The organism is Gemmatimonadales bacterium (genome assembly GCA_036265815.1).
Lineage (GTDB): Bacteria > Gemmatimonadota > Gemmatimonadetes > Gemmatimonadales > GWC2-71-9 > CAVVWJ01.
Genome location: DATAOI010000005.1, coordinates 1 through 57671, shown reverse-complemented (window position 1 = coordinate 57671; position 57671 = coordinate 1). Strand labels below are relative to the sequence as shown.

The window sequence follows — 57671 nt, the reverse complement described above, 5'->3', positions numbered from 1 at the left end:
CCGGCTCAGCGGCGCCTGGTGGGACCGCTTGTGCCGATAGCATCCTGTAGATAACTTGCTGAACGACAAGCAAGAGTACCACCATGGAGACAGCTATGCGCCAGCGAGCCGAAAAAGAGCGGAACGCCGCCCGTAGCCGCGCCGCCATCCTGGACGCCGCCGAGCGGCTCTTCGCAGCCCAAGGCTATGAGGCAACAAGTCTTACCGACGTCGGCGCGGCCGCTGGCGTCTCCCGTGGTACTCCGGGCTACTTCTTCGGGTCAAAAGCTGAACTGTACCAGGCGGTGCTGGATCGCTGCTTCGGTGAGGTACGGGAGGCGGTTCGGTCCGGCCGGGCTCGGGCCCTGGCCAGCAGTCAGACCGCCGAGGCAATCCTGGCCGGCGCGGTCTCCGACTATTTCGACTTCCTCGCGGCCCGGCCGAACTTCGTTCGCCTGATCGAGCGGGAGGCGCTGAGCGGCGGAGGTCCACTGGAGGGCGCCGGCCACCTCTCCGCCGGCCAGGAGGCGCTCACGGCCATCAGCCTCGAGCTCGGCCTGGATGACTCGCCGTCGGGCAACGCCGCGCAGCTTCTCCTCAGCATCATCGCCCTCTGCTGGTTCCCGCTGGTCCATGCGCGCACCGTAGCCCCCGCCGTCGGGGTCTCCCTGGAGGACACGCAGGATTTCGAGCGGCGCAAGCGCCATGTCGTCCACCTGGTTCTCCACGGGCTGCGCGGTCTCACGGCGCCGCTCGCGTCCACCCTCACCGAGCCCGCCGGCCATGACTGACCTTCTCGCGCACCCGCAGCCTCAACCGCGTACCCAGCTCGCCACCGAGCAGGAGGCCCGGGAAGTCGCCGAGGCGGCGCGGGAGAAGGATTGGCAATCGCCCAGTTTCGTGCGGGAGCTGTTCGAGGGCTCCTTCCGGCTCGACCTGATCCACCCGTACCCCGAAATGAGCGCCGACGACGTCGAGCGCGCCCGGCCGTTCATGGAGCGCCTGGAGCGGTTTCTTCGCGAGCGGGTGGACAGCGACCGGATCGACCGCGAGGGAAAGATCCCGCCGTCGGTGGTCCAGGGTCTCCGGGAGATCGGAGCGTTCGGCATCAAGATCCCCGAGGAGTACGGCGGCCTGGGGTTGAGCCAGACGGGGTACACCCATGCCATCGGCCTGGTCACCAGTGTCGACGGCAACCTCACCGCCCTGCTCTCCGCCGCCCAATCCATCGGCGTGCCCCAGCCGCTCAAGCTCTTCGGGACGCCGGAGCAGAAGCGGAAGTATCTGCCCCGGCTTGCCCGGGGAGCGGTCAGCGCCTTCGCCCTCACCGAAGCGAACGTCGGCTCCGATCCCGCCGCCATGAGCACCACGGCGGTGCTCTCGCCCGACGGCAGCCATTACGTGCTCAACGGTGAGAAGCTCTGGTGCACCAACGGCACCCTCGCGGAGCTGATGGTGGTGATGGCGCGGACGGGCCCCAAGAAGATCACCGCGTTCATCGTCGAGACCGACTGGGCCGGGGTGGAAGTGGTCCAGCGGCTCCACTTCATGGGGCTCCGGGCGATCGAGAACGGCATCATCCGCTTCACCGACGTAAAGGTGCCGGTGGAGAACGTGCTCTGGGGCGAGGGCAAAGGCCTCAAGCTCGCCCTGATCACCCTCAACACCGGACGGCTCACCCTCCCTGCTTCGGCGGTCGCCGCCTCGAAACGCTGCCTGGAGATCGTCCGGCGCTGGGCGGCCGAGCGGGTGCAATGGGGCCAGCCGATCGGGAAGCACGATGCCATCGCGCAGAAGATCGGCCGGATGGCCGCGGAGGTGTTCGCCATGGAGGCGGTCGCGGATCTGGCCTCGCTGATGGCGGATCGGGGCACGACGGACATCCGGCTGGAAGCGGCGCTGGCCAAGATGTGGAACACCGAGATCGGATGGCGGATCGTCGACGATACCCTGCAGATCAAGGGAGGCCGCGGCTACGAGACGGCCGACAGTCTGCGGAGCCGCGGCGAGCGTCCCGACCCGGTGGAGCGGATGATGCGCGACTTCCGGATCAACCTGATCTTCGAGGGGTCCAGCGAGATCATGCGGCTGTTCATCGCGCGGGAGGCGGTGGACACCCATCTCAAGTTGGCGGGCGACCTGATCGACCCCAAGGCTTCCATGTCGCGGAAGATCCGCGCGGCGCTCCGCTCGGGCGCGTACTACGCCGTGTGGTATCCCAAGCTCTGGCTCGGCGGAGCCCGGTTGCGGCGCTACGCGGAGTTCGGTTCGCTGGCCACTCACATTCGCTTCGTGGACCGATCCTGCCTGAAGCTGGCCCGCACCCTCTTCCACTGCATGGTTCGCTTCGGACCGAAGCTGGAGAAGCGCCAGGCGGTCCTCGGCCGCCTGGTCGAGATCGGCGCCGAGCTGCTGGCGATCACGGCCGCGTGCAGCCGCGCGCTGGCGATGGTGCGGAAGGATCCAGCCAATCAGGGGCCGGTCGAGCTGGCTGATGGGTTTGCCCGCCAGGCCCGCCGCCGGGTGGAAGACCGGTTTGCAGCGGTGTTCGAGAACGATGATCTGGCCATGTATGGCATCGCCCAGCAGGTCCTCAGAAACGAGCACGCCTGGCTGGAGCAGGGCATGGTGCGGCTGGGGTGAGCGCTGTGGGCCCGCCGGCGAATGCGGGTATATTCCGGCGACCCGATTGAGGACGCGCCATGGCCATCGCCGAAGGCAGGACCATCCCGTTCACGGGCCCGGAGGCGGTCGATGTCTCGGTGCTGGAGACATTCGAGTACGCCGGCCCCGAGCAGGAGATCGTCACCGAGACCCGCGAGTTCAGTCCGGTGTGCCCCTACAGCGGGCTGCCAGACTTCGCCACGCTGCGCATCACGTACGTGCCATCCGACCGGTGTCTCGAGCTCAAGAGCCTCAAGTACTACCTCACCAGTTACCGCAGCGTCGGCATCTTCCAGGAGCACGCCACAGCCAAGATCGCCGAGGACCTCTTCCAGGTCCTGCAGCCGATCCGGCTCACCGTGGCGACGATGTACAACACCCGCGGCGGATTGGATACGACCTGCACGGTGACCCTGCCAATGGAAGCCTGAGGCCGCAGCCTCAGCGCGCCGCGAGCCCGGGTGACGGGTGCGTCGGCACCTGTTCCGGAGCGCGCTTCGGGCCTCGGGGGAGCAGCTCCGGCAGGTTGGCCAGCTCATAGGCGGTCACGGCCACGACGGCGGCCGCTTGCTTCAGGTCCCCCGGAACGGCATGGTCGAAGGTGTCCGTCTGCGAATGGTGGGTGTGGCTGTACCCCCGCGGCAGCTGGTCGAAGTTGAATCCGGGCACTCCATAGGGCAGGAAGGAGAGGTGGTCGGTGCCGCTCTTGCTGGCGTCGCGCACGCTGTCGGCTCCGAGCGCGGCCACCGGTGCTAGAAGCTCCTTCCAGAGTCCGGCCAGTTCCGTCCGCCCTTGGAGCGCCTGTCCCGTAATGGCCCCGGTCCCGTTGTCCAGCACCAGCACCGCCTGGATGCTGTCCGCCTCGGCCGCGTGCGCGGCCGCGTAGGCCCGCGAGCCGAGCAGGCCCTCCTCCTCACCGCTGAACAGCACGAATCGAATGGTGCGCTTGGGCCGGAGGCCCGAGCGCGCGATGACTCGCGCCGCCTCCAGCACCGCCATCGATCCCGTTCCGTTGTCGGTGACGCCGGTGCCCAGGTCCCAGCTATCGAGATGGGCGCCCAGGATGACGACTTCATCCGGCCGCTCGCTGCCTCGGAGCTCGGCCACGGTGTTCCACTGCTGCACCGGGCCGCCTCCGAATGCGTTCTCCACCCGGGCCACCACACGAGGCGCCAGGCCGGCGCGTACCTGGCGCTCCAGCATGGTGTAATCCTCATGGGCGATCACCAGGTTGGGCAGCGGCGACACCCGGATCGGCGATCCACTCATGGTCATGAGGGCGTGCTCCTTGGAGCCATCCACCAGAGTGCCGAGGGCACCGGCTGACTTGAGCACGTAGGGGAGATCGAGGGCGAACTGCCGGCGGGCCAGCACCGCGGGGGCCGAGGTGTCCGCGCTGGCCAGGTTCCGGAGACGCAGCAGCTCCGCGAGCCGGATCGAGTCGTCGGCCGTCATCGGAGGCCCGTCGGGATTCCACAGCGGGTAGGGGCTGCGCGGAAGGACCCAGGCTCCGCGAACCTTGTCCTTGTACGCGGCCAGGCTGTCGGGTGTGGAGAGGTCCGCCAGGATCACCGGGCCAGCCACGGACTTGCCGTGCGTGCCGGCCGTCCAGGCCCAGCTATGGGCGGTGATCCCGCGGGTGAACGGCGCGAGCAGTCTGAGCGAGGCGGCGCCGCGTTCCCAGGTGACGGCGAAGGTGTACGGCTCCAGCCGGGTGGCGAGACCGTACGCCTTGAACCGCTCGGCCGTCCAATCGTTGGCCCGCCGCATCGCGGGGGAGCCGGTGAGCCGTGGCCCGATGGCGTCGCTCAGGTGTTGCAGGTTCTGCATCAGCTCGGAGTGGTTCATCGCCTGGGCGATCAGGGTGCCGGCCCCGGTGGTATCCACCCCGCTCTGGGCAGCGAGAGGGGCCCCGCCGAGGAGGAGAAGCAGCATCATTCCAGCAGAGGAGGGTCGGTGCATCAGCGGATCATCCCGTTCAAGTTGGAGTGGTGCGTGCCAGGACGGCCGCGAGCCGCCTGAGAGACTCCCCCTGGTCGGGCAGAGCGGCCGACCACGGATCCAGCGCCTCGACACCGTCCCTGGCCCCCAGCAGCGCTCCGGCGGCCCCGGCCAGGGCAGCGCTCCGGGGCCCGCCTTCGGCCGCCCAGGACAGTCCTCGCGCGGCGAGCGGCTCGTGGTAGGCGAGCCAGAGCGCCGCCCTCACGCACCCGACGGCATCCGGGGCGGAAAGTTCCGCCGCGCCCAGGTCCTCGCGCAGCGCCACCGGCACTCGCCGAAGAATACCGAGGAGCTCCTCCGGGACGGCGTTGTTCCGGAGCGCCTCCAGCACATCGGCGATGAAGTCGCGCTTCCCCTGAAGAAATCGCGCCAGCGCCACGTTGAGGGCGACGGCGGACCAGGCCACAGCCGGATCGGGATGGGTCAACGCGGCGATGTGATAGGTGCCGCTTACCAGATTGCGGGGGGACTGAAACATCGCGATCGCCACCGGCACACAGTGGACCAGCGGGTCGGGCCCCCGGCCGGCAGCCTCAGCGGGTGGTGCATCGTAGCGCTCCAGATGGCTCAGGGCCGCCGCGGTCTCCGGCCCGATGCCGCGGGGATCCGTCCGGTAGTGTTTCACCCATCGGCGCGCCGTCTCTCGGAGGTCGGTCCGGCCGTGTGCGAGCTCTTCGGCCAGAATCCGCGCCAGCGCCAGCGCGCCATCAGGGGCGGCGCCCAAGGCAAGCGACCGGCCCACCGTCAAGCCAATGAGAGTGCCTTCGGTGCGGCTCGACAGCGCGGGTAGTAGCCTCGGCATCCTACTCTCCTTAGACTGCAAGCAGCGGCGGGGGATTCAAGTGGCGGAGGCGCCCCGGCACACGTTATACTGACTCGCCCGCAGCGCCGTACGCCCACCTCGCAGCGAACTCCGGAGGAGTCGGCTCGTGGCCAAGGATACGCTCAGCATCACGGACAACCGCACGGGCCGCAGCTACGAGGTGCCCATCGTTGAAGATACCATCCGAGCACTGGACCTCCGCCAGATCAAAGTGGCGGATGACGACTTCGGCTTGATGACGTACGATCCGGCATTCATGAATACTGCGGCTTGCCGCAGTGCCATCACCTACATCGACGGCGACCAGGGCATTCTCCGGTATCGGGGCTACCCGATCGAGCAGTTGGCGGACCAGGCCACTTTCCTCGAGGTGGCCTACCTCCTGGGCGAGGGGCGGCTGCCCACCCGCCGGGAGCTCGAGCAGTGGGCCGAGACGATCAAGTACCACACCTACGTCCACACCAACATCACCAAATTTCTCGAGGGGTTTCGCTACGACGCCCACCCCATGGGCATGCTCCTCGGCGTGGTCGGCGCCTTATCGACCTTCTACCCCGACGCCAAAGACATCCACGACCCGGCCAACCGTTACCTGCAACGGGTCCGTCTGCTCGCCAAGGCACCGACCATCGCGGCGTTCGCCTTCCGGCACTCGCGGGGGCTTCCATTCGTGTTCCCGGACAACGACCTGGATTACATCGGGAACTTCGTCAACATGACGTTCAGCATCGGGGGGCGGCACAAGCCGAACAAGGTGCTGCAGCGGGCGCTGGAGATCCTGCTGATCCTGCACGCCGACCACGAGCAGAACTGCTCCACCAGCGCGGTCCGCGCCGTCGGGTCGTCCCACGTCGATCCGTTCTCCGCCATCTCCGCGGGGATCGCCGCCCTGTACGGGCCGCTGCACGGCGGGGCCAACGAGGCGGTGCTGAGTATGCTGGACGAGATCGGGGAGAAGAAGAATATTCCTCGATTCATCGAGGAGGTGAAGTCGGGACGCGGTCGACTCATGGGGTTCGGACACCGGGTGTACAAGTCGTACGACCCGCGGGCCAAGCTGATCAAGCGGGTGGCGGATGAAGTGTTTCAGCAGACCGGGCTCAATCCGAAGCTGGAGATCGCCCTCGAGCTGGAGCGAATCGCCCTGGAGGACGAGTACTTCACCAAGCGGAAGCTCTACCCCAACGTGGACTTCTACTCCGGCCTGATCTACCAGGCGATGGGATACCCGACCGAGTACTTCACCGTCCTGTTCGCGTTGGGACGGATGCCCGGGTGGCTGGCCCAGTGGGAGGAGATGTTGCTGGACAAAGACCAGAAGATCGCGCGCCCCCGGCAGATCTACACCGGGGAGCAGGAACGCCCCTACGTCCCGCTGGACCAGCGCTGAGGTCCGGATGACCGACCAATTCGAGACCCTGCTCACCGAGAAACGGCGGTTCTCTGCGCCGGCGGAATTCGCCGCCAAGTCGGCGGCCACCACGGCCCTCTACGTCGCGGGGCAGGACTGGCAGGGCTTCTGGGAAATCCAGGCCGGATCCCTGGAGTGGATGACACCCTGGAACCGGGTGCTCGACTGGCAGCCCCCGCGCGCCCAGTGGTTTGCCGGCGGGAAGCTCAACGCGTCGGTCAACTGTCTGGACCGGCACCTGCGCGGCCCCCGGCGCCACAAGGCCGCCCTCATCTGGGAGGGCGAGCCGGGTGACCGGCGGACCCTGACGTACTGGCAGTTGGCGCGAGAGGTCGGGCGCTGCGCCAACGCCCTCAAGCGCCTCGGCGTCCAGCGAGGAGACCGGGTCGCGATCTATCTGCCCATGATTCCGGAGGCCGTCGTCGCCATGCTCGCGTGCGCCCGCATCGGCGCGGTGCACTCGGTGGTCTTCGGCGGATTCTCCTCGGAGGCACTTCGCGACCGGATCAACGACGCGGGGGCGGTGGTGCTGATCACCGCGGACGGAGGCTATCGCCGGGGCCAGGTCCAGATGCTCAAGCGCATGGCCGACGCGGCCATGGCCGCGACGCCGTCGATCAAGCACTGCGTGGTGGTGCGGCGGCGTAGTGAGGGTGAGGGCGACGAGACCTTCGCCGAGATGACCGAGGGGCGCGACCACTGGTGGCACCGCCTGCTCGAGCGGGAGTCGGGGGCCTGCGCCGCAGAGGTAATGGATGCCGAGGACATGTTGTTCATCCTGTACACCTCCGGCACCACAGGGAAGCCCAAGGGTATCGTGCACACCACAGGTGGCTATCTCACTCATGTGGCGTCCACCTCCAGGTACGTCTTCGATCTGGGCGACGAGGACGTCTTCTGGTGCACCGCCGACGTGGGCTGGGTCACCGGACATTCGTACGTCGTCTACGGCCCGCTGGCCAATGGGGCAACGGTCTTGATGTACGAAGGCGCGCCGGACTGGCCGGAGCGCGACCGGTTCTGGGCGCTGGTGGAGACCTACGGCGTCACCATCCTGTACACGGCACCGACGGCGATCCGCGCCTTCATGAAGTGGGGTACCCAGCACCCCGAGCGCCACGACCTGTCGACGCTGCGTCTCCTGGGCACCGTGGGCGAGCCGATCAACCCCGAGGCCTGGATCTGGTATCACGAGCAGATCGGGAAGGAACACTGCCCGATCGTCGACACCTGGTGGCAAACCGAGACCGGTGGCATCATGATCACGCCACTGCCCGCGGTCGTCACCACCAAGCCGGGGTCGGCGACGATTCCCTATCCCGGCATCGTCCCCGAGCTGGTGGACACCAAGGGCAATCCGCTGGAGGCCGGTGGGGGATTCCTCACCATCGCCCAGCCCTGGCCAGGCATGCTCCGCACCATCTACGGTGACGACGAGCGCTACCGGGAGATCTACTGGAGTCGTTTTCCCGGCCGCTACTTCACCGGCGATGGCGCCAAGTTGGACGAGGACGGCTACTGGTGGATTCTCGGCCGGGTCGACGACGTGCTCAACGTCGCGGGGCACCGGATCGGGACGATGGAGGTCGAGAGCGCGCTGGTCGATCACCCGGCGGTGGCCGAGGCGGCGGTGGTGGGCCGCGCCCATGAGCTCAAGGGGCAGGCAATCGCCGCGTTCGTGACACTCAGGGAAGGTCGCCAGGGTTCGAGCGAGCTCAAGGACGATCTCAAGGCACACGTGACCCAGAAGATCGGGGCGATCGCCAGGCCGGAGGACATCTTCTTCTCGGCCGACCTGCCCAAGACCCGGAGCGGCAAGATCATGCGGCGGCTGCTCAAGGACATCGCCGAGGGCCGCGCCCTGGGCGATACGACGACGCTGGCCGATCCGGCGGTGGTGACCCGACTGAAAGACATGTACGAGGCGCAGGAGGCGTAAGCCCCGCGCCCAGCTCAATAGCGGTGGTATGCAGGAAGAACGCGTTCTCAAGAAGTATCCCAACCGACGCCTGTACGACACCACGCTCAGCCGGTACGTCACCCAGGAAGACGTACGGCGCCTGGTGCTCGAGCGGATCGGCTTTCGGGTGATCGATGCCCGGAGCGGGGCGGATCTGACCCGCACCGTGCTCCTGCAGATCGTCACCGAGCGGGAGATGCAGGGGCCGCCGCTGCTCATGCCGGAAGCCCTGACGGAGCTCATCCGGCTGGGCGATCGGGGCGGGCACGAACAGGTGGCTGAGGAGCTGGGACGCTGCCTCGCGGACATCGCGGACCACGCGTCGGCGGCGCACTAGTCCACCGGCACGTCCCCTTCCAGGTAGGTATACCCCTCCAGTCCGGCCACGAAGTCGGCGATGAAGCCGTTGGCCTCCTGCCGGGAGAGGTCTTTCGCGTTGCTGACCTTGCGGCGGAACGTGGCGAGCAGGTCGGAGCCGTGGAACTGCACGTAGTTGAGGACCTCGGTCACGGTGTCTCCGTGCACCAGATCCGTCACCTCGTAGCCCTGGTCGGTGAGCCGGACGTGCACGGCATTGGTATCGCCGAAAAGGTTGTGCAGGTCGCCCAGGATCTCCTGGTAGGCCCCGGTGAGGAAGATGCCGAGAATGTAGGGCTCGCCCTCCTGGAAGGGATGCAGCTCCAATGAGGGCTTTCCTTTGCGGCCGCCGGCAAAGCGGTCGATCACGCCATCGGAATCGCAGGTCACGTCCTGGAGGGTGCCCCGCCGGGTGGGCTGCTCCAGCAGGCGGTGGATCGGCATGATGGGGAAGATCTGGTCGATCGCCCAGTTGTCGGGCAACGACTGAAACACCGAGAAGTTGCAGAAGTACCGGTCGACCAGCTCGCTCTCGATGTGGCCGGCGATCTCGGGATAGGCGCCCTTGTCCTCGCCCATCGCGCCCTGGAGCAGGTTCAGGGTGACCAGGTAGAGCTGATCAGCGTCGGCCTTGTCCCGGAGCGAGAAGACCCCGCTGGCGAAGTATTCCTGGGCCCGTTCCTTGGCGAAGACGGCGTCGTGGAACACCTCCTCGATCCGGTCCGCGGTGATCCCCTCCAGATTCTCCGTCATCTCGACCAACAGCGGGTGCGGCTCCTCCCGGAGCGGCGGCGCCACCGGCTCGACCTGCGACTCCACATCGATCACGTTGAGCAGCAGCAGCGAATGGTGGGCGGTGAGGGCCCGGCCCGACTCGGAGATGACGTGGGGCATGGGAATCTCCTCGGTGCGGCAGACGGATCCGATGGTGTAGATCACGTCGTTGGCGTACTCCCGCATCGAGTAGTTCATGCTCGCCGGACGGGTGGAGCGCGACCCGTCGTAGTCCACCCCCAGACCGCCACCGACGTCCACGTGGGTCAGATCGAAACCCATGCTCCGGAGCTCGGCATAGTACCGGCCGATCTCCTCCAGGCCCGCCTTCACGAAGCGGATATCGGTGATCTGGCTGCCGAGATGGAAGTGCACCAGCTTGAGGATGTCCTTCCGGCCGGCCCGGTCGAGCTGGTCCAGCAGCTTCATCAGCTCCACCGCCCCCAGCCCGAACTTGCTGCGCTCCCCTCCGCTCTTGGCCCAGCGGCCCGACCCTTCGGTGGCCAGCTTAATCCGGACCCCGGCGGTGGGCCGCACGTTCATCTCGTCTGCCACCTTGAGCAGGACCTCGAGCTCGCTCAGCTGCTCCAGCACCAGCATGACGGTGTGGCCCAGCTTCTGACCCATCAGGGCCAGACGCATGAACTCTTCATCCTTGTAGCCGTTGCAGACGATCAGGTGATTGGTGCTCTCGTTCAGCGCCAGGATGGCCTGCAGCTCGGGCTTGCTGCCGCACTCCAGCCCCACGCCGTGCGGGGCGCCGAACTCGACGATCTCCTGCACCACATGGCGCTGCTGGTTGACCTTGATGGGGTAGACGGTGGTGTACGTCCCGGTATACCCGAACTCGGCGATGGCGCTGCCGAACTCCGCCGCCAGCGCATGAATTCGGGACCGCAGGATGTCGGAGAAGCGGAGCAGCAGGGGCAGACCGACACCCTGGGCATTGAGGTCCATGGCCAGGGTATAGAGGTCGAGTCCGCGCTTCTTGTTGGCGGAATCGGGGTGGACCGTGACGTGCCCCTCCGGGTTGATCCGGAAGTACCCCAGGCCCCAGCCGCTCACGTTGTAGAGCTTCTCGGCGTCCTTGGCGGTCCAGATCGGCGGCGCGATAGTCGTGGCGATGGATCGGCTCCTTCTTGGGGGCGATGGGCAAATGTAATGAGGTCCGGAGGAGAATTCCTGGAGTGGCAGCCGCGCCACAATCGGGCGCGAATCCGACGAGTGCAGTCTTCGGCAGCGGGGTTTAACTGCTTGTCGTGGGGGGCATTGTACGGGCGCTGCAGGAGCTTGCGGGAGGGCCGGAGAGGGCACGAAGCTCGCGTTTCCGAGGGGCGTAGGCACTCGACGATCGGAAGTACAACGGCAGCTCGAAACCGACCAGGTGAGGCCATGTCCACTCCTACGTTGATGACCGCCCGCCGCTTCTCCGGCCCGCGGCGGCTTCGGGTTCAGATCCTCTTCGCGAAGGCTTTCGAGGCCCTCGCCCATACGTACCACTTGCAGGCGGCCGAGTTCGTACGCCGCCTGCGGGGCAGGCTGTCGGTGGAAGACGCGCTCGACCGCTACTTTCGCGAGGTCGGCGTGCCCGCGGCCATGGTCGAAACGGTGCGTGCCCGAGCATTCGTCGCGCTGGGCGCGACCCTGCAGGAAACCCGGGAGGGCGAGCCCGAGAGCCAGGGGGGCACCTCCTGGAGCCAGCTGCGCCCGGAGCTCCTCTTGGAGGCGCTGAAGCGGCGGGCGCACAACATGGATGCCCTGGACCTCGACTGCCGGATGGCGGCGTCGTTGTCGGACGAGGCCATCGCGGCGACTCACGTGACGATGGCGCTGGAGACGGTGGAGCTGCTGGCGGAGGAGCTGGCTCCGGACGATGCGATCATGCACTACGTCCGCTACTTCGACCTGCCTTCCCTGGAAGCGCAGATCGTCTTCCGCCGGACGCTGGCCCAGTGGGCCGAGCGGGAAGCCAGCTTCAAGATCGCCACCGCCATGGTCTGCTCGCCCGCCGCCCGGCTCGAGTTGCCCATGCGAATGGTCCCGGGGCTCCGCATGATCGGCTGAGCCCGACGGCAGGAGCCGCCCCGGGTATATCTTTCGAGATGCCCTGGGCGGGCGAGTGAGGAGGCGGAGCGATGAGATGGTCCTTCCGGATCGGACGGGTGGCGGGCACCGAGGTCAAGGTGCACGTCACCTTTCTGCTTCTACCGGCGTTCTGGGCATGGGTGGGATATCAGGAGAACGGAGCGCAGGGCGCGCTCATGAGCGTGCTGTTCATCCTGGCGCTGTTCCTCTGCGTGCTGCTCCACGAGTTCGGACACATCACCATGGCGCGGCGGCTCGGCGTCTTCACGCCGGATGTCATTCTCCTGCCCATCGGCGGCGTGGCGCGGCTGCAGCGGATGCCGGACCGGCCGAAGCACGAGTTCCTGATCGCGGCGGCGGGGCCGGCGGTCACCGTGCTGATCGCCGCGCTGCTCTACCTGTGGGCCGTGGTTCGCGGGCTCCGGCTGGACCTGCGCGACACGGACGTCGGCCAGCTCCCGTTCGTGAGCCAGCTCCTCCTGGCCAATGTGACCTTGCTGCTGTTCAACCTGCTACCGGCGTTCCCTCTGGACGGGGGCCGGCTGCTCCGCGCGATCCTGGCGAGCCGGATGGGACTGGTGCGCGGCACCCGGGTAGCCGCGGGCATCGGGCAGATGCTCGCGGTGGTGGGCGGCCTGCTGGCGCTCAACTATCATGCGCCGATCCTGCTGTTGATTGCCGTCTTCGTCTTTCTTGGCGCGGGCGCGGAGACCACCGCGGTCGAGACCCGGGCGGTGGCGGAGGGCATCCGGGTGGCAAACATGATGGTGACGGACTTCCGGACCATCCCGATTCACGCCTCGCTGGCGCATGCGGTCGACCTGCTGCTGGCCGGAGAGCAGCGGGAATTCCCGGTGGTCGACAACCTGGGCCGGACCGAAGGAATCCTCACCCGGGACAACCTGATCCGGGGTCTCAACCAGCACGGGCCGGCCTCGAGCGTGGCCCAGGCCATGACCCCGAACGCGCCGGTGGTCCCTCCGACGCTGCCGTTTCAGGAGGCGCTCGACCGGCTCCGGTCCAGCGGTCTCCCGGCGCTGCCGGTGGTGGACGCGAGCGGGGCGCTCGTCGGACTGCTCACCATGGACAACATCACCGACCTGCTGCTGGTGCGCGGGGCGCGGCGGGTGTGAGCTGGGCGAGCCGCTCAGCGCCTGACCGTGTTGTTCCTCCGATCCACGTCCGGCATCGCGTGCCGCGGATCGACCTCGACCGCCGTCACCCGTTTGCCGCCTCGAACCCGATAGGCAAAGGCCGGCCCCAGGTTCCACATCTCCACCGGCAGCCGCACCCGCTCCGTGGTGCCGTCGGCATAGGTGAGGTCCATCTCCAGCGGAAGCGTCATCGTGCCGCGGTTGCTGAGGAAGACCTTCTCGGTGCTGTCCGCCATCCCCACCGAATCGACCGCCTGATCCAGCCGCGCGGTGGTGAAGATCCAGTCCCGCCAGAAGTAGTCGAGGTCCATGCCCGAGTGATCCCGCATCAGTCGGAAGAAGTCCGCCGGCGTCGGATGCTTGAACGCCCAGGTGCGGAGATACTCCCGGAACGCCGGATCGAACCGCTGGTTGCCGAGCACCTCGTAGCGCAGCGTCTGCATCATGAGGGCGGGCTTCTGGTAACCCGTCCAGAACAAGTCGTGCACCTCGACGGGGCGCGTGATCAGCGGCTGCTCCTTTCCGGGAACGGCGTGATCCGGGTACAGGTGCAGTGGGTGCACCTCGATGCTGTCGCCGTACGGCGATCCCGCGAAATATTTGGCGGCGTTACCGAGGTCGATGAAGGTGTTGAAGCCTTCGTCCATCCAGGGATACAGGCGCTCGTTCGACCCCACGATCATCGGCGTCCACTGGTGTCCGAGCTCGTGAGCCAGCACCCATTGCCGCTCCTCCCGGCTGGGGCTCCGCGGATCGAAGGTGATCATGGGGTACTCCATCCCCTCGATCGGCCCTTCGATGCTGGTCATGTGGGGATAGGGATAGGGGTACCACTGCTCGCTGTAGTATTGCAGCCCCGAGCGGACGATCCGGTTGGCCTCCTCCCACTCGGGGGCGGAGGGCCGGTAGAGCGTATGGATCAGGATGCCGCGGTACCCGCTCGCGTCCCAGCGGAAATTCGGCGCCGCGCCGAAAGCGAAGTCCCGAACGCTGTCGGCGGTGAAGTGCCAGGTGAGCGAGCCGGCCGCGGCGGGCCGGGTCCGCTCGGGCCGGCCGGCTTCCTCCGCCGATATGATGGCGACCGGCTCCGCCGATCTGCGCGCCCGGATCAGCCGAGCCCGCTGCTTGGCGGTGAGCACCTGCTCCGGGTTCCGCAGGGTTCCGGTGGCGCCCACGATGTACGCTGCCGGCACGGTGAGCGCCACGTCGAAGCTGCCGTACTCCAGATAGAACTCGCCGGCGCCGATGTACGGCTCATGATTCCAGCCCCGCACGTCGTCGTACACAGCGACCCGGGGGTACCACTGCCCGATGACATAGTCCGAGCCGTCATGACCCATCCGGCCGGCCCCGTAGTCGGGCACGGTGAAGCGCCAGGTGATCTCCAGGTCGAGGAACGCTCCCGGGGCCAGCGCCCGCGGGAGGTCCACCCGCATCGTCGTCCCGTCGATCACGGGAGTGAGGTCGCGGGTCCCGAGACGCACATGCTCCAGCCTCAGGCCCCCGGCGAATCCCTTGCAGGAGAAGTCGAACGTCGAGCCGAGAAACACCAGTGGGGGCTGATCCAGCTGTTCGGTGACGCTGGTCGGTCCGCAGATGTTCTGCTCCAGGAAGAGCCACAGGTAGGGCAGCCGGTCCGGCGAGCGGTTCACGTAGTGAATCGTCTCGCGGCCGCGAATCTCCTGATGGTCGGGATCGAGGGTGGCATTGATCCGATAGTCCACCCGCTGCTGCCAGTAGGCCGAGCCGGGCCGGCCGGCTCCGTTGCGCAGGAGGTTCGGTGCCGGCAGCGCGAGCTGGCGAAACGGCGAGACGCTGTCGCTCGCGGTGGCCGGCGCCGCCCCGGGGCCCTGCGCGGCAGCCGGGGAGACCAGGGCAAGGACCAGGAGAGCGGTGACTGACGGGCGACCGGGCATGCGACCCCATAGGGCGGAGGATGGCGACCAACTTATCCGCTGAGCAACGGCCGGCAAGCCGCCCCCTGGAAAAACCTTGGCCGCCCGCGCATTCTATACCCGCCCACACTGCCTCTCTCAACAGGAGCATTCCCCATGCGTTGTAGGTCCCTGTGCGGGGGCGCGCTCGCCCTCGTGTGCCTCGGTGCCTGTCGCTCCGACCGCGCGCAGCCCCCGGCTGCCGCGGCCGCACCTGCCGCCCCGGAGAAGGCCGCTGCCAACTCCCCGAACGTCGTCACCTTCACCGCCACGGACTACAGCTACCAGGGGCCCAAGGAAGTCCCGGCCGGTCTGACGGTCTTCCACCTGAGCAACCAGGGCAAGGAGCTGCACCATCTGATCCTCGCGCGGCTGGACGGGGGCAAGACCTACGACAGTCTGCTCGCCGTGCTCAAGAAGCCGGGCATGCCGCCCGCCTGGGTGCATGTCGTCGGCGGGCCCAACGCCGCCGAGCCCGGGGGCGAATCGAATGCCACCCAGGACCTCACGGCGGGGCAGTACGCCATCCTCTGCTACATTCCCAGTGCCGATGGCATTCCGCACGTGGCCAAGGGCATGATCCGCAGTCTCGAGGTCACCCCGAGCACCAGTAGCGCCACGCCCGAGCAGGCCGACATCGTCGTCACGCTCAGGGATTACACCTTCGATCTCTCGACGCCGCTCACGCCCGGGAAACATGTGATCCGGGTGGAGAACGCCGGGCCGCAGTGGCACGAACTGGTGCTCGCCCGCTTCGCCGACGGAAAGTCGATGGCCGACCTGGCGGCCTGGGAGCAGGCGGGCGAGAAGGGCCCGCCGCCGGCGACCTTTCTGGGCGGCCTGTCCCCCATGGAGCAGAGCAGCAACGGGCAGTTCACGGTCGACCTGACGCCGGGCAACTACGTGTTGCTCTGCTTCCTGCCCGATGGTAAGGACGGCAAGCCACACCTCATGCACGGGATGGCCAAGCCGATCACGGTCGGCTGAGACTCCGGCGGCGACAGCCGGCAGGGCGCTCGATCGGAGGCCCGCGCGTTCGGCGCGGGCCTCTTTTCTTCGCCTGGAGGACGCGTTCGGCATACTTTACCAGAGCCGCGCGAGTCGCCCAGCGGGACCCGCATTCTGCCCCCACCCCCGGGAAGGCCGTCCCAACGATGCCAGCCACCACCGCCGTGGTCGAGCGAAGCACTGCCCTGCCGGTGTCGGCCGACGCGGCGTACGCCTGGCACGAGCGCCCCGGGGCGTTCGAGCGGTTGCTGCCTCCCTGGGAGCGCGTCTCGGTGGTCGAGCAGGTCGGCGGGTTGCGGGATGGCGCCAGCATGGTCCTTCGGGTGCGGAGCGGCCCGGTGTCGCTGCGTTGGGTATCCCGGCACCGCGATACCCTGCCCGGACGCCGGTTCGTCGACGAGCAGGTCCAGGGACCGTTCTCCCGCTGGATCCACTTTCACCGCTTCGACCCGGACGGTCCGGCGTCCAGCCGGATGACGGACCGCATCGAGTACGCCCCCCCGCTCGGCGCGGCCGGGGCCGCGGCGGCCCCGCTCATCCGGCCACGCCTGGAGCGGCTGCTCGCCTATCGGCACACGCTCCTGCGCGACGACCTGGAAGCCCACGCTCGTTTCGGCCCGACCACCCCGCTCCGGGTGGCCGTGACCGGCGCCAGCGGTCTCCTTGGCAGAGCCCTGGTCCCCTTCCTCACCACCGGCGGCCACGAAGTGCTGCGGATGGTGCGGCGGCGCGCCAGCGGTCTCAAGGAGATCTCCTGGCAGCTTCAGACCGGCCGGATCGAGCTGGAGAAGCTCGATGGGGTGGACGCGGTGGTGCACCTGGCGGGAGAGAACATCGGCGCGCGGTGGACCGCGGAGCGCAAGCGACGGATCCGGGAAAGCCGCGGCATCGGTACCCGGTTTCTCTGTGAGGCCCTAGCCCGGCTCCGCCGGCCCCCCAAAGTCCTGGTGACCGCCTCGGCGGTCGGGATCTACGGCACCCGCGGCGACGAGATCCTCACCGAAGCGAGCCCCATGCCGGACGCGCCGCCGGACTTTCTGGTGGAAGTCGGCCGGGAGTGGGAGGCCGCCACCGAGCCGGCGCGTGCCGCCGGCATCCGGGTAGTCATGCTCCGGTTCGGGGTGATGCTGAGCCCGGCCGGCGGCCTGCTGGCGAGGATTCTCCTTCCGTTTCGAGCCGGCCTGGGAGGGCCGCTCGGCAGCGGTCGGCAATGGCTGAGCTGGATCTCGATCGACGACGCCGTGGGCGCGCTGTACCACGCGATCATGACCGACGCGCTCCGCGGTCCGGTGAACGCCACCGCGCCCCAGCCGGTGACCAACGAGGAATTCACCGTTACGCTCGCCCGGGTGCTGGCGCGGCCGGGCGTCCTTCGGGTGCCCGCTCCCGCGTTGCGTCTACTCCTGGGCGAGATGGGGCAGGTGGCGGTGCTGGGGAGCGCCCGGGTTATTCCGGAGCGGCTGACCCAGGCGGGATACCGGTTCCGGCACCCCGCGCTGGAGGGCGCGCTGCGGTTCGTGCTGGGACGCGAGACGAGCTAAATTTGGGCCATGTCCCAGCCCAAGGCCGTCGTCCTGTTGAGCGGCGGAATCGACTCCACCACCACCGCCGGGCTGGCCCAGCGGCAGGGGTTCGACGTCCACGCGTTGAGCTTTCACTACGGCCAGCGGCACGCGGTGGAGCTGGACGCGGCGCGCCGGGTGGCCGCCCGGCTCGGTATCCGGCGGCACCTGGTGCTGGAGATCGACCTGCGCGCCTTCGGCGGCTCCGCCCTGACGGGCGACCTCGCGGTCCCCCTGGATACCCCGATGGACCAGATCGGCGCGCGCATCCCGGCGACCTATGTGCCGGCGCGGAACACGATCTTTCTCTCTTTCGCTCTCGGTTGGGCCGAAACCCTCGAGGCCCGCGACATCTTCATCGGCGCCAACGCCCTCGATTACAGCGGCTATCCCGATTGCCGGCCGGAGTACCTGGCCGCCTTCGAGCGGATGGCCAATCTGGCTACCCGCGCTGGGGTGGAGGGTGGTGCCAGACTCACCATTCACGCGCCGCTCATCAGCCTCTCGAAGCGCGAGATCATCACTCAGGGACGGGCGTTGGGAATCGACTACGGGCTCACCTCCAGCTGCTACGACCCGGGGTCCGAGGGGAGCGCCTGCGGCCGCTGCGAGGCGTGCCTCCTCCGGCTCAAAGGCTTCGAGGAGGCGGGAGTCATCGATCCCGTGGCCTACCTGGGCTCGGCGACGTGAGCTACGCGGTCAAGGAGATCTTCTACACTCTGCAGGGCGAGGGCACCAACACCGGCCGGCCGGCGGTCTTCTGCCGCTTCGCCGGCTGCAACCTGTGGACCGGCCGTGAGATCGACCGTGAGACCGCCACCTGCCGCTTCTGCGACACCGATTTCGTGGGAACCGACGGGCCGGGCGGCGGCCGGTTTCCCAGCGCCGACAAGCTCGCCGCCGCGGTGGAGGCGGCCTGGCCAACTTCGGAGCCGGCTCCCCGCTTCGTGGTCTGCACCGGTGGCGAGCCGCTGCTCCAGCTCGATGCACCCCTGCTCGCCGCCCTGCATGCCCGCGGGTTCGAAGTGGCCGTGGAGACCAACGGCACCCTGCCGCCGCCGCCGGGCATCGACTGGCTGTGCGTGAGCCCCAAGGCCGGGGCAGACCTGGTGGCCGTTCAGGGCGACGAGCTCAAGCTGGTCTTTCCTCAGGAAGGCGCCGAGCCCGAGCGGTTCGCGGCCCTCCAATTCCGGCACTTCTTCCTGCAGCCGATGGACGGTCCGGTCCGAGACGCCAATACAGCGGCGGCGGTGCGCTACTGTTTGAGCCACCCGCGCTGGCGACTCAGCCTTCAGACGCATAAGCTTCTCGGCATTCCCTGAGGCGGGTCTTCCGCCCCCCGACTTCCCGCCTCTACCGCGAGCATGCACGGCTACTCCGACCGCATCAATCACGCGTTTGCCTTCGCCGCGAAGTACCACGGCGCCGTTGCGCCCGTGGGGTCCGGCATGGACTATCTGGCGCACCCGGCCAATGTCGCCATCATCCTGGCCCGCTACGGCTGCGACCAGCTCACCATCGTCGCCGGCATCCTCCACCACGTGCTGGAAGAGACGCCACCCGAGAGCTGGCCGGTGCTGGAGCACAAGATCTCCGACAAGTTCGGGCCGGTGACGCTGGCGGTGGCCAAAGACGCGCTGGAGCCCAAGTTCAACCGCCGAGGCGGCGATCGTCCCTGGCAGTCGTGCAAACAGGAGTACCTGAGCCAGTTGGCCACCGCCGAACCTCGGGCGCTCGACATCATCATCGCGGACGAGATCCACACCTGCGGATCCACCATGACCGCCCTCCGGCGGCTCGGGGTGGAGTACCTCAAGACCGTCTCGCGCGCGGGCTCGGAACAGACGATCTGGTGGTATCGCTCGCTCCTGGAGGTGGTGGCCGGCCGGTCCGATTGGCCTCACCGCGACATGCTGGCGGAGCTACGGCTGATGAGCGCGGAAATGGTGCGAAGCCTGCGCGAAAGCGAGGACGAGCTGTGAGACGTTTGGCCCTGGCGGGCGCGCTCCTGGGTCTCGCGGCTTGTGGCGGCCGGGCGCGCGCACCCGAGCCGCTCAATCCCGTCCGCTTCCTCCTGATCAACGACGTGTACGTGGTGGACACCATGGCGGACGGCCGCGGCGGGCTCGCCAGGGTAGCCACGGTGCGCCACCGGCTGGCCGACCAGGGACCCGTCCTCTTCGTGCTGGCCGGCGACCTCCTCGCCCCCAGCCTGCTCAGCAAGTATTACGGCGGGCGCCAGATGGTCGAGGCGATGAACGCCGCCAAGCTGGACTACGCCACCTTCGGAAACCACGAATTCGATCTGCCGGTCGACACGCTGGAGGCCCGGATCGCGGCTTCCAAGTTCAAGTGGATCTCGAGTAACTGCGGCCGGGCCGACGGCACCCCATTTCCCCACGTGCTCCCCTGGGACACGGTGCGGGTCTCCGGGCACAAGGTGGGGTTGCTGGGCCTCACCCTCCAGGGCGCCTACCCGCGCCGAGTGCGCTGCACCGACCCGGACAGCGCGGCGCACCAAACCATCGAACGCCTGGTGGCGGATAGCGCGGAGCTCATCGTCGCCATCACCCATCAGACTGTCGGCGCCGATCGTGACCTGCTGGCCCGCGAGCTCCGGCTGGACCTGATCCTCGGCGGGCACGAACACGAGGCCCAGGATTCCGTCGTGTCCGGCCGCCACGTGGTCAAGGCCGACGCCAACGCGCGCACCGCGCAGTTCGTCACCTTGTGGGGCGGCAGGGAGAACTGGCGGGAGGCCGTCGGACTGGTCCCGATCGACTCCCGGCTTCCGGACGACACCGCGGTGGCGCGGGTGGTGGACGCCTGGGGGGACAGCCTGCGGGCGCATCTGGGGCCGGAGCGCATCGTCGGCCGCGCCGCCGTGCCGATCGACGCCCGGGATGCGGTGGGGCGGAAACAGGAGTCGGTGCTGGGAGATCTGGTCACCGACGCCATGCGGGTCGGGACTGGCGCCGACGTGGCGCTGATCAACGCCGGCACGCTACGACTGGACGACCTCATCCGGCCCGGACCGATCACCAGCTACCAGCTGGAGTCCATCTTCCTCTTCGCCGACGAGACTCGGGTGCTCGGCTTCCCCATCAGCGGGTCCCGGCTCCGAACAGTCCTGGAGCACGGGGTATCCGATAGCTCCCTCGGCAAGGGTGGATTCCTGCAGGTGTCCGGCGTGTCCTTTACCTATGATCCGGGGGCTCCATCGGGCCATCGGATCGCCGGTGACATCCGGCAAACCGGCGGCGGAGCGATCGGCGTAAACGACACACTCCGGGTGGCGCTCCCGGTCTATCCGGCCTGCGAGCACGGCGACGGCTACGACGTCCCCGAGGCGTCGGCGGCCTGCGCGGCGCGGCAATCCGCGCCCCGGGCGGCGGACCTGCTGATGCACTACGTGACCGATTCGCTGCACGGGGAGATTCAGACGCCGGCGGACGGCCGGATCGCCAGGAAGACAAACACAAATCCCGGCTGAGCCTGAGCTCGCCGGGACCGGCAGCCTTAGCAGATTTGATCACCCAGGCTGCAAAGCTGAAATCCCTGGGGCCCCGAAGGGCTATGTCCATCACTGTCTGGGGAGTAACCTACCTCCTTCAGCAGACAGAAACAAGCTGCCGTTACATAGTGTTACGTGGCGCTCCGTCGTGCCCAGTGTCTCTTGGCAGATCCCGCCGCGAGCTTGAGCCGCCGCCGCGCCGAGGGAGTTCCGTTCGTGTCGCATCAGGTCGCGTCGCAGGGTCGCGCCGCGTGCTCCCTTCCCACTCCTGGTATTGGTATTATACGCCATGGCGCTCACCCCCTCGACTGCGCTCAACACTCTCCCCAGTGCGTTTGCCGCCGCGTGCCGACTCTCTCGAACCGAGGGGGAGCTGTTCGAGCGCTGCCGGGTTGCACTGGTCCGCCGGTTTCAGAGCGAGCTGATCTGGTTCAGCCTGGTGTCCCCGGGCGAAAGCCTGCCTCGGGTGGGGCCGGCGGAGGGGTTTGGAGAGGCGCAGGAGGTGGCCCGGCTGGCGAGCGGCGAAACCGAAGTATTGATCCACGCCGATTCCAGCGTCGCCGGGCAGATGCGCGCCGTTGCGATGCCGCTCGCCCTCGGCCTGAGCGTGGTGCTGGAGCTCCGCAGCATCCTGCTCGACCGGCAGGCAGCCCTGGATGACGCGGTCTTCCAGCTCCGGGCGCTGCGCCAGGTCGCGCGGCTCCTGTCCTCGGTCCACTCGACCGAGGAAACCGAGCGGCTGATCCTCGATTTCATGGCCGAGGTGTTCTTCGCCTGGTGGGCGTGTCTCTACCGACCCGAGGGCGACACCTACGCCCCCAAGGTGTTTCGTTCCCTCAATGACCGCCTCCGCCCCGCCCCCATCGACAGGACCCGTCTGGACCAGGCGCTTCCCACCGGGAGCGCTGCCACCGGCGCGGACGATGTCGCCGTGGCCTCGCTGATCGGTCCTGGCGCCGAGCTGGTGGTCCCGCTCGACGCCGGGGCGGAGCGCATGGCGGTGCTGATCCTGGGCTCCCGCATCAGCGACAAGCTGTACGGGCGGGCGGAGTTCGAGCTGGCCGGCACGCTGTCGTTCGCGGCGGCCATCGCCCTCAAGAACTCGGAGCTGGTCGAGCAGCTCCACAGCGCTGCCACTACCGACGAGCTCACCGGTCTCTACAACCGGCGCGCCCTGGAGGAGCGCCTGGCTGCGGAGATCTCCCGCAGCCTCCGACACCAGCTCCATACCAGCGTCCTCATGATCGACCTGGACCGCTTCAAGGTCGTCAACGACACCATGGGCCACGCGGCGGGCGACCGGCTGCTCATTCAGGTGGCCCAGGTGCTCCGGCAGCAGTGCCGCGCGCTGGACGTGGTGGGCCGGCTGGGCGGCGACGAGTTCCTGGTGATTCTCCCGATGACGAAACCCGCGGAGGCCCAGGTCTTCGTCGGTCGGGTGCGGAACAGTCTCCGGGAGTTCGAGCAGGCCAACCCGGAGTTCGGGGCCTGCACCCTGAGCATGGGTATCGCCGAATCACCCCGGCACGGCACCACGGTGAGCAGCGTCCTGGCCGCGGCCGACACGGCGCTCTACTCGGCCAAGCGAGCCGGCCGGAACGCCGTCGAGGTCGCAGGCAGCTAGTCGGTCATGGTCACCACCGAATTCACCCTGCTGGGTGATGCCATCTGGCTCGACTTCGTCAACAGCGCCCGGGGCCGGGTTCTCTCTCCCCCGGATCTGCTGCCGAACCCTGCGGCCTACCAGCGATGGGCCTACATCCAGCACCTCGAGATGGAGTCCGACTCCGGCGCCTTCGCCCGCGCCCGGGAATTCCGCGCCTGGCTCACCACGCTCGCCGAGGCGCTGGATGCGGGTCAGCAGCCTCCGGGCGGGGTGATCGAGGCGATCAACCAGCAGCTGGCCCGAAGCCCGGGTATCCACCAGCTCACCCGCGTGAGCGGCGAATGGCGCCTGCGCTTCGCGCCTTCGCAGCCTCTGACGGCGCTGGACGCGATCGCCCAATCCGCGGCGCGGACCCTGGCCGACCCGCTGGTCACCGTGCGCCGCTGCGCCAGCCAGACCTGCTCGGTCTTCTTCACCGACGGCTCCGCAACCCGCAGCCGCCGCTGGTGCGATGCCTCGATTTGCGGGCGCCACACTCGAGTCGAGCGGCGGCGCGGCTCGCTGCGTTGAGCACCCCGCCGCCGGTCCTGGCGTTCGAGCGCACCCGGCAGGCACTGGGGCCGCGTTACCGACTCGAGCGGATCGCCGCTGCCTCCGCCGCACGGGTGCTCTTCGAGGCGTACGACGAGACCCTCAAGCGCCGGGTCAGCCTCCGGATCAACTTCTACACCGACGAGCCCACCCGGGCGTGGTTCCTCCGCGAGGCGGAGGCGCTCGGCCAGCTGGACCACCCCGCCATCCGGCACGTCTACGATGCCGGGATCGTGGGGGATCTCGCCTTCCGGGTGGGGAACTGGCTGGAGGGCGAGGGGCTCGATCAGGCCGTCGAGCGCGGCCCCCGGATGATTCCGACCATCCTGTCCCTCGCCCGCGATCTGCTCGGCGCGCTGGAACACGCACACGTCCAGGGGATCATCGTGCGGCGGATCGTGCCGGCCACGGTGCTGGTGGGCCCCGGCGGCGGCGGGTCGATCACCGATTTGCGCTACAGCAGCTACACTCTTCCGGCGATCCCGGCGGGCGAGATCCCCAGCGCGTTCATGTTCATGGCGCCCGAGGTCCGCGGCGGAGCCGTGGGTGATCCCACGTCCGACGTCTATACCGCGGGCGCGCTGCTCTATTTCGCGGTGACCGGCCAGGAGCCGCCGCTGGACACCCGCGGCCTCCGCCGGCCGACCGAGCTCCGCCCGACCTGCCCGCGGGCGATCGAGCGGATCGTGATGCGCGCGCTCCAGCCAAGCCCGGAGGCGCGCTATCTCACGGCCGGCGAGATGCTGGAGGACCTGGCATCCGAAGCCGGCACTTTCGAGACCCGCGCCCTTGGTGTGGGCCAGGGACCCAGGGCGACGCCGGAGGACCGGGCACGCTGGGAGAAGCGTCTCCGGCGAGCCCTGGGCGACGATTACGAGCTGCTCGACCTGCTAGGTACCGGCGGGTTTGGCCGGGTGTACCGGGTGAGGGACCTGCAGCTCGAGCGGGAGGTGGCGCTCAAGGTGCTCCACCCGGCGCTGACCCAGGATCCCGAGGTGCTGGAGCGCTTCCGCCGGGAGGCCCAGCTCGCCGCCCGGCTCAGCCACCCGAACATCGTGAACATCTACGACATCGCCGGACGCTCGGGGCTCATCTGGTACACGATGGAGCTGATCGAGGGGCCCAGTCTGGCGCAGTTGGTGGAGCGGGAGGGGCCGCTCTCGCTGGAGCAGGTGCTCCGCCTCTTGCGCGAGGCCCTCTCCGCGCTGGCCCATGCCCACGGCTCCGGCCTGGTGCATCGGGACATCAAGCCGGAGAACATGCTCATCGACCTGAGCGGCAGCCTGCAGATCACCGACTTCGGCCTGGCCCTCGCGCTTCGGGGGAAGTTCGGGGGAGCCACCTCGCAAAGCGGCACGCCGCAGTTCGCCAGCCCGGAACAGCTCCTGGGGGAGCGGGTCGACCAGCGCTCCGATCTCTACAGTCTCGCGGCGGTGGCCTGCTACGCCCTGCTGGGTACGCCGCCGTTCCCGGGCCTCACCACCGAGCAGATTCTGGCGAAGCAGACCACCAATCAGCTTCCCACCCTGGAGCAGCGGGAGGACGTCAGCGAGGCGCTCGCCGCCGTGCTCGAGCGGGCGCTGAGCGCCGACGTCGAGGCCCGGTTCCCCTCCGCCGCGGAGTTCCTCCAGGCGGTGAACCGGGCGGCCGATCCGAGCCGGGAGCCGGTGGCTGACTGGGCGCGGGCCGCGGCCCGCTGGCTCCGGGGATCTCCCCTTGACTAAATCGGGACGGGGCGCAGATTCTACCCGGCCTACGATCCTCGTGGAGCTTTTAGCACTGAATAGTGGAATCTGAGGCCCAGGCACTTCAGTTCGATGGGTCCTTCATTTTTTATGACGCGGGACAGGCCTGCGCTCATAAAAACTCGGTTGTCCGGACATCCCGGGCGCCGACGTAGTCCAACAAACATGGAGTTGGCGCAATGGCTCGCACCCTCGGCACGGTGAAGTGGTTCAACGACGCAAAAGGTTTTGGGTTCATCACTCCAGAGAATGGGGACAAGGACTGCTTTGTCCACCACACCGCGATCAAGGCGGACGGCTTCCGCAGCCTCGCCGAAGGCGATCGGGTGGAGTTCGACATCGTGCAGGGTGCGAAGGGGCCTGCCGCCGAGAACGTGACCAAGGTCAAATAGGGTCGCCGGCCAGCAAAACGAACGGGTCGCTCAGTGAGCGACCCGTTTCGTTTGGAGGTCCCTCGCGGCGCTCGGGATGACATGCGGCGCTCGGGATGATGCCGCCGCGCAGCGCGGGTGTCACTTGTGGCGGTAGATGACCCGCCCGCGGGTGAGATCGTAGGGAGAGAGGACCACGCTCACCCGATCGCCTTCCAGCACCCGGATCTTGAACTTGCTCATCTTCCCGGCGGCGTAGGCCAGGATCTCGTGACCATTCTCCAGCATGACGCGGTAGTTCCGGTCGGGTAGTACCTCGGTCACCACCCCTTCCATCTCGATTCCTTCTTCTTTTGCCATCCAGGCTCTCCCCAAGAGACACGAACATTCGGCACCGCAGCACCGGTCGGGCGTGGAATCTTGCCCACCCGGCGACGGGAAGCAACTACCATGACGGCGGCGGGAGTCGGGTCAGGGTGACGTGGCCGGGAGGCGGGAACGGATCTGCTCGATCTGTTCCTCCACCAAGCCAACCAGCTCTCCCATGAGGTCGGCGTCGAAGCTGAGCCGGGCTCCGGCGGCGCGATAGATCTCCGGCAGGCCCCGCACGGCTCCGAGCGAGAGCGCCTCCCGGTAGCGGGCCACGGCCGCTTCGGGCGATCGCAGGCTGTTGCGCCAGACTTGAAGCGCGCCGATCTGAGCGATGCCGTATTCGATGTAGTAGAAGGGGTACATGAAGATGTGGAGCTGCCGGTACCAGCGGGCGATCCGCTCCGGCTCCAGTCCGCTCCAGTCGACGCCTCGCTCGAACCGGCTTCGGATCCGGAGCCAGGCCGCGTCCCGAGCGGCCGCATCGCCGCCGTCTCCGCTGGTGTAGATCCAGGTCTGGAACGCGTCCACCGAGGCGATGTGGACCAGGCTGAGCAGGATGTCCTCGAGATGCTCCAGCCAGGCGCTCTGGTAGTCCTCCGGCGTGAAGTAGCCCACCGGCTGGACCAGGTGCGGCGCGGCCAGGAGCTCCATCGACATCGACGCCAGCTCCGCGGCCTCGGAGCCGGGGTGCCGCTGCCAGATGAGGGGCTGCGCGTGGGCGGCGAAGGCGTGGAAGGCGTGACCCGCTTCGTGCAGCAGGGTCATCACATCGTCCACCAGGCCAACCGCGTTCATGAAGATGAACGGACGGCCGCGGAAGTGGAGCGTCTCGCAGTAGCCGCCGGGTGCCTTGCCCTTCCGGCTGTCCAGGTCGAGCAGCCGCTCGTCGATCATCGTCTGGAACTCGCCCCCCAGCTTGGCGTCCACCCGGTTGAAGACCGTGCGGGCCTTGGCGACGAACTCCTCTACGCTGCCGAATGGACGCAGCGGCCCCGCTCGGTAGGGGTCTACCGCCAGGTCCCACGGCCGAAGCGACTCGAGCCCGAGCCGGGCCCGGCGGTGGGCGAGCACCCGCGCCACCGCCGGCGTCACGGCCCGCTCGACCGCCTCATGGAACCGCTCGCAGTCGGCGGGGGTGTAGTCGAAGCGGAACTTGGCCGGAAAGATGTAGTCCCGGTAATTGGCGAACCCGGCGTTCCGCGCGACCCGTTGCCGCAGCTCGTACATCCGGTCGAACAGCTCGGCCAGAGAATCGTGCTCCGCCTGGTAGGGCCCCGTGGAGGCGCGAAACGCGCGGTCCCGAATGGCCCGATCCGGGCTCTTCAGGAACGGCTGGAGCTGGGGCAGCGGGCGCTCTACTCCGTCCCACATCACCGTCATCGAACCGGTGATGCGCTGGTAGCGGGCGCTCAGCTCCTCCAACTCGGCGAAGATGGGGACGTTCTCTTCACGGAAGATCTCGATGGCGGTCCGGAAGCGCGCCAGGGTGGTGGCGAGATCCGGCGTCGAGTAGCCGCTGGCCACCAGGCGCTTGGCCAGCTCCACGCTCCGCTCCTCCATCTTGGGGAGGATCTCCATGGAGAACCGCAGGTGGTCGGCTTCCTTTTCGGGATCGGAGGTGTCGATGGTGTAAGCGATCATCGCCTGGGCCGCAGCCTCGGTCACCAGGGCCTCCAGCGTGGACCAGCTCACCAGCCAGCCCTCGGTCTTCTCCGGATCGAGCGGCCGCTCGGCGAGATCGTCAAAGTAGGGAGCGACGTCCTCCCACTTGGCCTTGGCGAAGGCGGCGGGGGTCGCGGGCAGCACCGACACGGTCACGGCAGCTCCTGATGCCTGGGGTGGCACTGACGGACCCGAAGATATAACGACGGCGGAGCGACCCTCACAGGGTCCGCTCGGTGCGATCGTAGCGGTAGTACAAGTAGGCGAGCGAGAGCGCCACCAGGGCGAGCAGAAAGACCGAGCCGACACGGTAGAGCGCATCCAGGGTGGAGAGATCGAACAGCACGACCTTCGCCACGGCCAGCCCGGCCACGGCCAGGCCGGCCACCCGGACCGGTTTGAGCGACCGCTGGAAGCCGAGCACGACCAGCGCCGCGGCGAACACCAGCCACCAGGCGCTCACCGCGAGGCCGGAGGCCAGCGTGGCCGATTCGGCGGACAGGCTCCGCAGCTCGAAATGGCGGCGGATCTCCTCGGTGACCCCGAACAGGGTCATCGCGCCCGCCGCCGCCCACAACACGGCCCGGATCAAGCGGGTGTCCTCCCGACCGGCGTCGACCCGCCAGAGTCCGGCCGCCAGGCTGACCGTGGCGGCGATGCCCCCCCACAACGCGAGCGCCCAGTGGCCAGTGAATGCGGGGTCCGCCGCCGTCCGCTGGGACAGCGCGTCGTTAAAGAGTACCTGCAGGGCCAGGAGCAGCGTGAGCAGGCCGTACCAGCGTCCGTCGGTCCGCTCGAGTCGGAAGTCCATGGCCGGCCACAGGAGCGCGAGTCCGAGAAGGGCCCAGACCTCCCGCGTTCCGTTCCAGTGCTGGGTCGCGGCGAGAGCCATGGCCGCAGCTCCGACCACGGCGAATACGCACCGCGGCCGGAGATATCCGGCAAGCAGATAGGGCAGCCCCACGATGAGGGCGACCAACCCGGTGAGCTCATCGAACCGCTCCGGCGCGAGCTGGTGAACCGCCCAGCCCAGCAACAGCGGCGTGGTGAAGAAGTAGAATGCCTCGCCCAGCGACCAACCAAGCGCCGATGCGGTGCCTGGCTCACCCTCGGCGGATGGAAATAGCGACAGGGGCAGGAGCCGCGGACGGCGCAGGGCGAACCACCAGACCGGAGCCGACAGGATCAGTCCGGCCAGCAGGATCGGCCAGGGCGCGTCCAGCCGCTCGCTCGCGGCGCGCAGCAGGGTCCATCCACCGGCGAAAGTGATCAGCCGGGTCTCCCACCAGCCCTCGCGCAAGCCGACGTGGAGTCCCACGGTCCCGCCGATCACCCCATAGATCAGGACGGCCCACGGGGCCGCCTGGTCCGCGGCTCCCACCGTGCCGACCCCGAAATAGCTCGCCGCGACGATCAGCATGGCGACCCGCCACCTCCGCTCCGCCGCGACCAGACCGAGGCCCGCCGCCATGCTCGCGAGATAGAGGAGCAGCAAGTTGGCGTTGGAGCGATTGCTGCCGAGGAGGACCGGGGCGAAGAAGGCGCCGAGCGCCGCGGTGGCGCCGAGCGCCTCGACGTCGATCGCGTACGCGATCATCGCCAGCGCCACCGAGACCAGCGCGAGACCAACGATGCCGGTGCCGGACGGGAGCACGTCGTAGAGCCGGGAGGCCGCCCACACGCTCAGATAGATGATCCCCGCGCCGGCGCCCACCAGCGCCGCTCCGTAAGTGCGGTAGCGCGGGTGCAGCCGCCAGCCGATCGCACCGGTCACGACTCCGGCAACGACTCCACCCACGCAGCGCATCGCCGGCGTGATCCAGTTTCGCTCGAAGGAGAGCTTGAGCAGATACCCCGCCGCGACCACCAGCGCGGTGACCCCGATGGCAAGAAATACCCGCTGGCCGATCCATTGCTCGGAGGTGAGTCCAGGACGGCCCGAGGCCGGGTCAGCTCCGGCGGTCGATGGCGTCCGGGACGGACCGGCCGCGCGAACGCCTGGGATCGGGCGTGCCGGTGCTGGGGGAACGGCTCCGAGTGGGCCAGCCGGCCGGGCAGCCGGTGAGAGGTCCGACGCCCGAGTCTCCGGCGGCGCAGGCTCCTGAGTCGGAGCCGCCGGGACGGATGGAGCCGAGGCGGACGGAGCTGGGGCGGACTGAGCCGGGACGGACGGAGCCGGGACGGACGGAGCCGAGGCGGCGAGCCGCCGGATCAGCGACTCCAGCACCGCCACTCGTTGCTCCAGCCGGTCGATTCGATCGTCGCTCATGAGACGGCGGCTCCTTTGTGCGAAGGGCGGGAGGGCGGTAAGGGCGGTAAGGACGGAAAAGGCGGGAAGGTCCCCGCACCGCCTCAATACACCCGCATCCCAGCTCAACCACCATCCTCCCGTCTTTCCCGTCCTTACCGTCTTTTCCGTTCTTACCGCCCTTACCGCCCTTACCGCCCTCCCGCCCCTCCCGCCCTTCGTTCAGTCCCGCGGCGGAGGCAGCCGGACCGCCATGAGCCCGACCAGCCCCACGTACCCGCCCGCCACATAGAACGGCCACCCGTGCCCCAGCCGCTGGAACAGCGACGTGGCGAGCAAGGGCGCCGCCACCCGGCTGATCCCCGCGAACGTCTGAGCGACCCCCATCGTCGTTCCCAGCTCTCGTGGATCGGAGTAGCGGGACATGAGGGACGTGGTCGCCGGAAACAGCAGCGCCGTGCCGATCGGCACCAGCGGGATGACCGCCGCAAGGCCCCAGAGCGAGCGGGGCTGGGGATAGAGAATCAGGCCGAGCACGAGGAGCACGGTACCGATCCGCATCGCCGCGGCCTCGCCGACCCGGTCCACGATCGGCCCGAGCAGCACGCTGCGCATCACGAAGGAGAGGATCCCGACATACAGAAATACATAGCCGATGGTGGTCTCGTCGAGGGCGAACTCCGCGCCGAGATACAGCGCGATCACCGAGGTCATGGAGGAAAAGGCCAGCATTCCCACCGCGTAGATCCAGAGGAATCGGGCCACCGGCTCCATCGGGTGTCGCACCGCCGTCCAGGCGGGATGCCACAGTGGCCGGTGCGCCGGGGGAGCGTCCCGGTGTGTCCGGCGTGATTCGGGCAGCCAGCGCCAGGCGAACCCGACGTTGGTGAGGCAGAGCGCGGCGGCCACCAGTCCCGGTGCGGTCCGCCCGAAGTGGGCCGAAAACGAGCCGATCACCGGCCCCACCATGACGCCGGCGGATGTGGCCGCCGACAGCCAGCCCAGGGCGCGGGCCCGATCCTTGGGCTCCATGGTGTCCGCCACGTAGGCCTGCGCCACGCCGGTGGTGCCGCCGCCGGCGCCCTGCACGATGCGGGAGGCGAACAGGAGCCATACCGTGTCGGCGAAGCCGAAGACGACGTAGGCTAACGCCGACGCGGACAGACCGATCAACAGGGCCGGCCGGCGCCCATAGCGGTCCGATACCCGGCCCCAGAGTGGCGCGGCCAGAAGCTGCGCGATGGAGAACGACGCGATCAGCTGGCCCACCGTCTCCGCCGTGGCGTGCAGCCTGAGCGCGTAGAACGGCAGCAGCGGAAGCACGATCATGAAGCCGATCATGTCCACGAAGTTGACGGCGATCAGGACCGATAGCCGCTGGAATTTGCCTCTGTTGCCGGTAGCGGGCGCCGTCATCCCCCGCCCCCGCGCTCCGCGCCGAGCGCGAAGACGGCGGCACTGACCAGCATCAGCACCACACCGTACGCCGCCGCCACGCCGACGTCGGACTGACGCAGGCTGGAGAGGATCTCCATCGAGATCGGCCGGGTATCGTAGGTGTACAGCACGATGGAGGTCACGAAGTCTCCGAAGGCCGTGACGAACGCGAGGCTCGCCCCTGCCAGCAGCGCGGGCCGGAGCAACGGCAGGGTGACCCGGCGCAGCGTGCGCCAGCGTCCGGCGCCCAGCGTGGCCGCGGCTTCGTCCAGCGACGAATCCAGCGCTCGCACTCCGGCCAGGATGGCTCGGCTGGTGATCGGTAGGTTCCGTACGAGATAGGCCAGCGGGAGGATCCAGATGGTGCCGACCAGGATGAATCGCCCCGCCAAGGGCGCCCGCACGCTGAACGCCGTCGCGATCGCAATGGCGAAGACGGTCCCCGGCACCGCCCAGGGGAGGGCCAGCAGCCCCTCGACCAGCCGGGCGCCGCGCACCCGCCGGCCGACGCCCAGCAGGCCGGCCAGCAGCGCGATCCCCACCGCCGCCGCCGTCGCGCCGCTGCCCAGCCATAGGCTGTTGAGCAGCGGCCGGCTGCGCACTGGATCGGTCACCAGCGTCAGGTAGTTCCGCAGGGTATACGCCGGCGGAAGCGGCTCCGTGGTCCAGGTGCCCACCGGAACGAACGAGACCAGCAGCAGCGTGAGATGGGGCAGGAGCAGAAACCCAGCGAGCCCCCAGGCCACCACCGCGAGCATGATGCGGACGCCCGGTCGGCGCACCGGCACCCGGGCGGGCCCGCTTCCCTTCCGACCTCCCGGAGCATCCGGTGCCCGGCCGCCGCGCAGCAGCAAGAGCGCGAGCAATGCCACAAGGGTGAGCGAGATCGTCTCCACCATCGCCAGTTCGTTCTCGCCGTTCAGGCGGGTGGCCACGATCTGGGTGGTCATCACCCGGAACCCGCCGCCGAAGATGTATGGCGCGCTGAACGAGGCGAGCGACGTCATGAAGGTGAGCAGGGCGGCGCCGCCCAGGGCCGGATAGAGATGCGGCAGCACGACCTGGCGCAGCCGGCGCCAGCGGCTCGCCCCCAGGCTGGCCGCGGCCTCCAGCAGGGAGGCGTCGAGGGAGCTCAGCGCGGCGCGGGTGAAGAGATAGAAGTACACGTACATCGAGTAGGCATGGACCAGGAGGATCGCGCCGGCGCCCTCGAGCCGCCAGGGCGGCTCCTCCAGGCCGAGCACGTGTTGCACCAGCAGCGAGACGAAGCCGCTCTCGCCGTAGAGGAAGAGAAACGCCAGCACGCCCACCAGCGGCGGGAGCACCGCCGGCAGCGCCACCAGCCCGCTCAGCACCCGCCCGCCGGGGAGATCGTACCGGCCGAAGAGCAGCGCGAGCGGAATGCCGATCGTGGCTGCCAGCACCACGCTGGCGAGCGAGATCCAGAGACTCCCCCAGAGCGCGCGCCACTCGGTCGGCCGGTGGAGGAAGACTCGGACGAAGTCGAGCGTCCAGCCGCCGGGACCCCGGAGCCCTTCCACCAGCACCAGCAGCAGCGGGTAGACCACGAGCCAGAGCAGGAGGACGAGAATGCCGGCCGCCACAGCCTGGCGGCGCTGATCGCCCGTCATGTCTCGTCCAGCGGAAAGAGGTGGATGCCCCCGCCCTCCCGGCGGCTCGGCATGATGCCGACCCGCGCGCCAGGCTCCACCGCGTGCGGCGGGGCCGCCACCTCCACGCCGGCTCCCTCGTCGGTCACCGCGCGAAAGAGCGCGGAGGGCCCGACGAAGCGGCGGCCGGTGATGGTGGCCGGGACCGCCCCGGCATCCGGCGGGGTGAGCCGAACCGCTTCGGGCCGGACCAGCATCATCGCGCGGCCGGGGGCCACCGCGGGGCGGCCTGGCCCGGCATCGATCTCCCACTCGACGCCCCCGATAGCGATCCGCACGCCACGCGGGGCCGGACCGAGGACGGTCACCTCGAGCGTGCTGGAGCGGCCGATGAAGCCGCCCACGAACGCGTTCGCCGGGGCGCCGTAGAGCTCATCGGGTGTTCCCAGCTGCTCCAGCCGGCCCTGCCGCAGCACGGCCACGCGGTCGCCGAGCTCGAAGGCCTCGTCCTGCTCGTGAGTCACCAGCACCGTCGTGATGCCGACCCGGTGGATCAGCTCGCGGATCTCGCGCCGGGTCCGCTCACGGAGCGTGGGATCCAGGTTGGAGAGGGGCTCGTCCAGCAGCAGGACCCGCGGCTCCGGTGCGAGCGCTCGGGCCAGGGCGACCCGCTGCTGCTGTCCGCCGGACAGCTGGCCGATCCGCCGCCGCTCGTATCCCGCCAGGTCCACCAGCTCCAGCGCCCGCGCTCCCCGCGCATCCAGCTCCTGTCCCCTGAGGCCGAGCGACTGGAGACCGAAGGCGACGTTCTCACCCACGTCCAGATGGGGAAACAGCGCGTAGTGCTGGAACACCATCCCGAAGCGACGGGCGACGGGCTCCACCCGAGTCACGTCCTCCCCGTCCACCAGCACCCGTCCGGCGTCCGGCGTCTCGAAGCCGGCGAGCAGGCGTAGCGTGGTGGTCTTGCCGCTGCCGCTCGGCCCCAGCAGCGCCACCATCTCGCCCCGCGCGAGCGAGAGCGAGAGCCGGTCGACGGCGAGCAGGCCGTCGAACCGCTTCACCAATCCTTCCAGCCGAAGGAAGCCGGTCACCGACCCGACTCGCCTCCGGTCCCCCGGACATGGCGGTCCCAGTAGCTCATCCACGCGGCTCCGTTCGTGGCCAGCAGGCCCCAGTCCATATCGGCCACCCGCATCTCGCTGTCCACCTCGGCGACCCACGCCGGGACCGATGCGGCAGGCAGATCCCGCCTGGCCGGCAGCCGGAACACGCCGGTGGCGGCGAGCAGCTCACCCCGGTCACTTCCGACGAAATCGATGAAGGCGCGGGCCGCATCGGGGTGACGACACCCCCGCACCAGGCCGACGGCATCGTCGATCACCACGGTGCCGCTCCGGGGAAAGACGTAGTCGAACGGCATGCCCTTGGCGCGGTCGATCAGGATGTCCGGGAGGTCCCACAGGGTGACGAGCCCTTCGGCGCGAGCCAGCCGCTGCTCCAGGATCGCGGGGTTGAGCGTGTAGGCCTTGGTCTGCCCGTCCAGTCGGCGGAGCCAGGCCATCCCGCGGGCCGTGTCACCGGTCTCCCGGATGCTGCGCACCAGGATGAGACCCCAGATCGCCCGCATGGTGCCGCTCGCCATGGGGTCACGGATCAGCACCTTGTCATGCCACCGGGGATCCAGGACATCGTCCCAGTCCTTGGGCGCGTCCGCCCGACTCACCATGCGGTTGTTGAAGGCGATCACCGCCGGGGTGCGATACACCGGGTAGTAGAGGTCCCCCGGCCCCACTCCTCCCGGTCCCACGCGGCCGGCCCAGGCAGGCCGATACGGGGCGAGGAGGGAATCATGCACGCCCCGGTCGAACGTCGTGGTCGGTCCGCCGAACCAGACATCCGCCTGCGGGTTCACCCGCTCGAAGCGCAGCCGGTCGAGGATCTCCTGCGAGCCCATGTCGAGCCAGCGCACGTCGATCTCCGGATGCTCCGCCTCGAAGGCCCGCTCCAGCAGGGTGAGCTGGTCCCGGCCGTGGGGCGAGTACAGCACGACGGGCGTCCGGCCGTCACCGCGGCAGGCGAGGACCTGCAGTACCCAGAGGGAGAGGAGCCATACCGGGCGCGCCCGCAGGCCGGGACGATTCCGTCGAGGCACCTACGGCCGCCGCTGTGAGCGCAGCGCGAGGAGGTTGGCGAAGAGCCGGAAGGCCCCCGGCACCCCGGCCGGAAGCTGCCGGAAGAAGCTGAGCCCGGTGTACACGTAGGTTCCTTGCCCGAACCGCGCCACGAGCAGGCCACCCTCCAATGGAGCTTCGCCCGGATCGTGGGTCTCGAGCACCGGGCGGTAGTGCGCATCCCAGCTCCGGGCGAAGTAGAGTCCGCGCTCCTGCACCCAGCCTTCCCAATCGGCGGTGCCGAGCCGGTTGGGAATCCCCATGACCGGGTCCGCGGAGGTGACCGCGGTGACCGGCGCGCGCTCATCGGTGACTCGGTCGTGCTCCACCGCGCCGCCGCCAGGCCGAAGCGGCGGTCCCCCGACCGTCAGGGGATAGGGAGCAAATCCTCTCTGGAAATAGACCAACTGCTGGTACTGCACGATGACCAGCCCGCCCCGGAGGGCGAAGTCGAGCAGCCGATCATTGTGCTCGACCAGGGCGGTGTCGGTCTCGTAGGCGCGCGGCCCGATGACGATGGCGTCGTACCTGTCGAGATTCTCATGCTCGATCGCGGCGCCGTCGAGCAGGGTGAGCGGCACGCCCACGTCGCGCAGGGCCTCGGGCACCCGGTCGGCGGCGCCGCGGACGTAGCCGACCCGCGTGAGCGGCGGCAGCCGGAGCGCGGCGCTCCGGACCATGGCGACGGCTGGACGAGTGTAGCTCCGCGGCCGGATGTGGGGGTAGTCAACCGTGAAGACCCCCAGATCGTATCGATGTCCGCTGCTGTCACGGGCGATCGCGCGGAGCACGACCGCACCCGGCGCCCGTCTCGCGGGCGGCCGCACCTCGAACGCGTAGGTCTCCCGCTCATCCTCCCGAGTGAGGCGGAACGGCCGCGGCTTTCCGGCGTTCCAGCCCGCAGGGAGCTCGAGTCCCACAGTGCCCGCCGTGGTGTCGCGCGCGCCGTGGGTCAGCGTGACGGTAAAGCGCCGCGGCGCCGGCGATGCGATGGACCACAGCTCGGAGCCCGGATCCAGCTTCACATCCACCCTGGGCACGACCTGTACGGGGCGCCGCACCTCGCCCCTGGCCTGATCGTTCACCCGCAGCGCAAGCTCCCGGCTGAACCAGTGCGCGTCGTTCCTCTGGAACACGGCCAGCGGCGTCGAGGAGTCGAACGGCTGCCCCCGCGCGGCCGGCGGACTCCGGCTCCAGTCGTACAGCGCGCCCTCCAGCGGACGCCGCAGGAAATACGGCACCGTGGGCGACGCCGTGTCGGGTACCCGGAGCGTCGCCCCGACCTGGGCAACCGCACCAGGAGCGATCGAGCCTGCCGATCCCGTGTCCATCTCCACCGACCAGCCGCCGCGGGACGCGATGGACGGCCGCACGACCTGCCGAACCGGGCCCGCGTTCCACACCGCCAGCGTAGCAGCGACCCGCTCGCCCGGAACTACCCGGTCATCGTCGCTGGTGGCGTCGCCCACCACCCTGGCCGCGATCGCCTCGGCCCGCAGCGCCCGCCGGAGCTGCTCCGCCTGTTCCGGCGCGAGGCGGGAGCCGCCGGCACCGTCGGTCGCGTCCGCGGCCCCTCCAGCTACGTCCGCCTCCGCCCGCCGGAGCAGCTCCGCCGCGGCCGCGAGATCGTTGCCGTCCGCAGCCGCCCTGGCGCTGTCCACTCGGGCGGCGAAGCGCTCACGCGACCGTCGGCCACCGGCATCGTCCACGTTGTTCCACGGCATCGCCGTCATGCTGGTGTCCAGGCCGCCGAACAGCGCGTTGGTCCCGCCGCCGGTACGATCCTGCAGCAACGCGAGGCGCACCTCCGAAGGGCCGATCCCCTGCAGCCGGCCCATGTCCTGGGAGCGGTGCAGGCTGCGTCCCGCCATGGCGATCTGGTGGAACGACTTGCCGAGCAGTGGATCGAGCGCCCCGCCGTTCAAGGTGAGAGTCGTCGCCGTGGTGTCGAAGCGGGTGCTGCGGTAGAGCTTGAGCGGGGTCCAGGGATCGAGGTGCTCCTCCCGCGCCAGCTCGGGGAAGCGAGTGGAGTCACCCGCGACCTGGAAGGCCTCCTGCGCCACCCATCCGGCCGCCTGATGCTGGCCGTGCCCATCGCGCGGTGTGCCGCTGAAGATGGAGACGACGATCTGGGGCCGGAACCGGCGGACGATCCGCACCACGTCCTTGAGGATGGTATCCCGGGGCCAGTGCTGCCAGGTCTCATCCTGCGTCTTGGAGAACCCGAAATCGTAGGCCCGGGTGAAGAACTGGCGGGCCCCATCGAGGCGCCGCGCCGCCAGCAGCTCCTCGGTGCGGATCAGTCCGAGCGCCTCACCCAGCTCCGCCCCGATCAGATTCTGTCCCCCCTCGCCGCGATTGAGCGACAGGTACGCCGCTTCCGCTCCGAGGCCGCGGACCAGGACGGCCAGGAGCTCGGTGTCCTCGTCGTCGGGGTGCGCGCCGATCATCAGCACCCGCTTGTAGTGCCCCAGTAGCCGCAGCTCCTGCTGCAGCGCTACGGTGCCGCCGGTCGATGGCGGCTCCAGCTGCGCCCGGCTGGATGAAGGGAAGAGCACGAGAAGGAGGGACGCGCACGTGACGGTGAGCGGAGAGCGACGCACAGACCCCGGCCGTGGATGATGAGGCGGAACCTAATCCCGTCCCGGACCCCCCTCTAGGGGCTCAGTGGAGGGGGGCCGCGCCGAGTGGGGTGTCCTGGATCGACCGGCGCAGGTCCGGATGCCGGCGCCAGAGGTAGAGTCCCATGCAGAGCGAGGCCAGGGTGTTGGCGCAGATCACCGCCCAGAACGGGAACAGCTCGCTGGTGCGCTCCGAGAGCACCTCCAGCAGGCCCCAGAAAAGAAACTCCAGCACCAGAAAGACCGGCACGAAGGCGTAGCGGACGACCGAGTTCCCGGTGCCCCAGTGCACCAGCGCCACCAACCCCATGCCGATCAGAGCGAACACGATGAAGTGGAAGGCGGTGTACAACAGGATGGCGCCGAAGATGAGATGGTGGGTATCGGGAGTCTTGTCGCCGAAGAGCACGACCTGGCCCAGCAGACTGGGCGTCTGGAAGGGGTGTCCCGCCAGCACGTCGAGGATCAGAAACCAGACCGCGACGACGAGCCCACCGATGAGTCCGACGTCGGTGCCTTCGCCGATGATTGAATGGCGAGAGTCCGCCATGAGGGCCTCCCCGCACACGCGGAGCAGGGAGCGCCCGAACCGAAGCTGGGAAGAGGAGCCTCGGTGAGCGCCCCTCGAGTCGTGTGTTCCCCGGCGCCGGCGTTCCGGGCCGAGGCCCGCGGGCTCGAAACCGCGGGGCTGCACTAAGTGCAGCTATCGAAACAGTGTCGCCTCCGGGCGCGCCGCGCAAGCGGGGTGGCGGCGCCTCACCGGCCCTGGCCGGGCTCCGGGGGCTGCGGCACGATGTGGCCCCGGTCGCCGGTGCTCACCCGGAGGAGGCTGCTCCCCTCGCGCCCTGGCAGCGGGGACAGGGACAGACCCGCCGGAGGCGCTCGAAGGTGTAGATCCCCGTGGCGTGGCCGTCGCTCCACTGCACCTTCAGCCCGTAGGCGCCCACCAGCGCCACGCTCAGCGGCCGAACGTCGAGCGGTACCCGCGCCGGATCGAGCAAGGGCACCCCGGTCATCTCCTCGACACAGGCGGCGCAGGGACACGCCAGACGCAACCATCTCGCGGGGTAGAACCCCACGTGGCCGGCCTGGTCCCACTCGATGCGAAGGCCGTCGTCGCTGCGGTTGATGGCGTACGGGATGGGTAAAGGCGCCGGCGTGCTCATGCCTGGAAAATAGCGATTATACTTGGAACCGACGGCGAACCCTCACCCTGCAGAGTCATGCCCACTCAGAGCGCCAACCCTTTCGGCACCCGCGCGACACTCCAACTCGGCGGCGAGACTGCCGTGGTCTATCGCCTTCCCGAGCTCGGTCGCCAGGGCCTCACCCGGCTCGATCGCCTGCCCTTCTCCATCCGCATCCTCCTGGAGAACGCGCTGCGGCACTGCGGACGAGGGGTGGTTTCCGAGGCGCACGTCGAGGATCTGGCCGCGTGGAGCCCCGCACGCACCCGCCGGGGCGAGGTGCCGTTCATGCCGGCGCGGGTGGTGCTCCAGGACTTCACCGGGGTGCCCTGCGTGGTCGATCTCGCGGCCATGCGGGACGCCATGGCCCGGATGCGGGGCGATCCCAGCCGGATCAACCCGGTGGTCCCCTGCGATCTGGTCATCGACCATTCGGTGCAGGTCGACTACTTCGGCTCCGACCGCGCGCTCAAGCTCAATGTGGCGCTCGAGTTCGACCGCAACCGCGAGCGGTACCAGCTGCTCAAGTTCGCCCAGCGCGCCTTCGACGACTTCCGCGTGGTTCCTCCCGGCACCGGCATCGTGCATCAGGTGAACCTGGAGTACCTCGCCCCCGTGGTGCAGCTTCGCCGCCAGTTCGATGAGCTCACGGCCTATCCCGATACCCTGGTCGGGACCGATTCGCACACCACCATGATCAACGGGCTCGGCGTGCTGGGCTGGGGCGTCGGGGGGATCGAGGCGGAGGCGGTGATGCTGGGCCAGCCCTATTTCATGCTGATTCCCGAGGTGATCGGGATGAAGCTGACTGGTGAGCTGCCGGTGGGGACCACGGCGACCGACCTGGTGCTGCAGGTCACCCAGCTCCTGCGCAAGAAGGGCGTGGTGGACAAGTTCGTCGAGTTCTACGGCCCGGGCCTTTCCAGCCTGGGCCTGGCCGACCGGGCCACCATCGCCAACATGGCCCCGGAGTACGGCGCCACCATGGGCTTCTTCCCGGTCGATGCCGAGACGGTGCGCTACCTGGAGCGGACCGGGCGGAGCCGCAAGGTGGTGGAGCGGGTGGAGCGCTACTGCCGGGAGCAGGGGCTCTTTCGTACCGACACCACCCCGGACCCGGAGTTCACCGACACGCTCGAGCTGGACCTCTCGACGGTGGTCTCCAGCCTGGCGGGCCCGCGGCGACCGCAGGACCTCGTCCCGCTCACCGAGCTCAAGCGGAACTTCATCGTGAATCTGCCCGGGCTCATGAGCGTCAACGTGCCCGCCGACCGGAAGGAGTTGGCCCAGAGCGCCTATTCCCGCTGGGTGGGCGAGGGCGGTGCCAACGTGACCATCGGGGACAAGGGCGGCGGCTCCGCCCAGGCCACGGCCACCGCCGATCCCGACGCACCGCCGATCGTGAAGGGTCAGATCGACGGCACCGACATCACCCTGCACGACGGCGCCGTGGTCATCGCCGCCATCACCAGTTGCACCAACACCTCCAATCCGTCGGTGATGATCGGCGCCGGGCTGCTGGCACGGAAAGCCGTCGAGCGCGGGCTCATGACCAGGGCCTGGGTCAAGACCAGCCTGGCACCCGGATCCCGGGTGGTGACCGATTATCTCAACGGCTCCGGCTTGCTCCGCTACCTCGAGCAGCTTCGCTTCAACACCGTGGGCTACGGCTGCACCACTTGCATCGGCAACAGCGGGCCACTGCCCGAGACCGTGGCGCGGCTGATCGACGAGCACTCGCTGGTGACCGCCGCGGTCCTCAGCGGCAACCGTAACTTCGAGGCGCGGGTCCATCCCCAGGTGCGGGCCAACTATCTCGCCTCACCGATGCTGGTGGTGGCGTTCGCCCTGGCTGGACGGGTGGACATCGACCTCTCGCGCGAGCCCCTGGGCACGGGCAAGGACGGGAAGCCGGTGTACCTCCGGGACATCTGGCCCACCGCCGCCGAAGTGCGCGAGGCGATGGCCCAGTCGCTCAAGCCTGAGCTCTTCGAGCACCGCTATGGACAGGTGTTCGAGGGAGACGAGACCTGGCGGTCGCTGAGCGTGCCGTCGGGGAGCCGCTACGCCTGGGACCCCGGCTCGACCTACGTCCAGGAGCCGCCGTTCTTCACCGATCTCCCGCCCGACCCGCCACCCCTCAGCGACTTGGCAGGCGCACGGGTCCTGGCGGTGCTGGGCGACTCCGTGACCACCGATCATATCTCGCCGGCCGGTTCCATTCCCAAGAACGGCCCCGCCGCCGCGTACCTGCGGGAGCACGGCGTAGAGCAGGCGGACTGGAACACCTTCGGCTCCCGGCGCGGCAACCACGAAGTGATGATGCGCGGGACCTTCGGCAACGTGCGCATCATCAACCATCTGGTAACGGGACGGGAGGGCAACTGGACGCTTCACTTCCCCTCGGGCGAAGTGATCTCGATCTACGACGCCGCCATGCGGTATCAGGCGGCCGGCACGCCGCTGATCATCCTCACCGGCAAGGAGTACGGCACCGGCTCCAGCCGGGACTGGGCTGCCAAGGGCCCCGCCCTGCTCGGCGTCAAGGCCATCATCGCGGAGAGCTACGAGCGGATCCACCGCAGCAACCTGGTTGGGATGGGAGTGCTCCCGCTGGCCTATGCACCCGGCAGCGACCGGGCATCGCTCGGGCTCACCGGCACCGAGACGTTCAGTATCAGCGGCATCGCGGAGGGGCTGGAGCCGGGCGGAACCGTGCGGGTCACCGCGCGCGACGAGACGGGCCGGGAGACCGTCTTCCCCGCGACCGTCCGGCTCAACTCAGCGGTGGAGCTGGACTACTACCGGCACGGCGGCATTCTGCAGCGGGTGCTGCGGCAGTTTGTCGGGGAAGGGCGGCGGGGGCGGTAAGGACGGGAAGGACGGGAAGGACGGGAAGGACGGGAAGGACGGGAAGGACGGGAAAGCGAAAGGGTCGGAGAAGTAAAAAGGAAAGGCGGAAGGCCCATGTTTCGAGCCTTACCGCCCTTCCCGTCTTTACCGCCGCCGCCCTTGTCTTACGCCACCAGATCCCGCAGCCGATCGCCGGTCTCGCCTTCCCGAAGCCGCAGCAGCGCGCGGTCCCGGAGCTGGCGGATCCGCTCGCGGGTGACGCCCATCATGCGACCGATCTCCTCCAGCGTTCGGCTGTTCCCGTCGTCCAGCCCGAAGTAAAGCCGGAGCACCTTCGCGTCGCGCGGGGGGAGCGCCGCCAGGGCCGCCTCGATGTCCCGAGTCTGGCTGTTGGCCATGGTGCTCATGTCGGTGCTTTCCTGCTCCCCGCTGGTGAAGCGCTCGATCCGCTCGTTGCCCTCGCCGTCCCGGGTGGGGTGGTCGAGCCGCACGGCCTCGGAGTTGAGCGCGCTCAGCGAGCGCACCGCCTCCACGGTGAGCCCGGTGGCGCGGGCCAGCTCCTCGGTGGTGGGCATGCGGCCGAGCCGGTCCTTGAGCAGCGTGGTGGTGCGGCCGAGCCGGCTCAGATCCGCGGTCCGATTGAGTGGCACCCGCACCGGCCGGCCGTGGCGCGCGATGGCGGCCTGCACTGCCTGGCGGATCCACCACACGGCGTAGGAGATGAACTTGACGCCGCGGTCGGGATCGAACTTCCGGGCGGCCGTCATCAGCCCCAGGTTGCCCTCGCCGATCAGGTCGACCAGCGGGACGCCCCGATTCTGGAACTTCTTGGCCACGGAGACTACGAATCGCACGTTGTGCCGGGCAAGCCTTTCCTGGGCGGCGATGTTTCCCTTGTACGCCTTGCGGGCCAGCTCCATCTCCTCTTCACGATTGAGCAGTGGGACCCGACTGATCTCGTCGAGATACAGGTCCAGACTTTCGCGGCCTTCATCGATTGCACGAGCGATCTGCGCCGGTCGCACCGGGCGACGCTTGGCACGCGCCTTCATGGTCACGCTATTTGCCTCCTCCAGGACTCCCGTCCCCCCACAGTATACCAGCCAAGGAATCAGAGGCCGTGTGATAGTAAGACGGGCCAATATAGCATGTAAGATGCTCAAAATCAACACCTTACGTAAAGCTTGACGTTGATGGTAGTTGCGCTGATAGGCACGGGGGTGCACGATAGGAAGGAGTAGCAGAAGATCATACTGCTGGTTTGGCAGTCAAGCCCACCTCCCCGTAGCCGATACGTCCCCCCGCCGCCGGGCTCGCCCCGCTCCGAGGGCCTAGCCTACTCGTTCTTCTTGCCGCTCATCCCCGGCATTTCCTCCGGCGTCTCGGTGATGGACGAAGTGGCGCCGTCGCCGTCCCGCAACCGCTCGATGTCGTGGTGCTTGCCCGTCGACTTCACCATGCCGAACGAAAGGGCGGGATCCACCCAGCTGTCGGTCTCGTACTTGGCGCTGTGGTAATGCTTGCTGTTGAAGGTCCCCGCCGGCACGGTGACCTTCTCCGGCCCGACCAGCGTGACCTCGTCGCAGATGTTGCCGAACACCGACTTCTTCTGCAGCTGGCCCCGGATCATGCCCAACATCATCCCGTTCATCTTCATCGCCGGACGGTCGCCAGGCTTCATGATCACCTCCTGCACGTCCCCGATCTGGTCCAATGCGCCCGGGACGAGCATCTGATACACCATGTTCTTCTTGGGATCGGTTTCGTTGGTCATCTTCATCTCCAGCCAGCGATAGTCGCCGCCTGGTCGCTTCTCCGCGCCCACCACGGCGTAGCGCAGGAGGTACTTGTCCTTCTGGTCATAGAGTGCCTGATACTCGACCCACTTGCCCACGGCGGGCACCCGCATCACATCCTTGCAGGCTTCCTGCGCCCGGAGCGCGGGCACGATGGTCAGGAGGGTGGCAACGGTGAGCGTTATCGGTCGTGTGCGTCGCATGATCTGATCCTCGGCCGCGGCTAGACGTTCTTGACCTCCGCCACCAGCTTGGTGAGGGACGCCTTCGCATCGCCGAACAGCATGGAAGTCTTGGGGTCGTAGAACAGCTCGTTCTCGATACCGGCAAATCCGGTGTTCATGCTCCGTTTCATCACGATGACATGCTTCGCCTGGTCCACGTTGAGGATAGGCATGCCGTAGATCGGGCTGGAGCGGTCGCTGCGGGCGGCCGGGTTCACCACGTCGTTGGCCCCGATGACCAGGGCCACGTCGGCGTGGGCGAACTCGCCGTTGATCTCCTCCATCTCCTTGAGCTTGTCGTACGCAATGTTGGCCTCTGCCAACAGCACGTTCATGTGCCCCGGCATCCGGCCGGCGACGGGGTGGATCGCGTACTTCACGTCGCCCCCGTTCTTCTCCACCAGGTCCGCCAGCTCCCGGACCTGGTGCTGCGCCTGGGCCACCGCCAGGCCGTACCCCGGCACCACGATCACGTGTTGCGCGTAGGCCAGTTGGATGGCCGCGTCCTCGATGGAGATCGGACGCACCGTCAACCCGGTGGCGGTCTTGGTGGAGGCCAGTCCGCCCGCGCTCCCGAAGGCGCCGAACAGGACGTTGCCGAAGGAGCGGTTCATCGCCTTGCTCATGATGATCGAGAGGATGAAGCCCGAGGCTCCGTCCAGCGCGCCGGCGATGATCAGCACGTTATTGCCGATGGCGAAGCCGGTGGCCGCGGAGGCCAGCCCGGCGTAGGAGTTCATCAGGGAGATGACCACCGGCATGTCGGCCCCGCCGATGGGGAGCACCAGGAGGAAGCCGAAGACGAAGCTGAACAGCACCATGCTGTAGAACAGCGCCGGGTGCCCCGGATGCACGATCAGAAAGGCGAAGATCGCCAGGGTGAGCGCGAAGAGGCCGATGTTCGCCAGGTTCTGCCCCGGGTAGGTCACCGGCCGGCCGGTGATGAACTCCTGGAGCTTGCCGAACGCCATGAAGCTCCCGCTCACCGTGAGCGCCCCGAACACCACCTCGAACCCGAGCGCGGCCATCTTGGGGCCCTCGACCCCGCCGTGCGACATCGCCGTGTAGTACTCCGCGATGCCCACCAGGGTGGCCGCGAGTGCGCCGAACATGTGAGAGATCGCGATCCGCTGCGGCATCGCCGTCATCGGCACGAACATGCCGAGGGGATAGCCGATCACCGTGCCGATTAGGAGGCCGGCGATGATCCAGTCGTAGCGCACGATCTCGTGGTTCACCAGCGTGCCCACGATCGCCAGCAGCATGCCTACCGCGGCCTGGTTCATCCCCCGCCGCGCCCGGTCGGCGCGGGTGAGACTCTTGAGACCCAGAATGAAGAGGACCGAGGCCGCCAGATAGGTGGCCTGGATGAAGAGCTCCCGCGCCGTCACGGCTTGACCTGGGGCGGGCTGTCCTCCCGCTTGAACATCCTCAGCATCCGGTCGGTGATGAGAAAGCCGCCGACCACGTTGATGGTGGCCGCGGTGACCGCCACGAAACCGAGGATGGTGCTGACCCGGTTCCGGTCCGCGCCGGCGGCCACCAGCGAGCCCACCAGCGAGATCGCCGAGATGGCGTTGGTGGCGGACATGAGCGGCGTGTGCAGCAGCGGCGGCACCTTGGTGATGACCAGGTACCCGACGAAACCGGCGAGCACGAATACGTAGAGCTCGATAATGGCGGTGCCGGACATCTCATTTCCTCCGGAGTTCGCCCTCGTGGACCACGACCATGGCGCCGGTGATCTCATCGGCCAGGTCGAGCACGAGCGCGCCGTCCTTGAGCAGGTGCTGGAGCAGGGTCAGCAGGTTTCGGCTGTACATCTGACTGGCATGCAGCGGCAGCGAGCTCGCCAGATTGGCGGGCCCCAGGATCCGGACGTCGTGGGCGACGACGGTCTCGCCCAGGCGGGTGAGGTCGCAATTCCCCCCGGTCTCCGCCGCCAGGTCCACGATGACCGAGCCAGCCCGCATCGAGCCGACCATCTCCTCGGTGATGAGGCGCGGCGCCGGGCGGCCGGGGATCTGCGCCGTCGTGATGACCAGGTCCATGTCCTTGATGTGGCGGCCGACGGCCTCCAGCACCTTGCGCTGCTGCTCCTGGGCCAGCTCGGTAGCGTACCCGCCCTGGCCTTCCGCGCTCACCTGCTCCGCCTCCACGAAGCTGGCGCCGAGACTGTGGATCTGCTCCTTGACCACCGCCCGGACGTCGAACGCGGAGACGATCGCCCCCAGCCTTCGCGCGGTGGCGATGGCCTGGAGCCCGGCGACCCCGGCGCCGAGGACGAAGGTCTTGGCCGGGGCCAGGGTGCCAGCCGCCGTGGTGAGCATGGGGAGCAACCGGGGCAGCCGGGTGGCGCCGAGCAGTACCGCCTGGTAGCCGGCCACCGTGGCCTGGGAGGAGAGCGCGTCCATCGACTGGGCGCGGGTGATCCGGGGAACCAGCTCCATGCTGAGCGCCGTGACGTTGCGGGCGGCGAGATCGGCCAGCAGCTCGGCGCTGGCGGCCGGCGCCAGAAAGCTGACCAGCGTGCTGCCGGCCCGAAGCGCGCCCACCTCCTCGGCGGAGGGTTTCTGGACCTTGAGCACCAAGTCGGCCTGCCCCAACACCGCCGGCGCGTCCTCGGCGAGGGTGGCGCCGGCGGTGGCGTAGTCCCGGTCCGGATAGTAGGCGCTCTCCCCCGCTCCGCGCTGCACCAGCACCTCGTGCCCGGCCTTGACCAGCCGCGCCACGGAATCGGGCACCAGCGCGACCCGCCGCTCGCCGGGAGCGGTCTCTTTGGGAACTCCGATGCGCATCGGGACTCCACAATCGGAAGAGGACGCCTAATCATACGCGTCCCGGGAGATCCAGCCAGTGGGTTCACCCCTCCAACTGAATGATGATCTCCCGCCAGCCTGGGTCGGGCGGCACACCGAGCTGCGCCGCGAGCTCCTGGGCGTGTCGGCGGGCGTGTCGAAGCGCGCCGGAGCGATCGCCGAGCCGAGCAAGCGTCTGGACCAGCGCGAGCGCGACGGTTGAGTCCAGCGGGTCGAGATCGGCGGCGCGACGCCACCATGCCAGCGCGCCTGGATCGTCCTCATTCAGAGCTGCACGCTTCGCCAGCGCGATGAGCGTGGCCCCGGCTTGTCGCGCCAGGCGGTTGCGCTGGCCGTCCACCCAGCGCTCGAACTCCGGCGCGTCCTTCAGGAAGAATCCATCCAGAAATGGCCCCCCATAAAGGGCGACCGCCTCCTCCAGAGCTCCCCGAGTCAGCGCCTCCTCGAACTCAGCCACGTCGGTCGTGATCACCTCGGGATTGAGCCGGAGCGTCTTTTTCCCTACGAACAGGGCCTCCTGGCCAGGCTGCCTCCGCTGCGCATAGAGGAGCTGGTTCAGCACATGGCGCGCCCGCTCGGCATCCGACTCGGGCCAGAGGCAGGCCTGCAGCTTGTCACGGCTGAGTCCGCCGTCCCGAGCCACGGCGAGCAGGGCAAGGATCGCCAGCCGCCGCCGCTGGGTGACGGCGCCGGTGAGGTTTTCGGCCCCACGCGACAGGGACAGCCCACCGAAGGTGCGCAGCCGGAGCATGGCTCTGCAGTTGACTCCTTATTGACCGGGGATTGACCGCCGGAACCTAGCATATACGCGCCCTGATTCCTCACGGCAAGCCGCTGGGCCAATGAGGGGATGGAGCCACCATGTCCCGACTCACGAGAATTCTTCGGCCGCGTCAACCCGGGTGGGAGCTCGGACCCCTTTCAGCTATCCTAAGCTGCTCGCTGATCGCCGCCTGTGGCGCCGACAACTCGACGGCGCCCCTGCCACCCCCTCCGCCGCCCACCAGCGGAAGCGTCGCGGTGGTCACGAGAACCCTGGGCGAGGCTCTCGACCCGGACGGCTACGCTATCCGCATCGACGACACTCCAGTACTGACGTCCCCCAGCAACGGCACCTCGGAAATCACGGGGATCGCTCTAGGAACCCACTCGCTCAGGCTCGCCGATGTCGCGGCTAACTGCTCTCTGACCACTTCCAACCCACAGAATGTGGTTGTCGCCAGTGAGGGACCGGTCGAAGTGACATTTGGCGTTCACTGCGCCGCCTGGGCGGTGCTGGAAATCAGCGTTGTGACCAGCGGAGGGGACCCCGACCCCGATGGGTACGGGCTCTACCTGGATGGAGAACCGGGCCAGCCAGTGGAGCCGGACACCACGCTCAGGCTGGACCGGGGCGCCGGCACCCATACCCTGTCGCTTGGCGACCTGGCGAGTAACTGCTCGGTGACCGGCGTCGACCCGCTGGAGCTGTCAGTGGCCCCGGGAGACACCGCCGGAGCCACGTTCGAGGTGATCTGCACGTCCTTCTCGGCGGGTCGGATCGTGGTCACGACCCACACCAGTGGAACCTTCACCGATCCCGATGGGTATTCGGTCTCTCTGGACGGCGGGACCGCTCGCGCCATCGGCACCGCCGAGACGGTCATCTTTTCCGAAGTCGCACCGGGAACCCACTCGGTGAAACTGACCGGCATGTCTCCCGGGTGCGGTTTCTGGCTGGCGAATCCGAAGAGGATCTCCGTGATCGCCGGGGCAGCGGTCAATGTGTCGTTCGATGTCCTCTGTATCCCCTGAGCCACATATCGATTCCTGGGCCCTTCCGGAGGCACGATGAGCCACCCCGTGGGTTTCTCGATGCCGTGGTTCGTTGGGTGGCTGTCGACCGGACTTACATGCGCCGTTCTCCCGGGGTGCGGCGGCAGTGACCTCACCCAGCCAGGGTCAGGCAGCGTCCAGGTCAGTGTCTCGACTTCCGGAGACTCGCTCGATGCCGACGGATACATGGTCGTGCTCGATGGTGACTCGGTGGAGCTCCCTGGCAACAGTACTTCAGTCACCCTGGAAGGTGTGGAAGCCGGTGCCCACGAGGTGAAGCTCGCGGGCGTTGCCCCGAACTGCGCAGTGAGCGGCGCCAATCCGGAGCGGGTGACGGTTGCCCCGGACACGATGGCCGACCTGACGTTTGCGGTGGAATGCTCGGCGACCGGAACGTTGGAGATCTTCAGCACGACCACCGGTCTTTCTCTCGACCCCGACGGTTACCGAGTCGAGGTGGACGGTACGGCAGGAAGGCCGATCGGCAGGAGTGCCTCAATCCTGGTCTCGAGCCTGGGTGGGGGCAGTCACATATTGCGCCTGATCGGCATCGCTGCGAACTGCACCGTGGTAGGACTCAATCCTCTCCCTGCTGTCGTCATCACGGGCGGCACCGGCGTCGCTCGGTTCGACGTGGTCTGCGTGCGCCCGCCCGGCCCCGGTACCGGTCAGCTGCTGTTCACCAGCGACCGGAGCGGAACTCCCGAGATCTATCGCATGAATGAGGACGGCTCGGCAATTGTCGACCTCACGCCAAACGCTCAGGCCGTGGCCGGCCGCTGGTCGCCCGATGGCTCGAAGATCGTGTTCACGTCTATCCGCGACGGCAACTCGGAGATCTACGTGATGGAGGCCGACGCCTCCCACCCGGTTCGGCTCACCCGGACGCCGGAGCACGAGACCGATCCGGTGTGGTCCCCCAACGGAACCAGGATCGCCTATGCCGCCGGTGGCCAGGTCTGGATCATGAACGCGGACGGTTCGGGGGCCACCCCGCTGACAGAAGGGGCTGAGCCCTCGTGGTCTCCCGACGAGACAAGGATCGCGTTCGCACGCCGGTCCAGCCAATACGATCCGTTGGCCGAGAGATATGCCAACGATATCTACACCATCGCGCTTGACGGGTCCGCACTCAGGAATCGCACGAATACCACCAGCGGGTTCGTCTCCTTTGCCGCGCCGGCGTGGTCGCCAGACGGTACCAGGATCGCCGCCTGGCAGCGCGCGCCGGGGCGAACGTTCCCGTCGTATGTGAACAACGTGGTCGTCATCGGTGCCGACGGCGGCCTCCTGGTCCTCACCGGACCGGCGGTGTACCCAAGCGCGCCGGTATGGTCCCCCGATGGGGCGGCGATTGCGTTCGCCACTCGCGAGGCCAGCGTGCCGCCCGAGATCCGAATGATCGCGATTTCTGGCGGAGCCGCCCTCACGCTCGCGCCGAGCCCAGGATTCGATCTTCCCACCAGCTGGCGATGATCGAGAGGCAGGTGAACCATGACCGGCTGCGCCACCGACTCGCATACCTTCAGCAGCCACAAAGGCGAGGTATGCTCCGCTCAGGTGGAGTGATCTCGTTGTACTGGCCGAGCTCTCTGGCGGCATCCACCACCCCCGTCGATGCGTCTATCACGGTGAATTTGGCCGCCGAGCGGCCCCTAATCGGCAGATGTCGCACGACCTATGAGATCTTTGATTTCGAGTTCCCACCTCCCCATGGATTTCACCGTGGTACCGGCCCACACTGAGGGGACGCCGATCCTGACGGCCGCAAACGGGGACGGCTTCGCGGCGCCGAGTCCGATCGGAGGTTGACCGGCCGACTCGCATTCTGATGCCGGGCGCGCTCGCCGACCGCGCCTGCTGACCCTCATCCCGGTGCTCGACCTGCGGCGCTCGACCGGTCGGAGTTCCTCCACAACTGGCGGCTTGGTCACCCGGGCCGCATCTTTCGTCAGTCTCCCAAATCAGGACGGCCGCTCGTGTCGGATCCCTACCCCCGCCTCACCTCGGCGCTCGGGCGCCGCTATGCGTTCGAGCATGAGCTCGGCCGGGGGGGTATGGGCACGGTGTTTCTGGCGCGGGATCTCAAGCACGGACGACGGGTTGCCCTCAAGGTGCTACCCCCGGACCTGGCGGGCGCGCTCGGGCCGGAGCGGTTTCTGCGCGAGATCCAGATTGCGGCCCGGCTTTCTCATGCCCACATCCTTCCACTCTACGACTCCGGGCAGGCCGGAGGTCTGCTCTACTACGTCATGCCGTACGTCGAGGGCGAATCGCTGCGCAGCAGGCTCCTGCGAGAGAAGCAGGTCGCCGTTTCCGACGCGCTGGAGATCGCTCGGCAAATTGCCGACGCGCTGGCGTTTGCCCACGCGGCCGGAGTGATCCATCGCGATATCAAGCCGGAAAACATCCTCCTCGCCGGGTATCCGCCACGCCCGACGAGTGCAGGGGCTGGGTGGCACGCCTTGCTCGGTGATTTCGGCGTGGCGAAGGCCGTCGGCGCCCCCGGCTCAGCCCCGGAGGGCGATCTGCGCACCGATACGGGGCTACCCCTCGGCACCTTGGCCTACGCCAGCCCGGAGCAGGCCGCCGGCAGCCGGGCGCTCGATGGCCGATCCGACCTCTACAGCCTCGGCTGCGTGCTGTACGAGATGCTGGTGGGAGACCCGTCGGGGGGCCGGCCGACTGCATCGCAGATTCTGGAGAACCGGTTTGCAGTGCAACCGCCGGCGACGCGGAGCCTCCGAGCGGAAGTGCCGGAGTGGGTTGACCGGGTACTGGCACGGGCACTGGCGCGAGACCCGGCGGAGCGTTTCGCCAGCGCCGCCGAGTTCCGAGACGCCCTCACGGCCCCGACCGCCATCGAAACTGCCTCGCAGGCGGCGGCCCCAGCGGGGGCCCTGGTACCGCGACGACCGCAGCTCGTGTGGATGGGGACCGGTGCCGCGACGCTGGCGCTCATCGGCGCGGCGGTGGCCTTCCTGCCTCGCCACAGTCCGAAGACGGATCCGAAGCAGGTCGTGGTCGCCGGCTTCGAGAACAAGACCGGGGACTCGGCACTCGCCCCGGTGGGTGACATCGCGGTCGACTACATCGCTCGTGGGCTGGCAGCCACCCGGCTCCTGCACGAGGTGTACGACGCCCGTGCAACCGCGCTTGAGGCCGGCCAGCCCGCCCGTCCCGGCATGGCGCAGGGTCGGGAACTGGCCAGGCGAGTGGGCGCGGGAACGGTGGTGGGAGGCAGTTATTACCGCGAAGGGGACAGCCTGCACTTCGAGACCCAGCTCGTCGATGCTGCCTCCGGCAAGCTGGTCCTGTCGCTCGAGCCGGTCGTGGGACCCAGTGGTGAGAAGACTCGCATCATCGAGACGCTCCGCCAGAGGGTCATGGGCGGCTTCGCCACGGTGTTCGGCTCGGGGTTCGAGGACTGGAAGGCGGCGAGTGTTCCGCCCAGCTACGACGCCTATCAGGAGATGCTCATCGCCGGGGACGACCTCTGGGTCTTCAAAAGTGAGCTGGCCGCAGAGCATCTGCATCGGGCCATCGCCAGGGACTCCGACTATAGCGGCGCGAAGGTCCAGCTTAGCCATGCGCTCGCTACTATGGGTCTGTGCGACGAGGTGGATTCGATTGCCCGCTCACTCGAGCCCGAAGCGGGACAGCTGCCGCCCGCCGAACGTGGGGTTCTGGCCTACTCGCAAGCTCAATGTGACCGCGACAGGGAGGGCCAGGTCGAGGCGGCCAAGGCCGTGCTGGCGGCCGCCCCCCACTCCGTCGGGTATACGGTGCTGGGAGGGATCAACGCGATCGAGCTCGGCCGTCCACGCGAGGGCCTTGCCATTCTGCTGCGTTTCGACGCGGAGCACGTCCCCCTGAGTGACCAGCAGCGCAACATCTACTGGGGGTTCGTGGGGTACGCCTACCACGATCTGGGCGAATTCCGGAAGCAGCTACAGACCGCGGCCCGGATCGACCACAGCCCCGACGCTCGTGCGCTCGCTGGCCTGCGCGACTCGGCGGCCGTCCGGCGGCTGGTCCGCGGCTGGCTCGAGCACGGGGACACTACGGGTCCGACCTTTGACCGCGCCGAGTGCGCCGCGCTCGAGCTCCGCGCGCACGGATCTCCTGCCGCTGCAGCGGCCCTGCTCGAATACATCGTCGCTCGCCGGGGACCGGCCCGGACTGCCGAGGCCGAGGCTGGACCCTGTCTCTGGAACCTCTTCACCGCCCACTACTACGCCGGTCGTTGGGAGGACGCCAGAGCGGCCTACGCCCGGAGAATCTCCGAGGATTCCAGCGATGTCAGAGCGCATGCCGCTCTCGCCGCGTTAGCGGTCCGTCGAAAGGATTGGGCTGAGCTCGCAGAGCAAAAGAGATGGCTGGCGAGGCATGACGACCTCGCCCTGGCGTGGCTTGGCCTGGCCCGCGTAGCCGCCCTGCAGGGACGTCGCGACGAGGCGGTCAACCTCCTCACGCGAGCTCTGCAGCGTGGACTCGAGCGCCACTTCGTTCACATCGATCCGGATTTGGACTCCTTGCGGGATTATCCGCCATACCAGGAGCTGATGCGTCCGAAGGGATGAGCCAGCGATGACCGGGGCCCGAGAGCGCATTCTCAGGCAGGTCCCTCTCACGATAGCGCTCGAGTGCTGCCTCGGGCTCGCCACGATCCGAGCCCAGGGCGTGACCGGGGCTGCTATTCAGGGCCATGTCCTGGCTCCCGACAGCGTCGCGATCGAAGACGCCAGCATCCTCGTCACCAACACCGCTAATGGCGAGCGGTGGCAGACCACGAGCCGTGGAAAGGGACGATACGGCCTGGACCAGCTCTCGGTCGGCGGGCCGTATGTCGTCGAAGTGCATGCGGTGGGCTTCGCGCCAGCCCAGCGCGCCGGCATCTTCCTCTCGCTCGGCCAGCGGCTCACCGCCGACTTTGCGCTGAGCAGGGCAGCCTACCAGCTGCCCGAGGTCGGCGTCGTGGCGGGGCTCGACCCGCTGATCAACCCCGGCCGCACCGGGCCGGCGCAGACCATCAGCGAGTCGATCATGACTCGACTGCCGGTGCCCGGCCGGGACTTCGGTCAACTCGCGCTGCTCTCTCCGCAGGTCCTCTGTACTCGCCCCAGCGTTCTCGCCTTCGGATGCGGTGGCCTGTCCATCGCGGGACAGCCCGACCGGCTCAACGGGCTGCAGATCGACGGCGCGACCAACAACGACCTCCTGGGCAGCTCACTACTGGGTAGCATCGGGACGCCGGGGCAAGCGTTCGGAGCTCGGACCCTCTCCGTCGAGGCGATCAAGGAGCTGCAGGTCATCTCGGCACCCTTCGACGTGCGGTTCGGCAACTTTGCCGCAGGATTGGTGAACGCGGTAACCAAGTCGGGCGGCAATCATTTCGAGGGGTCGCTCACCAGCTATTACTCGGAGACTGGGCTGGTGGGGAAGGATCCGGACGGCAGCCGAGGCGCGGAATTTAAGAGCAAGGAAGTGGGCCTGACGCTGGGCGGTCCGCTCGTCCACGACCGAGTCGCCTTCTTTGTCGATGCCGGGATCCAGCGTCGCATTGCTCCCGAGAATGCCGCGCTGATCCGGCCGGATAGTCCAGACAACGTCGAGAGCGTGGGAATCAGTTACGCCAGTGCCGTTCGCTTTCAGGAGATTCTCCGAGACCGCTACGGCGTGGACGCTGGGGATTTCGGCGCGTTCCCCTTCCGCATCCCAGCCGAAAACCTCCTGGGCAAGGTAACGCTCCAGTTGGGGGTCAACAGCCGCCTCGAGGTGTCGCACAACTACTCCCACAGCGATCTGCGCATCGTGATGGATCGAAACTTTGACTTCTACCCGCTCACCTCCAGGGTCTTCGCGCTACCAGTCACGACCCACGCCACTCGGTTGACCTGGACCGCCAGCTTCGGAGGTCGGTACAGCAACGAGCTGATCGCGGCACGGATGCGTGAACGCTTCCACTGCTCGCCGGCAAGCGCCTTTCCTGCGATTTACGTGCAAGCCGAGGCACGCCAGCTGTCGGCGGGTAGCGCGTGTCAATTTCCAGATGCCGCCGATCAACACATCCTGGAGCTGACCGACAACCTCACCTTCGCGTCCGGGTCGCATCGATTCACGCTCGGTAGCCACGATGAGCTGATCCGGCTCAGCAGCCAGCAGTTTCTCGACTACTTCTTCAATACCGGTTGGACCTTCAGCAGCCTCGATTCGCTGGAGCAGGGGCTGCCCTATTCCTACACTGCGACGCTGCGGGGTCGAGCGCGCCCCTCCGGTCCGCTGTCCGATCCGACGGTGACCCAGATTGGGACCTACTTCCAGGACCAGTGGAATCCGACTCCACGTCTCACCGTCACTCCCGGGCTGCGCATGGACGTGCCGTTCCTATCGCGGAAACCAGTGCGCAACGTCTCGCTCCTGAGCAGTCCGCTCAGGCTCGACAATGTTCCCACCCCGAGCGGACACACCCTGTGGTCGCCCCGGCTGGGCCTGAGCTACGATCTCACCGGCAACGGCAGCACGTATCTGCGCGGGGGCGTCGGACTGTTCGCCGGTCGACCCGCCTACAAGTGGTTCGCGGAAGTGGACGCGCACACCGGATTGGAGGCGTACTCGCTCGAATGCGTCGGGGTCAGCAGTGTCCCTCCGTTTACGATAGATCCCACCAATCAGCCAACCACCTGCGGCAGCGGGGTCATCCTTGCGAGCCCGCTGGTGAACGTCTTCGACCCAGCGTTCCGCTTCCCCCGCAACCTCAAGCTGGCTCTCGGCGCCGACCACCGGCTGCCCTGGGGGGTAGTCGGCACGATCGACTTCCTCTACACCCGCGCGATCGACCAGTACGACCTGATCGACCTCAATCTGAAGCCGCCCGCCGCGGCCAGCGGCGAAGGCAACCGCGCGATGTATGGCACCCTCGACAGCCTGGGAGCGGCAAGGCCGGATCGGGTGACGGATCAGTTCGGGCCGGTGATGCAGGTGAGAAACGCGAGGGCAAATCGGGCGTTCTCGCTTACGACACAGCTGCAGAAACGCTTCCCTAACGGAACTGAGCTCGGCGTCTCGTACACCTATAGCCGTTCGAGAGATCTGTTGTCCGCCAGCGAGGACAATACCGACGCCGACGTCGGTGATACGCCACTCGATGGAACGCTCGATCGGCGCCGCATCGCCACCGCGGCCTGGGAGGTGCCGCACCGAATCACCCTTCTGGGCACGACGAACCTGCCGCTCGGCTTCCGGATGTCGCTGTTCTATGAGGGTCTCTCGGGCGGGCCGTACACCTACACAATCGAGGGCGACGCCAACGCGGACGGCTTCAGCGACGACGATATCGTCTACGTCCCGGCGCAGCCCCGGCCGGGCGGGGATGTGACTCTCGCCGCGCGGGACGAGGAGGGCAACCTCATCCCTGCCTCAGCCGAGCCCTACGAGAAGCTCGCCGCCTTTATTGACCGTGAGCCCTGCCTGCGGAACCACCGCGGGACGATCATGCGGCGGAACAGCTGTCGGAATGCCTGGGTGAACAACACCAGCGCCCGATTTGCCAAGCTGTTTCCCACGCTGCACGGGCACCGCATGGAGCTCTCCCTGGATGTGCTCAACCTCCTCCACCTGCTGAACAGCCACTGGGGCGTGGTTCGCGGGGTCGAACACACGAGGTTGCTCCGATTGATCGGGTACGATCCGGCCTTGGGACGAGGGATCTACACGGTTCAGGTGCCCAGGCTTCGGGTGCTGGATGTCGACGGCTCCCGATGGCGGATGCAGCTCGGAGTCCGTTACGACTTCTGAGGCCGGGTTTAAAGCTTGATCTTGGGCAGCGTGATCCCCGGCGCCAGTCCGCCGGTGAGCCGCTTGAGCTGCGCCTGCAGGTCGGCCCGCACCTTGTCGAGCTGCTGCTGCTGCCCGCTCACCCGCTGGGTCGCCTGAGTCTGCAATGCCGCGATCTGCCGCTTCACCGGCTCCACCTTGTCGCTCACGAGGCTGTCCACCTTGGCGCGGGCCATCGCCTCCGCCTTGGCGACCTCCTCGCCGATCACGGCCTTGAGCCGGGCGGCGATCGCGTCGTCCAGATTGCTCCGCACCGACAACCTGGGCGCACTGATGGTACCGCGCACCTGGGCATCGACATCGAGCTGCTTGAGGCCGGAGACCACGCGCCAGACCAGACCCTCCAGGTCGTTGAGCGGGCGTCCGCGCGCATTGTCCAGCGCCCAGGCCACGTTGCTGGAGCCGATGCCCCAGCGCCCGAAGAGCTGATCTCCCTTGAGGGCGAAGGCGAGCGTCGCGGCGCCGGTCCCCGGCGCCAGCCGGAAGGGAAGCCCGGGGATGTCGAAGGACGGCAGCGTCACGCCGCGCAGCCGAGCCGCGACTGAATCGCGCGGGCTCGAGGAGAGATGGTTGATCACGCCGGAGACGTCGATGTCGGCGATGGCCGACCCCGCGGCACTCCGGTGCGCGGTCACCGTCATCGGCCTGCCGTAGAGCGCGGGCGTCGAGGTGAGCCCCCGGACACTCGCCTGGTACGCGCCGCGCAGCGGGTTGCCGCCGCCGATCGCAAAATCGATCTGGGCGAGCTGCACCAGGAACGCGGGCCAGGTGTGCTCCTTGGGAAAGCCGATGGTCTTCCCGGCGGCCCGGAGCCGCTGGGGGCCGGGATCCTCCCGAGGCAGGAGTCCCGGTGGCATGTAGTGGCGGGCCAGCTCCGTCCAATAGAGCGCCTGCTGAAAGCGCTCGATGCTCACCTTACCGAAGAACGCGTTGCCGATGTCGGGGGCGGAAAAGCTGGGCAGCTTGAGCAGTGACCTGGCGAACGCGTAATCCTTCCGCCGGGCCTCATCCAGACCCTGCACGCCCGTGCCGAGAAGCTGGACGCCTTGGGTGACCTGCCGCTGCAACCCGTTCACTTGCTGTTTGGCCTGATCCAGGTGCTTGAGAGTTTCCTGCACCGATTGAATCGCCTGGCGGGTGCCATCGAGGCCGAGCTTCCGCGGATCGGTGGCGGCCAACCGGTCGGCGAGCGTCCGGGCGGAATCCACGGTGCCGCGAACGTCGATCTGGGTGAACCCCTGCTCCAGCGCCCGACGGGTGGAGTCGGTGCGCGCCACCAGCCCCTGAGCGGCCTGCACCGTGCCGAGCTGGGTCGGATTGAGCACCAGCCGCTTGATCGTGTCGATCGGGGTGAGCTGGAGCAGCGGGACGTCGAACTGCTGGGTCCACTGCCGCACGGCGCGGAGCGCCTGGGGGGCGAAGCCGCCGCCCTTCACCGGCCGGGCGGGCACTCGCCGGGCAGTGCCGAACCGCATGCC

At 68.3% G+C, this 57671-nt stretch carries 44 protein-coding genes; 23 read left to right on the top strand and 21 right to left on the bottom strand.

The genetic code is table 11. From position 1 onward, the window contains the following. Positions 1–95: 95 nt before the first annotated feature. The 3 genes from VHR41_00800 to queF are packed head-to-tail and all read left to right on the top strand — an operon-like array spanning position 96 to position 3074. Positions 96–770: a TetR/AcrR family transcriptional regulator gene (locus VHR41_00800; GenBank protein HEX3232702.1), complete on the top strand. Its 675-nt coding sequence runs from the start codon at positions 96–98 to the stop codon at positions 768–770. Then, positions 763–2622, top strand: coding sequence for an acyl-CoA dehydrogenase family protein (locus tag VHR41_00795; GenBank protein ID HEX3232701.1), 1860 nt, complete (start codon positions 763–765; stop codon positions 2620–2622). Before VHR41_00800 ends, VHR41_00795 begins: the two co-directional genes overlap by 8 nt. Positions 2623–2681: 59 nt before the next feature. After that, on the top strand, positions 2682–3074 hold the full coding sequence (gene queF, locus VHR41_00790; GenBank protein HEX3232700.1) for a preQ(1) synthase: 393 nt from the start codon (positions 2682–2684) through the stop codon (positions 3072–3074). Positions 3075–3084: 10 nt separating this feature from the next. Here queF and VHR41_00785 read toward each other — a convergent pair whose 3' ends face one another. After that, positions 3085–4605, bottom strand: a complete 1521-nt coding sequence (locus VHR41_00785; protein ID HEX3232699.1) for a M20/M25/M40 family metallo-hydrolase — start codon at positions 4603–4605, stop codon at positions 3085–3087. 16 nt (positions 4606–4621) lie between these two features. Then, positions 4622–5446: an ADP-ribosylglycohydrolase family protein gene (locus tag VHR41_00780; protein ID HEX3232698.1), complete on the bottom strand. Its 825-nt coding sequence runs from the start codon at positions 5444–5446 to the stop codon at positions 4622–4624. A 127-nt stretch (positions 5447–5573) separates the two neighbouring features. Here VHR41_00780 and VHR41_00775 point away from each other — a divergent pair, with 127 nt between their 5' ends. Genes VHR41_00775 through VHR41_00765 form a run of 3 tightly spaced genes read left to right on the top strand, consistent with a single transcriptional unit; the run spans position 5574 to position 9175 of the window. Next, positions 5574–6857, top strand: a complete 1284-nt coding sequence (locus tag VHR41_00775; GenBank protein ID HEX3232697.1) for a citrate synthase — start codon at positions 5574–5576, stop codon at positions 6855–6857. Between the two features lie 7 nt (positions 6858–6864). Next, a complete protein-coding gene (gene acs / locus VHR41_00770; GenBank protein HEX3232696.1) occupies positions 6865–8817 on the top strand; it encodes an acetate--CoA ligase in 1953 nt (650 codons plus the stop codon). 28 nt (positions 8818–8845) lie between these two features. Beyond that, a complete protein-coding gene (locus tag VHR41_00765) occupies positions 8846–9175 on the top strand; it encodes a polyhydroxyalkanoate synthesis regulator DNA-binding domain-containing protein (GenBank protein ID HEX3232695.1) in 330 nt (109 codons plus the stop codon). Here the strand turns inward: VHR41_00765 and speA are convergent. Next, the gene (gene speA, locus VHR41_00760; protein ID HEX3232694.1) at positions 9172–11460 is read right to left on the bottom strand and encodes a biosynthetic arginine decarboxylase; all 2289 of its coding nucleotides are present in this window, start codon (positions 11458–11460) and stop codon (positions 9172–9174) included. The two genes, VHR41_00765 and speA, sit on opposite strands and share 4 nt — an antisense overlap. Here speA and VHR41_00755 point away from each other — a divergent pair. Continuing rightward, entirely contained in the window at positions 11362–12033 is a 672-nt protein-coding gene (locus VHR41_00755; protein ID HEX3232693.1) for a hypothetical protein, read from the top strand. The genes speA and VHR41_00755 overlap by 99 nt on opposite strands. A gap of 71 nt (positions 12034–12104) precedes the next feature. Then, positions 12105–13187: a site-2 protease family protein gene (locus VHR41_00750; protein ID HEX3232692.1), complete on the top strand. Its 1083-nt coding sequence runs from the start codon at positions 12105–12107 to the stop codon at positions 13185–13187. A 14-nt stretch (positions 13188–13201) separates the two neighbouring features. On the opposite strand, the gene VHR41_00745 is transcribed toward VHR41_00750, so the two are convergent. Beyond that, a complete protein-coding gene (locus VHR41_00745; GenBank protein HEX3232691.1) occupies positions 13202–15124 on the bottom strand; it encodes a M1 family metallopeptidase in 1923 nt (640 codons plus the stop codon). Between the two features lie 135 nt (positions 15125–15259). Here VHR41_00745 and VHR41_00740 point away from each other — a divergent pair, with 135 nt between their 5' ends. The 10 genes from VHR41_00740 (at position 15260) to VHR41_00695 (ending at position 25560) form a co-directional block, all read left to right on the top strand. Next, positions 15260–16129, top strand: a complete 870-nt coding sequence (locus tag VHR41_00740; GenBank protein HEX3232690.1) for a hypothetical protein — start codon at positions 15260–15262, stop codon at positions 16127–16129. Positions 16130–16296: 167 nt separating this feature from the next. Continuing rightward, on the top strand, positions 16297–17691 hold the full coding sequence (locus VHR41_00735; protein HEX3232689.1) for a TIGR01777 family oxidoreductase: 1395 nt from the start codon (positions 16297–16299) through the stop codon (positions 17689–17691). 9 nt (positions 17692–17700) lie between these two features. Beyond that, positions 17701–18402 carry a 7-cyano-7-deazaguanine synthase QueC gene (gene queC, locus VHR41_00730; GenBank protein ID HEX3232688.1) on the top strand — a complete coding sequence of 234 codons (702 nt, stop codon included), beginning with the start codon at positions 17701–17703 and terminating at the stop codon, positions 18400–18402. Beyond that, positions 18399–19034, top strand: coding sequence for a 7-carboxy-7-deazaguanine synthase (gene queE / locus VHR41_00725; GenBank protein HEX3232687.1), 636 nt, complete (start codon positions 18399–18401; stop codon positions 19032–19034). The genes queC and queE overlap by 4 nt, the downstream gene beginning before the upstream one ends. Positions 19035–19076: 42 nt before the next feature. Then, a complete protein-coding gene (locus VHR41_00720; GenBank protein ID HEX3232686.1) occupies positions 19077–19694 on the top strand; it encodes an HD domain-containing protein in 618 nt (205 codons plus the stop codon). Then, on the top strand, positions 19691–21205 hold the full coding sequence (locus VHR41_00715; GenBank protein ID HEX3232685.1) for a bifunctional metallophosphatase/5'-nucleotidase: 1515 nt from the start codon (positions 19691–19693) through the stop codon (positions 21203–21205). The genes VHR41_00720 and VHR41_00715 overlap by 4 nt, the downstream gene beginning before the upstream one ends. A 310-nt stretch (positions 21206–21515) precedes the next feature. Continuing rightward, complete coding sequence (locus tag VHR41_00710; protein HEX3232684.1) at positions 21516–22850, top strand: GGDEF domain-containing protein; 1335 nt, start codon at positions 21516–21518, stop codon at positions 22848–22850. Between the two features lie 6 nt (positions 22851–22856). Then, a complete protein-coding gene (locus VHR41_00705) occupies positions 22857–23402 on the top strand; it encodes a CGNR zinc finger domain-containing protein (protein ID HEX3232683.1) in 546 nt (181 codons plus the stop codon). Then, positions 23399–25147 carry a serine/threonine-protein kinase gene (locus VHR41_00700; GenBank protein HEX3232682.1) on the top strand — a complete coding sequence of 583 codons (1749 nt, stop codon included), beginning with the start codon at positions 23399–23401 and terminating at the stop codon, positions 25145–25147. The genes VHR41_00705 and VHR41_00700 overlap by 4 nt, the downstream gene beginning before the upstream one ends. 200 nt (positions 25148–25347) lie before the next feature. Then, a complete protein-coding gene (locus VHR41_00695) occupies positions 25348–25560 on the top strand; it encodes a cold shock domain-containing protein (GenBank protein HEX3232681.1) in 213 nt (70 codons plus the stop codon). Between the two features lie 120 nt (positions 25561–25680). On the opposite strand, the gene infA is transcribed toward VHR41_00695, so the two are convergent. From infA to VHR41_00645, 10 genes are all read right to left on the bottom strand, one after another. After that, a complete protein-coding gene (infA, locus tag VHR41_00690; GenBank protein ID HEX3232680.1) occupies positions 25681–25899 on the bottom strand; it encodes a translation initiation factor IF-1 in 219 nt (72 codons plus the stop codon). A gap of 111 nt (positions 25900–26010) precedes the next feature. Next, complete coding sequence (locus tag VHR41_00685; protein ID HEX3232679.1) at positions 26011–27729, bottom strand: M3 family oligoendopeptidase; 1719 nt, start codon at positions 27727–27729, stop codon at positions 26011–26013. Positions 27730–27793: 64 nt separating this feature from the next. Further along, complete coding sequence (locus VHR41_00680) at positions 27794–29842, bottom strand: DUF2339 domain-containing protein (protein ID HEX3232678.1); 2049 nt, start codon at positions 29840–29842, stop codon at positions 27794–27796. 201 nt (positions 29843–30043) lie between these two features. Then, positions 30044–31237 (bottom strand): MFS transporter, encoded by a 1194-nt coding sequence (locus VHR41_00675; GenBank protein HEX3232677.1) that lies wholly within the window; start codon positions 31235–31237, stop codon positions 30044–30046. Beyond that, positions 31234–32889, bottom strand: a complete 1656-nt coding sequence (locus VHR41_00670; protein HEX3232676.1) for an iron ABC transporter permease — start codon at positions 32887–32889, stop codon at positions 31234–31236. The genes VHR41_00675 and VHR41_00670 overlap by 4 nt, the downstream gene beginning before the upstream one ends. After that, on the bottom strand, positions 32886–33962 hold the full coding sequence (locus VHR41_00665) for an ABC transporter ATP-binding protein (protein HEX3232675.1): 1077 nt from the start codon (positions 33960–33962) through the stop codon (positions 32886–32888). Before VHR41_00665 ends, VHR41_00670 begins: the two co-directional genes overlap by 4 nt. Further along, positions 33959–35023 (bottom strand): extracellular solute-binding protein, encoded by a 1065-nt coding sequence (locus VHR41_00660; GenBank protein ID HEX3232674.1) that lies wholly within the window; start codon positions 35021–35023, stop codon positions 33959–33961. Before VHR41_00660 ends, VHR41_00665 begins: the two co-directional genes overlap by 4 nt. Then, on the bottom strand, positions 35024–37600 hold the full coding sequence (locus VHR41_00655) for a PIG-L family deacetylase (protein ID HEX3232673.1): 2577 nt from the start codon (positions 37598–37600) through the stop codon (positions 35024–35026). A 106-nt stretch (positions 37601–37706) separates the two neighbouring features. Then, complete coding sequence (locus VHR41_00650) at positions 37707–38213, bottom strand: hypothetical protein (protein ID HEX3232672.1); 507 nt, start codon at positions 38211–38213, stop codon at positions 37707–37709. 265 nt (positions 38214–38478) lie between these two features. Continuing rightward, the gene (locus VHR41_00645) at positions 38479–38829 is read right to left on the bottom strand and encodes a DUF971 domain-containing protein (protein HEX3232671.1); all 351 of its coding nucleotides are present in this window, start codon (positions 38827–38829) and stop codon (positions 38479–38481) included. Positions 38830–38886: 57 nt separating this feature from the next. On the opposite strand from VHR41_00645, the gene VHR41_00640 reads away from it, so the two are divergent. After that, entirely contained in the window at positions 38887–41721 is a 2835-nt protein-coding gene (locus VHR41_00640) for an aconitate hydratase (GenBank protein HEX3232670.1), read from the top strand. Between the two features lie 146 nt (positions 41722–41867). On the opposite strand, the gene VHR41_00635 is transcribed toward VHR41_00640, so the two are convergent. The 6 genes from VHR41_00635 to VHR41_00610 form a co-directional block, all read right to left on the bottom strand. Then, positions 41868–42755 (bottom strand): sigma-70 family RNA polymerase sigma factor, encoded by an 888-nt coding sequence (locus VHR41_00635; GenBank protein ID HEX3232669.1) that lies wholly within the window; start codon positions 42753–42755, stop codon positions 41868–41870. Positions 42756–43039: 284 nt separating this feature from the next. After that, positions 43040–43702, bottom strand: coding sequence for a hypothetical protein (locus tag VHR41_00630; GenBank protein HEX3232668.1), 663 nt, complete (start codon positions 43700–43702; stop codon positions 43040–43042). A 20-nt stretch (positions 43703–43722) separates the two neighbouring features. Then, positions 43723–45114 carry an NAD(P)(+) transhydrogenase (Re/Si-specific) subunit beta gene (locus VHR41_00625; protein HEX3232667.1) on the bottom strand — a complete coding sequence of 464 codons (1392 nt, stop codon included), beginning with the start codon at positions 45112–45114 and terminating at the stop codon, positions 43723–43725. Next, positions 45111–45416, bottom strand: a complete 306-nt coding sequence (locus tag VHR41_00620) for an NAD(P) transhydrogenase subunit alpha (GenBank protein ID HEX3232666.1) — start codon at positions 45414–45416, stop codon at positions 45111–45113. The genes VHR41_00625 and VHR41_00620 overlap by 4 nt, the downstream gene beginning before the upstream one ends. A gap of 1 nt (position 45417) precedes the next feature. After that, on the bottom strand, positions 45418–46521 hold the full coding sequence (locus tag VHR41_00615) for a Re/Si-specific NAD(P)(+) transhydrogenase subunit alpha (GenBank protein HEX3232665.1): 1104 nt from the start codon (positions 46519–46521) through the stop codon (positions 45418–45420). A 64-nt stretch (positions 46522–46585) separates the two neighbouring features. After that, positions 46586–47293, bottom strand: a complete 708-nt coding sequence (locus VHR41_00610) for a BTAD domain-containing putative transcriptional regulator (protein HEX3232664.1) — start codon at positions 47291–47293, stop codon at positions 46586–46588. 269 nt (positions 47294–47562) lie between these two features. On the opposite strand from VHR41_00610, the gene VHR41_00605 reads away from it, so the two are divergent. From VHR41_00605 to VHR41_00590, 4 genes are all read left to right on the top strand, one after another. Then, positions 47563–48336 carry a hypothetical protein gene (locus VHR41_00605; protein ID HEX3232663.1) on the top strand — a complete coding sequence of 258 codons (774 nt, stop codon included), beginning with the start codon at positions 47563–47565 and terminating at the stop codon, positions 48334–48336. Positions 48337–48372: 36 nt separating this feature from the next. Further along, complete coding sequence (locus tag VHR41_00600) at positions 48373–49833, top strand: hypothetical protein (GenBank protein ID HEX3232662.1); 1461 nt, start codon at positions 48373–48375, stop codon at positions 49831–49833. 503 nt (positions 49834–50336) lie between these two features. Beyond that, positions 50337–52940: a serine/threonine-protein kinase gene (locus VHR41_00595; GenBank protein HEX3232661.1), complete on the top strand. Its 2604-nt coding sequence runs from the start codon at positions 50337–50339 to the stop codon at positions 52938–52940. Positions 52941–52947: 7 nt separating this feature from the next. After that, on the top strand, positions 52948–56154 hold the full coding sequence (locus VHR41_00590; GenBank protein HEX3232660.1) for a TonB-dependent receptor: 3207 nt from the start codon (positions 52948–52950) through the stop codon (positions 56152–56154). A gap of 8 nt (positions 56155–56162) precedes the next feature. Here the strand turns inward: VHR41_00590 and VHR41_00585 are convergent. After that, positions 56163–57671 (bottom strand): hypothetical protein (locus VHR41_00585; GenBank protein ID HEX3232659.1); only part of this gene is annotated, 1509 nt, incomplete at its 5' end.

Coding starts and splice junctions, on each gene's coding strand:
- VHR41_00800 (HEX3232702.1), top strand. CDS start 96: ATGCGCCAGCGAGCCGAAAAAGAGCGGAACGCCGCCCGTAGCCGCGCC.
- VHR41_00795 (HEX3232701.1), top strand. CDS start 763: ATGACTGACCTTCTCGCGCACCCGCAGCCTCAACCGCGTACCCAGCTC.
- queF (HEX3232700.1), top strand. CDS start 2,682: ATGGCCATCGCCGAAGGCAGGACCATCCCGTTCACGGGCCCGGAGGCG.
- VHR41_00785 (HEX3232699.1), bottom strand. CDS start 4,605: ATGCACCGACCCTCCTCTGCTGGAATGATGCTGCTTCTCCTCCTCGGC.
- VHR41_00780 (HEX3232698.1), bottom strand. CDS start 5,446: ATGCCGAGGCTACTACCCGCGCTGTCGAGCCGCACCGAAGGCACTCTC.
- acs (HEX3232696.1), top strand. CDS start 6,865: ATGACCGACCAATTCGAGACCCTGCTCACCGAGAAACGGCGGTTCTCT.
- VHR41_00765 (HEX3232695.1), top strand. CDS start 8,846: ATGCAGGAAGAACGCGTTCTCAAGAAGTATCCCAACCGACGCCTGTAC.
- VHR41_00755 (HEX3232693.1), top strand. CDS start 11,362: ATGTCCACTCCTACGTTGATGACCGCCCGCCGCTTCTCCGGCCCGCGG.
- speA (HEX3232694.1), bottom strand. CDS start 11,460: ATGGGCGAGGGCCTCGAAAGCCTTCGCGAAGAGGATCTGAACCCGAAG.
- VHR41_00750 (HEX3232692.1), top strand. CDS start 12,105: ATGAGATGGTCCTTCCGGATCGGACGGGTGGCGGGCACCGAGGTCAAG.
- VHR41_00745 (HEX3232691.1), bottom strand. CDS start 15,124: ATGCCCGGTCGCCCGTCAGTCACCGCTCTCCTGGTCCTTGCCCTGGTC.
- VHR41_00740 (HEX3232690.1), top strand. CDS start 15,260: ATGCGTTGTAGGTCCCTGTGCGGGGGCGCGCTCGCCCTCGTGTGCCTC.
- VHR41_00735 (HEX3232689.1), top strand. CDS start 16,297: ATGCCAGCCACCACCGCCGTGGTCGAGCGAAGCACTGCCCTGCCGGTG.
- queC (HEX3232688.1), top strand. CDS start 17,701: ATGTCCCAGCCCAAGGCCGTCGTCCTGTTGAGCGGCGGAATCGACTCC.
- VHR41_00720 (HEX3232686.1), top strand. CDS start 19,077: ATGCACGGCTACTCCGACCGCATCAATCACGCGTTTGCCTTCGCCGCG.
- VHR41_00710 (HEX3232684.1), top strand. CDS start 21,516: ATGGCGCTCACCCCCTCGACTGCGCTCAACACTCTCCCCAGTGCGTTT.
- VHR41_00705 (HEX3232683.1), top strand. CDS start 22,857: ATGGTCACCACCGAATTCACCCTGCTGGGTGATGCCATCTGGCTCGAC.
- VHR41_00695 (HEX3232681.1), top strand. CDS start 25,348: ATGGCTCGCACCCTCGGCACGGTGAAGTGGTTCAACGACGCAAAAGGT.
- infA (HEX3232680.1), bottom strand. CDS start 25,899: ATGGCAAAAGAAGAAGGAATCGAGATGGAAGGGGTGGTGACCGAGGTA.
- VHR41_00680 (HEX3232678.1), bottom strand. CDS start 29,842: ATGAGCGACGATCGAATCGACCGGCTGGAGCAACGAGTGGCGGTGCTG.
- VHR41_00675 (HEX3232677.1), bottom strand. CDS start 31,237: ATGACGGCGCCCGCTACCGGCAACAGAGGCAAATTCCAGCGGCTATCG.
- VHR41_00670 (HEX3232676.1), bottom strand. CDS start 32,889: ATGACGGGCGATCAGCGCCGCCAGGCTGTGGCGGCCGGCATTCTCGTC.
- VHR41_00650 (HEX3232672.1), bottom strand. CDS start 38,213: ATGGCGGACTCTCGCCATTCAATCATCGGCGAAGGCACCGACGTCGGA.
- VHR41_00645 (HEX3232671.1), bottom strand. CDS start 38,829: ATGAGCACGCCGGCGCCTTTACCCATCCCGTACGCCATCAACCGCAGC.
- VHR41_00640 (HEX3232670.1), top strand. CDS start 38,887: ATGCCCACTCAGAGCGCCAACCCTTTCGGCACCCGCGCGACACTCCAA.
- VHR41_00635 (HEX3232669.1), bottom strand. CDS start 42,755: ATGAAGGCGCGTGCCAAGCGTCGCCCGGTGCGACCGGCGCAGATCGCT.
- VHR41_00630 (HEX3232668.1), bottom strand. CDS start 43,702: ATGCGACGCACACGACCGATAACGCTCACCGTTGCCACCCTCCTGACC.
- VHR41_00620 (HEX3232666.1), bottom strand. CDS start 45,416: ATGTCCGGCACCGCCATTATCGAGCTCTACGTATTCGTGCTCGCCGGT.
- VHR41_00615 (HEX3232665.1), bottom strand. CDS start 46,521: ATGCGCATCGGAGTTCCCAAAGAGACCGCTCCCGGCGAGCGGCGGGTC.
- VHR41_00610 (HEX3232664.1), bottom strand. CDS start 47,293: ATGCTCCGGCTGCGCACCTTCGGTGGGCTGTCCCTGTCGCGTGGGGCC.
- VHR41_00600 (HEX3232662.1), top strand. CDS start 48,373: ATGAGCCACCCCGTGGGTTTCTCGATGCCGTGGTTCGTTGGGTGGCTG.
- VHR41_00590 (HEX3232660.1), top strand. CDS start 52,948: ATGACCGGGGCCCGAGAGCGCATTCTCAGGCAGGTCCCTCTCACGATA.